This window comes from Salipiger sp. ABN3_019 (assembly GCF_056158605.1).
Window position 1 is genome coordinate 1 of record NZ_JBSWTP010000005.1, and the last position, 57,671, is coordinate 57,671.

Annotated in this window: 39 protein-coding genes and 3 pseudogenes (1 of these 42 running past the window's edge); 26 read left to right on the plus strand and 16 right to left on the minus strand. The window is 65.7% G+C overall.

What is annotated here, in order from left to right:
• Nucleotides 1-606 precede the first annotated feature (606 nt).
• The 3 genes and pseudogenes from ACXAD2_RS06140 to ACXAD2_RS06150 all read left to right on the plus strand — a co-directional run.
• Nucleotides 607-1,143, plus strand: a complete 537-nt coding sequence (locus tag ACXAD2_RS06140) for a hypothetical protein (RefSeq protein ID WP_475168211.1) — start codon at nt 607-609, stop codon at nt 1,141-1,143.
• The gene (locus ACXAD2_RS06145; protein ID WP_475168213.1) at nt 1,140-3,047 is read left to right on the plus strand and encodes a relaxase/mobilization nuclease domain-containing protein; all 1,908 of its coding nucleotides are present in this window, start codon (nt 1,140-1,142) and stop codon (nt 3,045-3,047) included. The genes ACXAD2_RS06140 and ACXAD2_RS06145 overlap by 4 nt, the downstream gene beginning before the upstream one ends.
• Nucleotides 3,048-3,489: 442 nt before the next feature.
• Nucleotides 3,490-4,281 (plus strand): annotated as a pseudogene (locus ACXAD2_RS06150) (IS30 family transposase); the annotation flags it as partial.
• 63 nt (nt 4,282-4,344) lie between these two features.
• Here the strand turns inward: ACXAD2_RS06150 and ACXAD2_RS06155 are convergent.
• The gene (locus ACXAD2_RS06155; RefSeq protein WP_475168216.1) at nt 4,345-5,040 is read right to left on the minus strand and encodes a Crp/Fnr family transcriptional regulator; all 696 of its coding nucleotides are present in this window, start codon (nt 5,038-5,040) and stop codon (nt 4,345-4,347) included.
• Between the two features lie 238 nt (nt 5,041-5,278).
• Between ACXAD2_RS06155 and ACXAD2_RS06160 the strand changes: the two genes are divergently transcribed.
• The 3 genes and pseudogenes from ACXAD2_RS06160 to ACXAD2_RS06170 form a co-directional block, all read left to right on the plus strand.
• Entirely contained in the window at nt 5,279-5,455 is a 177-nt protein-coding gene (locus tag ACXAD2_RS06160) for a hypothetical protein (RefSeq protein ID WP_475168219.1), read from the plus strand.
• 92 nt (nt 5,456-5,547) lie between these two features.
• Nucleotides 5,548-5,685: pseudogene (locus tag ACXAD2_RS06165) on the plus strand (transposase); the annotation flags it as partial.
• 67 nt (nt 5,686-5,752) lie between these two features.
• Nucleotides 5,753-5,863, plus strand: a pseudogene (locus ACXAD2_RS06170) (IS30 family transposase); the annotation flags it as partial.
• Between the two features lie 603 nt (nt 5,864-6,466).
• Here the strand turns inward: ACXAD2_RS06170 and ACXAD2_RS06175 are convergent.
• A complete protein-coding gene (locus tag ACXAD2_RS06175) occupies nt 6,467-7,786 on the minus strand; it encodes a UDP-glucose dehydrogenase family protein (RefSeq protein ID WP_475168221.1) in 1,320 nt (439 codons plus the stop codon).
• A gap of 213 nt (nt 7,787-7,999) precedes the next feature.
• Here ACXAD2_RS06175 and rfbC point away from each other — a divergent pair, with 213 nt between their 5' ends.
• The 7 genes from rfbC (at nt 8,000) to ACXAD2_RS06210 (ending at nt 16,292) form a co-directional block, all read left to right on the plus strand.
• On the plus strand, nt 8,000-8,566 hold the full coding sequence (rfbC, locus tag ACXAD2_RS06180; RefSeq protein WP_475168224.1) for a dTDP-4-dehydrorhamnose 3,5-epimerase: 567 nt from the start codon (nt 8,000-8,002) through the stop codon (nt 8,564-8,566).
• Between the two features lie 7 nt (nt 8,567-8,573).
• Nucleotides 8,574-9,623: a dTDP-glucose 4,6-dehydratase gene (gene rfbB / locus ACXAD2_RS06185; protein WP_475168227.1), complete on the plus strand. Its 1,050-nt coding sequence runs from the start codon at nt 8,574-8,576 to the stop codon at nt 9,621-9,623.
• A gap of 1 nt (nt 9,624) precedes the next feature.
• The gene (locus ACXAD2_RS06190) at nt 9,625-10,293 is read left to right on the plus strand and encodes a sulfotransferase family 2 domain-containing protein (RefSeq protein WP_475168229.1); all 669 of its coding nucleotides are present in this window, start codon (nt 9,625-9,627) and stop codon (nt 10,291-10,293) included.
• A gap of 185 nt (nt 10,294-10,478) precedes the next feature.
• Nucleotides 10,479-11,318, plus strand: a complete 840-nt coding sequence (locus ACXAD2_RS06195; RefSeq protein WP_475168232.1) for a sulfotransferase family 2 domain-containing protein — start codon at nt 10,479-10,481, stop codon at nt 11,316-11,318.
• Nucleotides 11,305-12,180 carry a glucose-1-phosphate thymidylyltransferase RfbA gene (gene rfbA / locus ACXAD2_RS06200; protein ID WP_475168237.1) on the plus strand — a complete coding sequence of 292 codons (876 nt, stop codon included), beginning with the start codon at nt 11,305-11,307 and terminating at the stop codon, nt 12,178-12,180. The genes ACXAD2_RS06195 and rfbA overlap by 14 nt, the downstream gene beginning before the upstream one ends.
• A gap of 73 nt (nt 12,181-12,253) precedes the next feature.
• A complete protein-coding gene (locus tag ACXAD2_RS06205; protein WP_475168240.1) occupies nt 12,254-14,830 on the plus strand; it encodes a glycosyltransferase in 2,577 nt (858 codons plus the stop codon).
• 175 nt (nt 14,831-15,005) lie between these two features.
• Nucleotides 15,006-16,292, plus strand: a complete 1,287-nt coding sequence (locus ACXAD2_RS06210) for a glycosyltransferase family protein (protein ID WP_475168244.1) — start codon at nt 15,006-15,008, stop codon at nt 16,290-16,292.
• Here the strand turns inward: ACXAD2_RS06210 and ACXAD2_RS06215 are convergent.
• Nucleotides 16,262-18,355 carry a hypothetical protein gene (locus ACXAD2_RS06215; protein ID WP_475168246.1) on the minus strand — a complete coding sequence of 698 codons (2,094 nt, stop codon included), beginning with the start codon at nt 18,353-18,355 and terminating at the stop codon, nt 16,262-16,264. The genes ACXAD2_RS06210 and ACXAD2_RS06215 overlap by 31 nt on opposite strands.
• 383 nt (nt 18,356-18,738) lie before the next feature.
• Between ACXAD2_RS06215 and ACXAD2_RS06220 the strand changes: the two genes are divergently transcribed.
• Nucleotides 18,739-20,418: a sulfotransferase gene (locus ACXAD2_RS06220; protein WP_475168248.1), complete on the plus strand. Its 1,680-nt coding sequence runs from the start codon at nt 18,739-18,741 to the stop codon at nt 20,416-20,418.
• A 214-nt stretch (nt 20,419-20,632) separates the two neighbouring features.
• The gene (locus ACXAD2_RS06225) at nt 20,633-21,247 is read left to right on the plus strand and encodes a hypothetical protein (RefSeq protein ID WP_475168250.1); all 615 of its coding nucleotides are present in this window, start codon (nt 20,633-20,635) and stop codon (nt 21,245-21,247) included.
• 256 nt (nt 21,248-21,503) lie between these two features.
• Here ACXAD2_RS06225 and ACXAD2_RS06230 read toward each other — a convergent pair whose 3' ends face one another.
• Nucleotides 21,504-22,376 (minus strand): sulfotransferase domain-containing protein, encoded by an 873-nt coding sequence (locus ACXAD2_RS06230; protein ID WP_475168254.1) that lies wholly within the window; start codon nt 22,374-22,376, stop codon nt 21,504-21,506.
• 151 nt (nt 22,377-22,527) lie between these two features.
• Nucleotides 22,528-24,429: a hypothetical protein gene (locus ACXAD2_RS06235; protein ID WP_475168258.1), complete on the minus strand. Its 1,902-nt coding sequence runs from the start codon at nt 24,427-24,429 to the stop codon at nt 22,528-22,530.
• A 218-nt stretch (nt 24,430-24,647) separates the two neighbouring features.
• Here ACXAD2_RS06235 and ACXAD2_RS06240 point away from each other — a divergent pair, with 218 nt between their 5' ends.
• From ACXAD2_RS06240 to ACXAD2_RS06255, 4 genes are all read left to right on the plus strand, one after another.
• Entirely contained in the window at nt 24,648-26,819 is a 2,172-nt protein-coding gene (locus ACXAD2_RS06240) for a glycosyltransferase (protein ID WP_475168260.1), read from the plus strand.
• 5 nt (nt 26,820-26,824) lie between these two features.
• Entirely contained in the window at nt 26,825-27,388 is a 564-nt protein-coding gene (locus ACXAD2_RS06245; protein WP_475168262.1) for a hypothetical protein, read from the plus strand.
• 249 nt (nt 27,389-27,637) lie between these two features.
• Complete coding sequence (gene gmd, locus ACXAD2_RS06250) at nt 27,638-28,651, plus strand: GDP-mannose 4,6-dehydratase (RefSeq protein WP_475168266.1); 1,014 nt, start codon at nt 27,638-27,640, stop codon at nt 28,649-28,651.
• A gap of 27 nt (nt 28,652-28,678) precedes the next feature.
• Entirely contained in the window at nt 28,679-31,318 is a 2,640-nt protein-coding gene (locus ACXAD2_RS06255) for a glycosyltransferase family 4 protein (RefSeq protein WP_475168268.1), read from the plus strand.
• Here ACXAD2_RS06255 and ACXAD2_RS06260 read toward each other — a convergent pair.
• From ACXAD2_RS06260 to ACXAD2_RS06270, 3 genes are all read right to left on the minus strand, one after another.
• The gene (locus ACXAD2_RS06260; protein WP_475168269.1) at nt 31,315-32,328 is read right to left on the minus strand and encodes a DUF2793 domain-containing protein; all 1,014 of its coding nucleotides are present in this window, start codon (nt 32,326-32,328) and stop codon (nt 31,315-31,317) included. The genes ACXAD2_RS06255 and ACXAD2_RS06260 overlap by 4 nt on opposite strands.
• 176 nt (nt 32,329-32,504) lie before the next feature.
• Nucleotides 32,505-34,547, minus strand: a complete 2,043-nt coding sequence (locus ACXAD2_RS06265; protein ID WP_475168272.1) for a DUF4214 domain-containing protein — start codon at nt 34,545-34,547, stop codon at nt 32,505-32,507.
• A 174-nt stretch (nt 34,548-34,721) separates the two neighbouring features.
• On the minus strand, nt 34,722-37,628 hold the full coding sequence (locus ACXAD2_RS06270; protein WP_475168274.1) for a DUF4214 domain-containing protein: 2,907 nt from the start codon (nt 37,626-37,628) through the stop codon (nt 34,722-34,724).
• Nucleotides 37,629-37,873: 245 nt separating this feature from the next.
• On the opposite strand from ACXAD2_RS06270, the gene ACXAD2_RS06275 reads away from it, so the two are divergent.
• Nucleotides 37,874-38,818, plus strand: a complete 945-nt coding sequence (locus ACXAD2_RS06275; RefSeq protein ID WP_475168276.1) for a glycosyltransferase — start codon at nt 37,874-37,876, stop codon at nt 38,816-38,818.
• An 88-nt stretch (nt 38,819-38,906) separates the two neighbouring features.
• Here ACXAD2_RS06275 and ACXAD2_RS06280 read toward each other — a convergent pair whose 3' ends face one another.
• Both ACXAD2_RS06280 and ACXAD2_RS06285 read right to left on the minus strand, forming a co-directional pair.
• Nucleotides 38,907-39,569, minus strand: a complete 663-nt coding sequence (locus ACXAD2_RS06280; protein ID WP_224907246.1) for an ABC transporter ATP-binding protein — start codon at nt 39,567-39,569, stop codon at nt 38,907-38,909.
• A gap of 11 nt (nt 39,570-39,580) precedes the next feature.
• Entirely contained in the window at nt 39,581-40,657 is a 1,077-nt protein-coding gene (locus ACXAD2_RS06285) for a KpsE/RkpR family capsule polysaccharide export protein (protein ID WP_475168279.1), read from the minus strand.
• A gap of 430 nt (nt 40,658-41,087) precedes the next feature.
• Between ACXAD2_RS06285 and ACXAD2_RS06290 the strand changes: the two genes are divergently transcribed.
• Nucleotides 41,088-41,903 (plus strand): ABC transporter permease, encoded by an 816-nt coding sequence (locus ACXAD2_RS06290; protein WP_475168283.1) that lies wholly within the window; start codon nt 41,088-41,090, stop codon nt 41,901-41,903.
• On the opposite strand, the gene ACXAD2_RS06295 is transcribed toward ACXAD2_RS06290, so the two are convergent.
• The 4 genes from ACXAD2_RS06295 to ACXAD2_RS06310 all read right to left on the minus strand — a co-directional run bounded on the left by ACXAD2_RS06295 (nt 41,900) and on the right by ACXAD2_RS06310 (nt 47,987).
• Nucleotides 41,900-42,724: a Stf0 family sulfotransferase gene (locus ACXAD2_RS06295; protein ID WP_475168286.1), complete on the minus strand. Its 825-nt coding sequence runs from the start codon at nt 42,722-42,724 to the stop codon at nt 41,900-41,902. The two genes, ACXAD2_RS06290 and ACXAD2_RS06295, sit on opposite strands and share 4 nt — an antisense overlap.
• Complete coding sequence (locus ACXAD2_RS06300; protein ID WP_475168288.1) at nt 42,721-45,270, minus strand: glycosyltransferase family 2 protein; 2,550 nt, start codon at nt 45,268-45,270, stop codon at nt 42,721-42,723. Before ACXAD2_RS06300 ends, ACXAD2_RS06295 begins: the two co-directional genes overlap by 4 nt.
• Nucleotides 45,271-45,434: 164 nt before the next feature.
• A complete protein-coding gene (locus ACXAD2_RS06305) occupies nt 45,435-46,493 on the minus strand; it encodes a ParB/RepB/Spo0J family partition protein (RefSeq protein ID WP_475168290.1) in 1,059 nt (352 codons plus the stop codon).
• A gap of 105 nt (nt 46,494-46,598) precedes the next feature.
• Nucleotides 46,599-47,987, minus strand: a complete 1,389-nt coding sequence (locus ACXAD2_RS06310; protein ID WP_475168292.1) for an AAA family ATPase — start codon at nt 47,985-47,987, stop codon at nt 46,599-46,601.
• Nucleotides 47,988-48,428: 441 nt separating this feature from the next.
• Here ACXAD2_RS06310 and ACXAD2_RS06315 point away from each other — a divergent pair, with 441 nt between their 5' ends.
• From ACXAD2_RS06315 to ACXAD2_RS06335, 5 genes are all read left to right on the plus strand, one after another.
• Entirely contained in the window at nt 48,429-49,439 is a 1,011-nt protein-coding gene (locus ACXAD2_RS06315; protein ID WP_475168294.1) for a replication initiator protein A, read from the plus strand.
• A gap of 119 nt (nt 49,440-49,558) precedes the next feature.
• The gene (locus ACXAD2_RS06320; RefSeq protein WP_224907238.1) at nt 49,559-50,290 is read left to right on the plus strand and encodes a hypothetical protein; all 732 of its coding nucleotides are present in this window, start codon (nt 49,559-49,561) and stop codon (nt 50,288-50,290) included.
• Nucleotides 50,291-50,310: 20 nt separating this feature from the next.
• On the plus strand, nt 50,311-51,177 hold the full coding sequence (locus ACXAD2_RS06325) for a WcbI family polysaccharide biosynthesis putative acetyltransferase (protein ID WP_475168298.1): 867 nt from the start codon (nt 50,311-50,313) through the stop codon (nt 51,175-51,177).
• An 11-nt stretch (nt 51,178-51,188) separates the two neighbouring features.
• Complete coding sequence (locus ACXAD2_RS06330) at nt 51,189-52,397, plus strand: GSCFA domain-containing protein (RefSeq protein WP_475168300.1); 1,209 nt, start codon at nt 51,189-51,191, stop codon at nt 52,395-52,397.
• A 115-nt stretch (nt 52,398-52,512) separates the two neighbouring features.
• Nucleotides 52,513-54,132 carry an alginate O-acetyltransferase AlgX-related protein gene (locus tag ACXAD2_RS06335; protein ID WP_475168302.1) on the plus strand — a complete coding sequence of 540 codons (1,620 nt, stop codon included), beginning with the start codon at nt 52,513-52,515 and terminating at the stop codon, nt 54,130-54,132.
• 165 nt (nt 54,133-54,297) lie between these two features.
• On the opposite strand, the gene ACXAD2_RS06340 is transcribed toward ACXAD2_RS06335, so the two are convergent.
• Both ACXAD2_RS06340 and ACXAD2_RS06345 read right to left on the minus strand, forming a co-directional pair.
• Nucleotides 54,298-56,253, minus strand: a complete 1,956-nt coding sequence (locus ACXAD2_RS06340; protein WP_475168303.1) for a DUF4214 domain-containing protein — start codon at nt 56,251-56,253, stop codon at nt 54,298-54,300.
• Between the two features lie 195 nt (nt 56,254-56,448).
• On the minus strand, nt 56,449-57,671 hold the 3' portion of the coding sequence (locus tag ACXAD2_RS06345) for a phosphomannomutase (protein ID WP_475168308.1). 151 nt of this gene lie beyond the right edge of the window; only the last 1,223 of its 1,374 coding nucleotides appear in the window; its start codon lies off the right edge, out of view — the gene reads right to left on this strand; its stop codon occupies nt 56,449-56,451.

The window sequence follows — 57,671 nt, forward strand, 5'->3', positions numbered from 1 at the left end:
ATCCTGCGGTCCACACATTCAGCACGCCAGAACTCCGGCAGCCCAAGCCTCCAGCGATCAACATCCCCACGGCTCCGGCACTCAAGCTCTCATCATCTCAATGAGTTAAAAACTCAATATTTCAATATCTGCAGCATTCCGCCGATCCAGCAGTCCAGAAATCGTGCAGTCATTCATTCCTGCTCTCCTGCTCTCCTGCGTTCCAGCGACCCAGCACCCGCCGAGATTTTTTGGCCTGGTCATTGAGCGCGGAGCGCACATGGGGCTGGGGGCCAAAAATCGCACATTGGCCCTCTCCGTCTGGCGTGGGGCGCAGGCGCCCCACGCCAGACACATCGGGACGGGTGTGATCCGCGGACGGCCCCGGCGGCAGCTCTCGCAGGAGCGAGATTGCCTCCTCCTGGCCTGCGGATCACCGCGCCCTGCCTGAGTAACCACGAGGGGTCACCGGGCGCGATACGGAGACCATGAAGGCTGACCGGTTTCCGCAAGCGGAAATCCCCCGAAGGGGCGAAAACCGGCCTTCATGGTCGGTTGGCTGGAACGGTATTGTGTTGTACACCTATAGAGCGTGTTTGAATTTTGATTGCTGCTTGAGGTTGCGATATGCCCCGCGGGCCCCGTCTCACCCACAAGGATATTGCCGAGATCAATCGCCTCCTGGGCGAGGGACTGCCTGATGCCGAGATCGCCCGGCGCAGCGGACGGTCGCGGCAGACGGTGGCGCGGGTCCGAAACCAGGCGGTTTCCTCGCACACGACGACCGAAGGCGCGGTGATCGGCACCCGGGTCAGTGTCGAGGAATACGCGGCCTTCAAGGCGCTGATGGAGGCCGAGGGGCTGACGCCGTCGGACGGCATTCGGCGCCTCATGCGGCTGGCCGTCGGGGCACTTGATTTGCGGGTCGAGGAGATCGAGGCGCTGGCGCAGAGCCGGCGCGAGCTCGTGGCGGTGGGGCGCAATCTCAACCAGATGACCCAGCTTGCGAACTCCGGGCGGCTCAAGTGGAACGTCCGGGACGGCAAGACTGTGGCGCAGCTTGACGCGCGGGTGGGGGAGCTCACCGAGGCGCTGACCAATTTCATCAACGTCGCGCGCCGCCGGACCCTGGCGGATGTGGCCTTCCCGGAGGTGGATCAATGAGGGCGGGGTCGCTGTCGCTCGAGGAGGCGGTTCTTGGCTATCCGCTCGAGGACCTTGCGCGCCGCAGCCGGAGCGGGGGAAGCGGGACGCGCGTTCCGGGCGCGGGGCATGGCAGCGTGCAGGCCCGGTCCTTCCGCGCCTTTGCCGGCAATGCGCAGCGCTCGCCGCAATCGGTGGTGAAGCGGATCCGGGCTGGGGGGTGTCATTCCAAGGAAGAGCTGACCCGCCAGCTCAACTACATCACCCGGGAGGACGCGGCACATGCCACCTGGACGAACTTCGCCGGAGTGGACCGCGACCTGCGACCCAACACGCTGACGCGGGCGGTCGAGGACTGGTCTTCGTCCTGGCGCGGCGCGCCCCGGCGCGGGCACACCGACCACATCATCCTGAGCTTTCCCAAGGGGACGGGCATCGAGGCGGCCGAGGCGGTGGCGCGGGAGTGGGGTCAGGCGATCTTTGCCAGCGGTGACTACGGCGATCAGTGGCGCTACGTCGCCGCGGTGCACCGCGACCCAGATCACATCCATGCGCATTTTGTCGTCGACAAGGTCGGCTGCGACTGGGGCAACTTCCTGTCGATCAGCATGAAGTCGGAGCTGAACTACGACGTGATGCGCGAGTGCCATGCCGAGCTCTCGCGGGCGCATGGCATCGACATGGTGGCCTCCAATCGCCTGTCGCGCGGGATCATCGAGAACCCGCCGCGCGAGACCGAGTATCGCGCGGCGCATGACAAGACCGGCCGGGGGGACCTGGTTCCGCCGCCGCCGATGTCGGACGCGGAGAGGGCGCACCGCCGTGCGGTGGTGCAGGACTTTGCGCGGCAATATTCCAGTCTTGGTTTGCTCGCCTCGCTGTCCGGTCCCGGAAACGCGTTCATGGAAAAGCTGTCGCAGGCGTTCTTCACGTCAGCGCAAACCCTAGACGAAGGAGGCTCTCTCATGCCCGAGGCAGACACCCTGATGCCACCGCAAACCCACGCCGCCACGCAGGACCAGGGCTTTGATCCCGTCGCAACCATGACGCAGGCCCGCGAGCAGTTGCTGGCCGAGGCGCGGGAGACCTGGGAGAGCATTCAGGCCATGGAGGCCGGGCCAGAGCGGGTGCGGATGGAGGCGGAGTTCTCCCGCACCAGCACCGAACTTATGGCAGCGACCCAGGCCGATCCCTTCTTCAAGGGCCATGCGATGGTGGCTGAGGCGCGCGACGATGTCTTTGCGCATCTGACGCCTGCGTCGCTGCAGCACGTACGGGACGGGCTCGCGGCGGAGGATCCCCGCGTTGCGCAGATCGACAGCACGCTGGATGACATGCGCGATGCGCTGGTCGCCGCGTTTGCGCAGGATGCGGATCTTATGGCGCAGCTTGGCACGACGCCGGAGGAGTTGGCGGAATACGCGGCGCAGGGGGACCACTCTTTGGCGCAGGCAGCGCTGTGGCGCGGCCGGGCGAAAAGCTTGGGCGAGGAGGCCTCCGCGCGGCTGGCCGCGGTCTTGGAAGAGGGGCATCGGATCATCGACGGCGTAGCGGTGCCGCGGGACCTTGTCGAGCAGTTGGCGCTCGACCAGTTGCTGACTGTGGACAAGCACCACCAGCTTGCCGACGTGCCGGCCATCGAGAGCCTCGTTGATCGGATGGCGGATACGCTCTCAGACGCGGAGCTCGCACAGATCCTCGAGGGCGACAGCACCCCGCTGCAGGACGAGATCCGCGATCCCGCGGTTCGGGCGGCGGTCGCGGCCGAGCTGAAGAACGAAGCCGACCTCGTGGTGGGGCAGGGGGCCCGCGAGCGAGAGACCGTGGAGGCTTACCAGGCCATGGCGGGAGAGCGGCAGGCCGAGCTCGCGGCTGAGCATGCCGCTGAGCGTGGCCTGGATATTGAGGACGGGCACGAACTCTAAGCAGACGGGAGGATCCCTGACGATGATTCAGAACCTCGACACGGCCTTACCGCGCTTATGAAGAAGCGCGGAGAGCCTCCGAGAACCCGCTAGTGATCGCCCAGAATAGCTCTCGCTGCCGCATGTGCGAAGTCGATGGAATGACCAAGGTTTTCGAGCTCCAGTGCGCTCAGTCTGAGGACTTCTAGATCTTCAGCACGCAATGTGTAGCCCGCACCGGCACTCGCCAGCTCGCGTAAAGCAGCCATCAGTTCCACACGTGGCCTGCTTTTACGCCGCCCCGTGGCTGGTTTTTGCTCCGCCATTGACAGGGTAACGCGCACCACCATGGACAGTAATAAATCATAATATTGATTATCGGATTATTGATTGTAAGCGCGGTGGATTCACAAACGAAGTGCAAATTCTGTATCAAAACAGAAGTTTGCATGGAGGATGTGGAATGGGTCGTTGTTACCTTCAGCTGAGTTTCGAGGAGCGGATCAAGATTGCCAAGTGGCGTGAGGCCAAGATGTCGATCCCCGAGATCGCGGATCGCCTGAGCCGCGCCCCCTCGACCATCTACCGCGATCTGAAGCGCAATCACTTCGACGGCGGCGACCTGCCCGAGCTCGCGGGATACTACGCGCTGAATGCCCAGACCATGAGCGAGAAGCGCCGCGCCCTTCACCGCAAGATGATTCAGCACCCGCAGCTCAAAGCTGCCATCGAGCATGGGCTCAAGGCTGGCTGGTCGCCGGAGCAGATCGCCGGCCGGATGCGTCTCGAGCAGCATGGTGTCCGTGTGAGCCACGAGACGATCTATCGCTACGCCTATTCGAAGGAAGGTCGCGCCGAGCAGTTCTACCGGCACCTACCCGAGCATCGCCGACGCCGCAGACCTCGTGGATACCGCCGGTACCAGCGCAGCCACATCTCGGACGCGCAAAGCCTTTCAAACAGGCGGGATTGCGTCGCCGAGCGCGTTGAGTTTGGGCACTGGGGGTGCGACTTGGTGATGTTCCGCAAGGAGCACGGCAAGATCAACGTGACCTCCCTGGTGGAGCGTGTCAGCCGCTACACCGTCGTGCTGCGCAACGAGGACCGACGATCGAAGCCGATCATGGAATCCCTCATCCAGGGGCTCTCCGCCCTGCCCGCCGAAGCGCACGTCCCCGACCTCCAGAACCTCGATCTCTTTTGCCATGGCGCCTTCCTGTCCGCCCTGCAGGGCATGGCGCGCGGGACAAGCGTGCTCGGGCCTGGAGCGCCACGGCGGCCTCCTTCCCGTCGTCCCGGAGCCTAGACCTATGGGACGTCAGGCATAGGCGTACCGGCGCAACTCTTCCGGCCTTATCAAGGTGATGCTGCCGTAGCTCACCTCGATCCAGCCCTTCTGCTCTAAAGATTTCAGCACCGTGTTCGCCGTGTGCCTCGAGGTGTTCGCCATTTCGCTGAGTTCGGCCTGTGTCAGGCGGCATCTATCCCCTCCCCTGAGGCCGCCGGGCTTGATCTCGAACAACCTCAGCAGGACGGCCGCGATCCGGCACTCCGTCTTCCGGATCAGCAAGTCCGAGACGACACGAGTCATGATCAACTGGTTGTACTCGGAGAGGGACATCAGCTCCCGCTCGGCACCCGGAAAGCTGTGGGCTATCTGGTTGAGCGCGGCGGGCGGCAGGTAGAGGATGACCGACGGCTCCATTGCCTTGAAGCTGAGGTATCTTGGCTTTCCGGATGTGATGGGGCCCTGTCCGAACCACGCGCCTTCCCGGAAGATATGCCCCAACACGATGCCTGCAGCGTCACTGGCCGCATAGGTGCCAAAGCTCCCTTCAATGACCCCGTAAATCCCCCCGGCTTCATCGCCGACGTGATGCGGATAGTCGCCAGAAGAATAGCGCCTCAGGACAACATGGCTGCTCACCTCCCGCCGGAACGTTGCGCTTCGTTCTCCGAGCCATCCGAGATTGGCCACCTCCCAATGCCACTCGGTCACCGAGTTCTGACCCATCAAAAGCTCCAACTTTTTACTCAGGATTGTCAGCTTTTGAACTTTTCCCTTCAAGGAAGGCAATATGAGACGGGCCGGGACGCGATCATTTATCGCCGGTATGAGTTGAGATTTTGTGTTCCCCACAGGGGGCCAGGAGCGTAGCTAGCCTGGTCCCATTTCACTCACCCTCAGCGCGTCCACGTCAGCGGCGGTAGGAGGGACGACCGGCGGTTGGCCAAATGGAGACCTTAAGATCATGCCACGTGTGGAACTGATGGCGGCTTTACGCGAGCTGGCGAATGCCGATGCGGGCTACACATTGCGGGCTGAAGATCTAGAAGTCCTCAGACTGAGCGCAATGGAGATCGAAAACCTCGGTCATTCCATCGACTTCGCACATGCGGCAGCGAGAGCTATTCTGGGCGATCACTAGCGGGTTTTCGGAGGCTCGCCGCGCTTTCTGATGAGCGCGGTAAGGGCGGAGGCCGGTGAAGGTGCTCTCCTCCAGCCGGTGTATCGTAGGGTGATCCGCTGCTGATCGCCAAGTATCAGCGCCGCTTCCCGAAGTTCGATACTAAGATCATCTCCATGTATGCGCGCGGAATGACGACCCGAGAAATCCAAGGACACATCGAGGAAATCTACGGTATCGAAGCCTCGCCGAGATCTTCGATGCCAAGTGCTTGGATATCCGACATAGAATAGGAAATCAGAATTTGCGCTTCGGCGTGAGTTCACAGCCGCACCTCAGGCCCAGCTCGGAACCCAAACTTGGTTTTGCGACCCCTCCTCGCCCTGGCAGAAAGGCACAGTCAAAGCTGCCAGGGTGAGCACGCGGCGAAGAAGTTGAGACGCTCCCTGCAGAAGAGAAGCCGCACCAGAGTAACGAGGCAGTCCTGGCGACTTCCACTCTCAGCCGCGCGCTCGCGGCAGCGTACCCACGAAATTCGGCAACAAACAACCTCCGTTCCCGGGTCTTTCGCATGGGAAATCGACATGTAGTCGACCTTCGACACCTGTCACACGTGGATACTGATCCACGAGGGCGGCTTCGTGAACCTCCCCGACGAGCCGGCGGCGCGACCAGGCGGCGCGCAAGTTGATCAGACGAGCCTCCAGATCGCCAAGCGCTACGAGGTGCATGCGAACCGGCACAGAGCCCAGAAGGCGCAAGATCTCATTGACGACATGCAGACCAGGTTCAGGCGCTTCTGATATCTACGCGGCGTCGTTTCCGGCAGCGACGCGAGTTTCGAGGATCAGGGTGTGAGCACCACCTTCGGCCAGCCCCTTCAGGCCGGGATCATTGACGACATGATCCTGGCCTAAGGCGCCGTGCGGTCATCTGAAACAGAGGCCGAAATCACAAAGGCCCCAGGTCATCCCGGGGCCTTCCTGTCTTGCCTATTGTCCGAAGCGCTATTTCGCCTGAGGCGCGGCCTCCTCAGCCCTGGAAACCGGCCCGGCCGATGGCCTCATAGGCGACAAACCCCGCCGCCTTCGCGTCCTCGGGGGCGTAGATGTTGCGCAGGTCGGCGAGCCGTGCGGTAGTCATGCCCCCGGCCAGGCGCTTCAGATCCAGCGCACGGAACTCGTTCCACTCGGTCAAGATGACCAGAAGATCGGCGCCCGATACTGCTGCGTAGGGGTCTTCTTCCCAGGTCACACCCGGCAGCAGCGCCTCGCCCTCGCGCTTGCCCTGCGGGTCGACCACCGAGACCGAGGCCCCGCCGCCGACCAGAGACGGCACGATGGTCAGCGCCGGCGCGTCGCGCATGTCGTCGGTGTTGGGCTTGAAGGTGACGCCCAGCACCGCGACCTTCTTGCCGTTGAACGAGCCGTCGCAGAGGTCGAGCAGCTTGTCGGTCATCCGCCGCTTGGTGTCCTCGTTGACCTTGATCACCGTCTCGACGATGGAGATCGGCGAGGCATGCTCCTGCCCGATGCGGGCCAGCGCCTTGGTGTCTTTCGGGAAGCACGAGCCACCGTAGCCCGGCCCGGCGTGCAGGAACTTGTTGCCGATGCGCCCATCGAGCCCCATGCCCTTGGACACGCTTTTCACGTCCGCGCCGACCTTCTCGCAGAGCGCGGCGATCTCGTTGATGAAGGTGATCTTCGTCGCGAGGAAGGCGTTGGCGGCGTATTTGATCATCTCGGCGGACTCCAGATCGGTGGTGACGATCGGGAAGTCGCGCAGATAGAGCGGGCGGTAGATGTCTTCCATGACCTTCGCCGCGCGGTCGGTCTCGACGCCGACGACCACCCGGTCGGGCTTCATGAAATCGTCGATCGCCGCGCCTTCACGCAGGAACTCGGGGTTGGAGGCGACGTCGAACTCGAGGTCCGGATTCGCGGCGGCGACCACCTCCTGCACCTTGCGGTTTGTCCCCACGGGGACGGTCGATTTGGTGACCACGACGATGTAATGATCGGCGGTCTTGGCGATCTCTTCGGCGGCGGCCATGACGTAGCTGAGGTCGGCGTGACCATCGCCGCGACGGGTCGGCGTGCCGACGGCGATGAACACCGCCTCGGCACCGTCGATGGCCGATTTGAGGTCGAGGGTGAACGACAGCCGCCCCGCCTCGACGTTCTTGGCCATCAGCGTGTCGAGCCCCGGCTCGTAGATCGGCACCTCACCGCGCTCCAGCATCTCGATCTTGCGCGGGTCCTTGTCCACACAAACCACCTCGTGGCCGAAGTCGGAAAAACAGACGCCAGACACAAGCCCCACGTAGCCGGTGCCGATAATCGCAATTTTCATAAGGGTCGTCCCCACAAGTTCTTTCCCGCAGGTTATGGGTCGTGAGACCCTCTATTTGCAAGGGGAACTCAGGCGCTTTCTAGGAGGAGTTCTGCTCACGGAAGCGGCGCTTTGCCCACGGAATGGGTGGCCCAAAGGGTTCTTCTCTTTTTCCTGTCACCTTTCCTCTGTAGACAGTCTGCGAGAACGCGAAAAAACAAAAAGTTAATAGAAATGCTGGAAATTGAAGAAACCGCCCTGCCCGGTGTTCTGGTCCTGAGCCCGCGGCGCTTCGGTGACAACCGCGGGTTCTTTTCCGAAAGCTGGAACAAGGAGCGGATGGCGCAGCACGGGCTCGACTATGATTTCGTTCAGGACAACCATTCGCTGTCGGCCAAAGTGGGCACCGTGCGCGGGCTGCACTTTCAGGCGCCGCCGCATGCGCAGGCCAAGCTGGTGCGCTGCGGCAAGGGGCGGCTCTTCGATGTGGCCGTCGACATCCGCAAAGGCTCGCCCACCTACGGGCAGTGGGTCGGCGAGGAGCTGAGCTTCGAGAACGGCCGTCAGCTGATGATCCCGACCGGCTTTCTGCACGGCTTTGCCACGCTCGAGCCGGACACCGAGATCATTTACAAATGCACCGATTACTACGCGCCCGAGTGCGACGGTGCGGTGCGCTTCGACGATCCCGAGATCGGCATTGATTGGGGCGTGGACCTTTCGGACGCTGTGCTGTCGGAGAAGGACGCCGCCGCGCCCTTCCTGAAGGATTTCGACAGCCCGTTCACCTTTGAAGGATAAGACCCAGATGAAACTCCTGATCACCGGCGGCGCCGGCTTCATCGGATCGGCCGTGGTGCGGCTGGCGGTGGCGCGCGGCCATGAGGTGGTGAACCTCGACGCGCTGACCTATGCCGCCTGTCTCGACAATGTCGCCGAAGCCGCAGACAGCCCAGCTTACACCTTCGAGCAGGCCGACATCCGCGACCGCGCGGCGCTCGACCGGGTGTTTGCGGCGCATAAGCCCGACGCGGTGATGCATCTCGCCGCCGAAAGCCATGTGGACCGCTCGATCGACGGGCCGGGCGATTTCATCGAGACCAATATCACCGGCACCTACAATATGCTCGAAGCCGCGCGGGCCTATTGGACCCAGCAGGGCAAGCCCGAGAGCTTTCGCTTCCACCATATCTCCACCGATGAGGTCTTCGGCTCGCTGCCCGCCGATCCGGAGGTCCAGTTCACCGAAGACACGCCCTATGATCCGCGCTCGCCCTATTCGGCCTCCAAGGCCAGCTCGGACCATCTGGTGCGCGCCTGGCACGAGACCTACGGGCTGCCTGTCGTTCTGACCAACTGCAGCAACAACTACGGGCCCTATCACTTCCCCGAAAAGCTGATCCCGGTGGTGATCCTCAACGCGCTCGCGGGCAAGCCGCTGCCGATCTACGGCACGGGCGAGAACATCCGCGACTGGCTCTACGTCGAGGACCACGCCGACGCGCTTTTGCTGGTGGTGGAGAAGGGCGAACTCGGGCGCAGCTACAACATCGGCGGCGAGAACGAGCGCAGCAACCTCGATCTGGTGAAGACGCTCTGCGCCATCCTCGATAGCAAACGCCCGAAGGACAGCGGCTCCTACGCCGATCAGATCACCTTCGTCACCGACCGTCCGGGCCATGATGCACGCTACGCGATCGACCCGAGCCGCATCCGGGACGAGCTCGGCTGGCGCCCCTCGGTGACCGTCGAGGAAGGGCTTGAGAAGACCGTGGAGTGGTATCTGAACAACGAGGCCTGGTGGCGCCCGCTGCAGGCGCGCAAGGGCGTCGGGCAGCGGCTGGGGAAAGGACACTGACGTGCCGATCATCCGCATCGGATCAAAATTGTGCTTTTTTGCCCATGTGCCGAAGTGCGCCGGCTCCTCGATCGAAGACTATCTAGAGGAACGGTTTGGACCATTAGCTTTTCTGGACCGGAAATACCGGCAGATCCCCAAGCGCTTCCGCTGGATCAACAGTTCCCCTCAGCACATCCCGGCTGACGCTCAGGCCAGGCTGTTCCCGGAGGATTTCTTCGACGCCAGCTTTGCCGTTGTAAGACATCCGTATGACCGCCTGATGAGCGCCTTTCGCGTTCAGCGCGACGGATTAGGACGCATCCCCCCCGAGACCAGTCTGACGAGCTGGATTATGGGCCTGCCGAAGCTCCTGCGAACAGAGCCCTTCGCCTTTGATGGCCATTTCCGCCCGATGCATGATATTGTTCCCACCAACTGTCGAGTCTTCCGCCTCGAAGACGGACTGAATCATCTGGTCGACTGGCTGGACAGTCTTTCCGGCGACACGCGGGGGCCGCGTGATATCGGGCAAAGCAACAGCGGCACTGAGATCCTCACCGAGCGAAACAGCGCAGCTGAGCCTTTGAAAATGACCCGCCCGGATCGAGTCCGCATAGCCCGCATCTACAGTGCAGATTTTGATCGGTTCCGGTACGAACCTTACGGGATCGCCCCGAGAACGGAGTAGGACGTGACGCTGCAAACTCTCGGAAAGACCGGCCCGGGCGCAACGAAAGCTCGGCGGCGTGTTCGCAAACCGTCTCTGTCATGCGGCTCCGGGGCAGACCTTTCGGGAGCCACGCCCCAGGCGAGGCTTGTGGTCCGCCCGCCTGATGTTACGGAGCCCTGCACCGATGCGGGAAGAACCGGACAATGACCGGCCTGCTGCGCTACGCCCGCTCCGAGGATGTGACCTTGTCGCAGAACAAAGCGCATGGCTTCGCAGCCCATTACGCATTGGTGCATTACCGCTCCGGCGCGGTCTACAGCTTCATCCCGAAGAACGCCTGCTCGACGCTGCGCTATTCGATGGCGCTGGCCAACAACTGTATCGCAAGCCCCGGGGACTGGACCTGGATCCACCTCAACAACGGCACTTTCGCCGCCAGCCTGCCCGAGCTGGTGCGCGCGCCGTTCAGCTTTACCGTGCTGCGCTGCCCGCATGCCCGTCTGGCCAGCGTGTTTCTCGACAAGATCGTCGACAAGACCCCCGAGCTTTGGCAGCTCTACCGGCTGACCCGCGACGGGTTCGACCCTGACGCGCTGACCTTCCGCGATTTCGTCACCCTGCTCGGCGAAGAGGATCTGCTAAAGGCCAACATCCACTGGCGCCCGCAGCAAGACTTTCTGGTCTACGAACACTACAGCCATGTCTTCGCGCTAGAGCGGTTCCACGAGGCTGCCCCGATCCTGCGACAGGCGATCGGCTTTACCGTGCAAGACGCCCGCAGCCTCACCGGCCATGGCACCGACCGGGTCGAGATGATCCCCGAGGGCGCTTTTTCCGACACCCCTATCGCCGAGCTGGCCCAAATGAAACGCGGCGGCAAGCTGCCGGCGCATGGCCAGCTCTACGACCCGGTGCTGGCGCGCCGGGTGGCAGACCTCTACACCCGCGATATGACCCTCTATGCCGCGCATCTCGATGCGCGGCTGCTTTCCTTCCCAGACTTTCTCCCGACTGAGGTACATTTTAACGATGACCAAGCGTAAAGGCATCATCCTCGCCGGCGGCTCCGGCACGCGGCTCTATCCGATCACCATCGGCGTTTCGAAACAGCTGCTGCCGGTCTACGACAAGCCGATGATCTATTATCCGCTCTCGGCGCTGATGCTGGCCGGGATCCGCGAGATCTGCCTGATCACCACGCCGCAGGACCAAGAGCAGTTCAAGCGCACGCTGGGCGATGGCAGCCAATGGGGCATCTCGCTCACCTATGTGGTGCAACCGAGCCCCGACGGGCTGGCGCAGGCCTTCATCCTCGCCGAAGACTTCCTTGATGGCGCGCCCTCGGCGCTGGTGCTGGGCGACAACATCTTCTACGGCCACGGGCTGCCCGAGATGATGGCCGAGGCCGATGCGCGTGAGACCGGCGGCACGGTCTTTGGCTACCGGGTCGCCGACCCCGAACGCTACGGCGTGGTGGATTTCGACGACGACGGCCGCGCCACCTCGATCATCGAGAAACCCGAGGTGCCACCCTCGAACTATGCGGTCACCGGGCTCTACTTCCTCGACGGCACCGCGCCCGAGCGCGCCAAGCAGGTGCAGCCCTCTCCGCGCGGCGAACTGGAAATCACAACGCTGCTGGAGATGTATCTGCACGAGGGCGCGCTCGACGTGAAGCGTATGGGCCGCGGCTATGCTTGGCTCGACACCGGCACGCATGGCTCGCTGCTGGACGCCGGAAACTTCGTGCGCACGCTGGAGAAGCGCCAAGGCCAGCAGGCGGGCTGCCCCGAGGAGATCGCCTTCGACCAAGGCTGGATCGACCGCGAGCAACTGGCGGCGCGCGCTGAGAAATTCCGCAAGAACGACTACGGGCGCTACCTGATGGGGCTGCTGCGGAGTTAACCCTGCCCCCCGGATCACCCGATATACTATCAAGGTCACATCGCAAGTGCTCTATGCTTCAAAGGTTTCAACAATGAAAATCGGGACGGCCGTCGGCCGACTACAAGAAAAACTCGTTCGTCGAAAGGCTGGCAGTTTTTACGGCAACATTGATCTCTTCAATGAGACCGTTCTGGCGGGATGGCTCAAGCGCAGAACCGACGATAGCCCCCAGTCCATTGATATCTACCTGAACGGCACCCTCATCGCGTCAGGCCTTCCCGCCGACCTCGAGCGCCCCGACGTCCGCGAGGCCGGGTTCGGTAACGGTTTCTATGGGTTCCATATTGCCCTGAACGATCTGACTGGCCCCCTGCACGGGAGCATCGAGATCTCTGTCCATCCGGCGGGCGGCGACACCCCGCTGTTCAGCCAGATCCAGACCTTTGCCTCCGCGCCGGAGCAGCCAGCCGCCGTCCCCGCCGCGCAGCAGGAGAAGCCCGCTCCGGCGCATACCTCTGCACCAAAGCCTGCTTACAAGCTCGCGTTCGAGAAGCTCTCGCAGCGCCACCTCCAGGGCTGGGCGGTCGATCACGGCAAGACCGATCGTATCTTTGACGTACAGGTTCTGATCGACGGCGTGCCCTATTGCACCCTGCGCAACAACATTCACCGGAACGACCTTCTGCGCGCCGGTGTCTCCAAGGGGACAGGCGGCTTCGGAACCTCCTTCAACCTCGAACAGCTCGAGCCCGGCGAACACACCGTCACCGTCCAACTTCCGGACGGCACCTCAATGACCGAAACCGTTCAATGCGGCCGCCCGCAAAAGAACAGCAAAGAGATCATCACCGTCACCGGCAAGGACTGCCCGCAGACAGTGAATGCGTGGCTGTCGAGCGCGCCCTTCCCGCTCGCAGTGGTTATTCCCGTCTACAATGCCGCGGAGGATCTCGAGATCTGCATCGAGCGCCTGGCCGCTTACACGCCGGAATGGGTCGACATCCTGTTCGTGAACGACGCCTCTCCGGATCCTGCGATTGCGGAAATCTTGTCGCGGACCGCCGCCCATGCGAACATGCGCGTCCTGCATAACGACGAGAACATGGGCTTCACTCGGACGGTCAACCGGGGCCTGAGCGAAACTGGGCGCGCCGATGTCATCATCCTCAATTCGGATGCACGGGTGACGCCGCGCTGGGTCGCGGGCCTGCGCGCAGCCGTCGTTTCGCGACCCCGGGTCGCCACTGTCACTGCAATGTCGGATCGTGCCGGAGCCTTTTCGGCACCGACGATCGGCAACGACAACGAGTTGCCCGTCGGCGTCGATGAGATCACCTATGCCCGCGCTTTCCGCCGGCGCAGCCTGGGGTTGTATCCCTCGGTTCCGACCGGGAACGGCTTTTGCATGTATATCACCCGCGCCTGCATGGACGACCTCGGCCTGCTCGATGCCGAGGCATTCCCGCGCGGCTACGGCGAGGAAAACGATTTCTGCATGCGCGCGGGACGTGCCGGCTGGCACAACCTGATCGACGACCGCACCTATGTGTTCCACGACCGGTCCAAGAGCTTCGGCGACACCAAGACCGACCTGATGCGGCAGGGACGCGAAGTCGTCGATGCGCGCTATCCTGAATACAAAAAACTGACTGCCGTCTACAAGGAAGACCCGGATATCCTGATGGCACGCAATCGCGCCACATTGGCGCTGCGCGATTGTACCATGCCGGAAATGAGTCAAACGCGGGTGCTCTTTGTAGTTTCCACCAAGACCGGCGGCACGCCTCAGACTAACCGCGATCTGATGAACGCCTTGGACGATGCGGTCGATGGCTGGCTGCTACGCTGCAACTCGCATATCTTAGAACTCAGTCGACTGGTCGAGGGCAGGATGGTCACGCTACGGCAGCACAGGCTGACGGAGCCGGTCGATCCAATCTCGCACGGGTCCACAGAGTATGATGCCGTCGTGACGAACTGGCTGATCGCGCTCGATCCGGACATTCTCCACATGCGTCACCTAGGTTGGCATGGGCTGTCGTTGCCACAGATCGCGCGCGAACTCGATATCCGGACAATATTCTCCTTCCATGATTTCTATGCTCTCTGCCCAACCGTCAAACTGATCGACGCCGAGCAGAAATTTTGCGGCGGCACCTGCACCGCCGGCGAAGGCGACTGCAAGGCGGAACTCTGGCCAACAAACAGCCTGCCGCGGCTGCGGGACGGGTGGGTCCATACATGGCGACAACGTTTTTCTGAGGCGCTGAGCCAGTGCGATGGCTTCATTACCACCTCCGAAAGTGCCCGGACGCGGATCTTGTCGCATCTTCCCGGAGTATCCGCAGAGCGGTTTTCGGTCATTCCGCACGGCCGTGACTTCCCGGATTTCGGCACGGTCCGTAGCACCCCTGAGGGTGATCAGAAGATCCGCATCCTGATGCCCGGCAACATCGACGAAGCCAAGGGGCTGCGGGTTATCCAGGACCTAGTCCAGCAAGACAGAATCCAAGCGCCTAGAATTCCACATTCTCGGCAAAATATACGCCCAGAATTACGAACCCCATCCGCAGATCATCCTGCATGGCTCCTACACGCGGGAAGAGTTCAAAGAAAAAGCCGCACAGATCAAACCTCACCTGGGGGGCATCTTTTCGATCTGGGATGAAACCTACTGTCACACACTGACAGAACTTTGGTCGATCGGACTGCCCGCCCTGGTCTTCGATTATCCCACCGTCGCCACGCGAGTCCGTAAAAGCGGTGCCGGCTGGGTTCTAGATCACTCCGATATCCCGGTACTTTACGAGCGTATCCTGGAGCTTGCACTCGACGACGAGGAAATGCAGGAGCGAGTTGCCGCCGTTAACGCGTGGCAGCGCGGCTATGGACGGGGTAACACCACGCGCCTGATGGGCGCCAAATACCTGAATGTCTATCGCAAGATCATGACGCCCCGGACCCGCGACATGGCCAGGATTGGTGTTGTATGCCCGCAGAACGCGGACCTACGCGACGCCAACGCTTCGACACAGATCCGTATTTGGGCCCGGACGCATAATTCCGTGGACCGCGACGTCTGCTATATCCGCCTGAGCCCCGCATCGCTTCTCGCGCTTGTCCGACGTGGAGATCTTGACGGCGCCATCCTGCAACGGACCGCCATTCCCCGTCCGATGATCGATCCGCTTCGCGCGGCCTTCGCAGAGAGCAACATCCCTTTCGCGCTGGATCTGGACGACGACCTGCTAGATGTCCCCCAGGACAAGGACCCAGAGCAAACCTATGCCGACTATGCGCCGTTCCTGCATCGCTTAATTAGAGATGCTGCTATGATCACCGTCTCGACGCAGCCGTTGCTCGAAAAGATGCGCGACATCAACCACAACGTCGCGCTGCTTCCCAATCTCCTGAGCGACCGGCTCTGGGGATCAACACCCCCGCCCCCGTCTCTCGGCGACACCGTGCGTGCGCTCTACATGGGCAGCCCCACCCATGGCGACGACCTCAAGCTCCTGATGCCCGCCCTTGAGGAGATCCACGCTAGGCATCCCGAGTTCCGTCTGACGCTGATCGGGATTTCAAATAGCTTCGACACGCCCCTTCCCAGCTATGTGGAGACCCTCGAAATTCCGAACGGCATGAAGAGCTACCGCAACTTCGTGCCATGGCTGCGCGAACAGTCCGCCCGGTTCCATTTCGCCGTCGCGCCGCTGCGAGACACGTCGTTCAACGCGAGTAAATCCTCCCTGAAGGGTCTTGAATACGCGGGGCTCGGGCTGCCGACTCTGGCCTCCGAAACAGATGTCTACCGGCCTCTCGCGCAAAATGCGCCGCATATTGAGACGGTGGCGAACGAGACCGGGGCATGGGTGGAAGCGCTGAGTGCGCGCATAACCGCCGGGGCCGCGAACCGGGCGGATGGTGCCGAACTGCGGGCGTGGGTGGAGAAGCACGGGCTCATGGGCGATAGCCTGCACGCCTATGACGAACTCATCCGCCGCATGACCGCATCGTCAGACAATCGCAAGGAGCGCCGGACACCTACAGAGCCAACAGAAGGCCATCCGCGACACTCTGGCAGCAGTTACGTCGGCAATCATCTCCGTACAGCCCCCCGGATGGGATAGACAAGATCAACCGACAGCAAGACATCCCCGTCCCGGCCCCCCAAGATATCCGGGGGCCGGGACGGGGATGTCGTCTCCGGGGCGAAGGAAACGCGATCTTCCCCCGGGGCCAGAGTAGCTGAAAGCGGGATGAACCCACCGGGCCAGACGATCTGCGCCCCTCCCAGAGTGCGGATAGCTGTCATGTCAGACACCCTGTCGGACATGCCTGGATAGGGCAGGCCATGAAGGTACAATCCAGCCATATCCGCTCTGGGAGGAAGCGGGATGTCGCACACCACCCTGACATGAGAGCCCTCTAAGAAGAACAGGCCCCGTGAGGCTATATCCCGATCTTCTGCCTCCTTTTCGGCAAAGGACAGGACGGCCCTCCAAGGCATCGGCCCCGATAAGCTACCGCCGGAGACAAGCGGAGGGGCGCTTCCCGAGATCGGCTTGCGGGCATCATAGGCGTTGCACCCGCTCAGATGGCACTCCTCTCCGAGGACATGGTACGCACCGAGTGTCTCGGTGACGACCTCGACCCGGTCGTCCTGTGTCAGCGGCTCATGAAACGTCACGCTTTTTACCGCTTCCGCATCGCCCTCACCCTCCGCAAGGTAATGCTCCGGACTGCGCAGAATAGACCCATTGCGGTAGACCTTCAGCCCATCGGCCCTGTGAGGCCGCTGCAGCTCGAGACGTCCGTTCGCAGCGGCAAGGTTCTCACGTTTCGCTGAGAAGGAATCCTTGGCCCCCAAAATGGTGCCGTTCGTCAGCGTGACCCTGGAGCTTTTCAGGAAGACGCCTTCGTCCCAGCACCCTTCGGCGGAAAACCCGGTCAGGGACGCCCCTTCGGACGTGTCGCCGGCCCCGCTCGCGGCGTCCCCAAAAGAAAAGGCGCGCCGACAGTTCCTGACCGAAACATTGCTGGCGTTTGTCCCCCGGCTCGACAGAAGGACCAGTCCCATGCTGCCTTCTATCGAGGGATCTCCGGAATCGATAGTGATGTTGGAGATGTTCGAAAAACTGGAGGGGGGCCGATATTCATCGTCCTCTTCGGACACCACCGAAGATGAGATCCTGATGCCGACATTACCCTGTCCGGGCTTGGCGAAATCCCTGACGACGACATTCGTCATGACCACACCGCCGCGACAATCCACCCCGGCGCTCCCGGTTATTCCGCTTCTCTGCCCATGCCGTTCAACGAGGAAGTTGGATATGAACGCCTGAGGCTGCCGGCTTCCGACAAGGCCGCGGTTCTTGTTATCCAAACCATCCGCGCCGCAATCGTGGAGATAGAGGTCGTGTAAACGCAGATTTTCGACCAGTCCGAATTGCGTGGCAATGCAATAGGACCCCACATGGGAGACCTCGAGCCAGCCGAATTCGACAGTCCCAAGGCGCTTGTCAGGGCTCGATATCGCCAGGGCAATCCCATGCCCGGTACCTTTCTCCTTCCAGCCACCGGAGACCTTACCCCACTGCGCCGGCTGACCGGTAACGCCCGAGCCCGTTTCTGCGTCGAGCACCAGGATAACCGTCAGGCCAGGATCGTCGGACAGAAGTCCGCCGCCATTGCGGAACGAGATGCTGACCCTGTCACGCAACACCAAGCACACGCGGCCTTTAGTCCGGTGCGTGCTGCGCATGTCCCCGGTCAGATATGCCTCGTCGGTGCGGGTCCCTGAGACTCGGGCGATACCGCTATCTAATGTTATCACGCCCCCGCCCGCTTCATGTGCCGCATCGATTGCAGCCTGTATCGCGACCGTATCGTCGTCGACCCCGTTGACCCGCGCACCGAAATGCCGCGCGGACCAGTCACCGGACGGCAGGAAGCCCGGCATATCCGGAATCGGCGACGCGTCATGCAGAGCGTGGGTTTGGGGAATCTTGAACCAGGACAGGCCGGGAACCCCAACTTCCGCGCCATCGGCAAGCTGGTCCCGCAGCTGTGAAATGTTCGCCAGCAGCTCCGTCCGGCTGGCATATCGGACCGGCAGAAGTTTTTGCGGATCACCCAAGCCGCTGGTAGGAGAGAGCGTGGAGCAGGCCGCAAGAACTCCGATATTTCGCACGACATCTCTTCGGTGCATGGCATTTCCTCTAGGCTTGGCATCGGGCCGTTTAGCACGGCAGGCGCGCGCCTCGGGCACGCCATACAGTTGTGCGCACCCGAGGCGCGCGCCGCAAGCTTCTGAATGCCGGCATTCCTTTTCTGGCCGAGCGCTGCTCAGATGCACGATTTAGGGCAATTTGCCACCGTCCTAAGCCCACCTGATATCGGCCCAGTTTGGTTGACAACTCCTGTGCGTCGTGGGAGACCGGATAAGTTAACAGACTGCACGACCGCGTAGGTCTACACATCCGGGACAGGGCCATACGCGCTCGGACCTTCGCGAGACATCCGAGGGAACTGCGTCCGAAGCTTTCGCTCTCGATGCGTAAGAAGGAAAGAAACGTGCCCGGACGAAAGCCGAACTTTCTCATCATCGGAGCGCAGAAAGCGGGATCAACTTGGATTTACGATGTGCTGCGCAAACACCGTAAGGTCTTTCTTCCGAAGCGCGTTGAACTTCTGTTCTTCAATCGACTGGACTGCGAAACTCCCGAGAACGTCGCGGAATACCTGAGGCGTTTTGAGAAGGCGGGTCCGCAACACAAGTGGATCGGCGAAAAGACCCCCGGCTATTTCTGGTCTTCCGAAGCCCATGCCCTGCCGCGGCAGCCCCCACCCATGCACAATCCTCATATTCCCGAAAGCGTCCAGCGCGTTCTCGGGCCGGATGTGTCGATCATCCTGTCGCTGCGCCACCCGGTCCGCCGCGCGATCTCTGCCTATGGGCACCATGGCAGCCGGAATCGCATCCGACCCGATGTCCACCTCGACGAGGTAGCAAAGCAACTCGGGATTCTCGATATCGGTTTTTACGATCGCCATCTCGATGCGTGGGAGCAGGTCTTCGGGATGGATCAGATAGAGACCCTGATTTTCGAAAGCGACATCGCACGGAGCCCGGACACGGGCATCCAGAGGCTGTGCAGCTTCCTCGATATCGAAACCGAGGGCTTCACCGATGTGTCCTTCGAGCCTTCGAACAAGGGGCGTCCGACAACCATCGCCGAGGACGTCATCGAAACCGGCATTTCCGGCCTTCAGCCGATCCGACCGGAAGACGTGGACTTCCTCCTCCAAGCCTACGAACCGACAATCAAGAATCTGCAGGCACGTTTCGGCGGCCGGCTCGACATCTGGCAAGAGGAAACCGAGCGGCTGCGCGAGTTTGCGGCACGCAGGCCAGCCGTGCGCCACCGGAACATTCCCCGTCCGCTGCCGAAACGCAGGGACATCTCGATAAAGGTTTCCGAACTGGACCATGCAAAGGCCGTCAGCCACGGCTGGGATTGCAACCCGCAGACTCTCCAGTCTTTCGGCGCAGCCATGACCGTCGAGCCCCCGGCTCGGACATCCCGCACGACCTTCCGCGGAAAATGCTCTATTGGCGCTTTCTCCTACACGACGGATGGCGCGATCTACGTCACCGAGATCGGTCGTTATTGCTCTTTCGCCCGCAGCCTGAACATCGGCCAGACCGATCACCCGTTCAGCTTCCTCTCCACCAGCCCGGCGCATTTCCAGGGAAACTTCAAGATCTCGACGGGTGCCGACTACCCTTACAAAGACCTCTACGATGCGGATGCTCCATCTCCCGCCATCGCGAAGGCAGCAACGGATGCCACCCGCCGGAGCACCAAGATCGGAAATGACGTGTGGATCGGCCATGGCGCCATCGTGATTGCTGGCGTGACGATCGGCGACGGCGCTGTCGTCGGTGCCGGCGCCGTGGTGACCAAGGATGTCGCGCCCTATGCCATCGTCGCCGGTGTTCCCGCCCGCGAGATCCGCAAGCGGTTTCCCAATGCGATCATCCAGCGTCTGCTGAATTGCGCCTGGTGGGATTATGCGCCATGGCAGATGCGCCATATCGATTTTTCGGACATCGAGTCCGCGGTCACCGAGGTTGAGAAGATGCGTGCAGAGGGAATCCAGCCCTACCGTCCGGATGTGATCGTAACGGCCCCGGCAGTCCCTGCACCGGCGCAACGGGCCGAAGCGGTCCCCCTTGCCGGAGCGAAATAACACAGAAAGTACCGCAACACGGCACACGCGACAGGCATGCAGCGTCTTATCGCAGCCCGTGTCCGAAAGCGCCCAAATGATCGGAACTTGGGATCAAGAGAAGTGACAACACCCCCCAAGGCAGACAAAGTCTGCTACGACTACTGCCGCATGACACAAGACTTGGGACATATTCGTTGATGTGGCTCACCAACTTCCGACAGAGGCTTTCTTCATGACCACCTTCCTCGAGACGACCGTCTCTTCCTTCAATTCCGCGCAGCCGCCCACCGTCATCGTCCTCGGCCCGCCTCGCTCGGGAACCTCCATGATCTCCGGCATCCTGCGCCTGCTTGGAATTTATATGGGGGAGTGCAATCCCAAGAACAACGAGGACCAGCGGTTCAACAAGACCAACGACCCCGCAGACATCGAAGCGTTGATTTCCCAGAACAATGCTTCCCACGCGATCTGGGGCTGGAAGCATCCCTCCACGCACATCTACTACGACTCCATCGCAGGCAGCGTGCGGAATCCCTTCTTCATCGCGAGTTTCCGCAATGTTCTGGATGCCGCGGCAAGCAAGCTGAAGCACACCGGAAGCGGCGATCCGCTTGATCTGATCCGGCCCTACGCCTCGCATTACGTGAAGATTTCCAGCCTGATCGCCCAAAGCGGGCGCCCCTGCATCTATGTGAACTACGACAAGGCGGCCGCCGATCCGGTTCCCTTGGCGGAACATCTGGCGCAGCGACTGCTCGGACGCAGCCTCGAGGACAGCGAACGTGAAAAGATCACCGAGTACTGTACGCCGGGTTCCTACAAGTCGATCGACAAGCTGCTCGGCTGAGCCCCAGCCCGCCGCTGGCCGGCAGGCCTGTCGCGTCCCGATCAGCGTATATTCAGGGCCCCGCCTTTGGGGCCCTTTTCCTGCCTTCGGGCCCGGCCAGGCCCGATACCCCTGCGATGCTCCCGCGCCGCCCCCGCCGCAAGCGGGGTAAAGCAGGACGATGCGGCCCGATCCCGCCTGAGAGCCACACGCTTTGCAGCAGCGGGTACTTCAGCGGACCTGGCAGCGCTTCCCGTATTGCCTGCCCACCCCGGCGTTACGCCTCGAGCACGAAGCGCGCGCTCCACCAGAGGTCCAGGATCCGCGCGATCCCGTAACGATCAGCGAGCGCATGGTATACGTCGCGATAATACAGCGCGATCTCGCCTGCGATATCGTCAGGGATATGCGACGTCTTAGGCGAGACATTGACCTGCTTTTCGAGATCGGCATCGATCCGGGGAATGCCCGCGAAATCGCACAGCCTGTCGATCACATCCTGCCGGAACAAGGTCTCGTAGAATTCCAAGAAAATGTCCTCGGCCTCGAAAACCTCGTACAGCCGGTCCAAGGTCTGACCATAGTCGCCCCGTATCACGTAATTGGCTTGGTCATACGTTTGCCGCAGCTGCTCGAATTCATCCGTCTCAAAGACATGGTCGGGGTTTTTCAAAGCCGTCTGCCGGCGGCTCATGCGCAAGGCGCTCCAGGAGCGCTCGACCGGATCGCGCATCAGGAAAACCACCTTCGGATGCAAACCCTGCGCCGTGATCCCATCGCGCATGCGAGCCAGGGTCTCGACGCTCAGGCCGCTGTAGGAGGGGGTGAAATCCCCAGTCAGGGCGATCCCGTCTCGCCGCACGAGGCTTGCGAAATAAGGGTAATAGGTCTCGGGACGGGTCAGGAAATCGAAGCGATGAGCCAGCTTACTGCCTGGAACCGGCGTCTCGCCCTTCCGCTTGAGCGCACGCACCTGGCGCAACGTGCGGTCCCTGAAGCGGCTGCATTCCGGCAGGGTGAGCGCATCATGGATATGGTATTCCTTGGCAAATCCCATATCCGCATACGGTGAGCCCGAAATCACGTCGTGCAGCCAGCTGGTGCCGCATTTCTGCCCGCCTACCCCGAGCAGGAATATCTTCTTCTGCATGCGCCCTTACTCTTACTCTGCTGCCTTCGAAATCTGCCGCCGTGCCCGGCACCAATAGCTCCGTTACCGTTTACCGCCTCCCAAAACGGAGTCAATCAAACTGCCCCGGTCGGGTGGCTTACCGTTGCGCGGCGACCAGCCCGGCGTGCAGTCAGAGGTCATAATACATCCGGTCCGGACCCAGCACCTGCGCCAGATAGGCGCCCTCGGGGTCGGGGATGTAGTCTACCTCGGCGCGGTCGTGTCCCGGCGCCAGACCGGGACGGCCAGCGCCGCCCTTCAGCCCCAGATGCAGCGCCGGGTGGGTCTGGATCAGATATTTCCGCCCCTCGAACCCATGCCACCAATGGCGGTCGATGAGGCCGTGGTCGCGGATCTCGGCGGTCTGCGAGCGGCAGACCTGTGCCAGCCCATCCCAGGCCGGGCCGCGGCGAAAGGCACTCTGGGCAAAGGCGGTATGCCCCGGCGGGTGGCCGTGTTTCCACGCCCGCCCCTGCAGGTGGTAATAGCGGATCAGGTTGAGCCCCACGAGATCGAAACTGTCCAGCCACGGCAGCAGGAACTCGGCATAGAGCGGCGAATACCAATCGTCATCCTCAAAGATCAGCGCCTTGTCGGCGCTGATCTGCCCGAGCCCGGCCAGCACGTTGCACGACAGCGTGTGGCGCGGGTCGTCCGCGCTGCGCGGGCGGTGCAGGTAGCGCGCCCAGTCCGGCAGATCGAGCTGCGCGGTCAGCGGCACATGGCCGTCGTCCACCACGATCCACTCCCGCGGCAGAAGGCTCTGCGTGGCGACCATCCGCAGGCATTGCGCAAAGGCTTCGGGGCGGTCGCCGGTCGGGGTGAGGATGGCATAATCGCCGCGCGGCGCGGCTGCCAGCGCCGCGGCACTGACGCGGCGGCTCTCACCCAGTCCCGGCGCCTCGCCGGCGGCCATCGCCGCCACCGCCGGGCCGATCCACTGCGTGCCCATACCGCCCAGCATCTCGGTCATCGGCACATTGTGGCGCGGCGCCTCGGGCGGCAGCCCGGCCAGTACCTCGACCGGCGCGCCCGGATCGATGCAGGAGGCCAGCGCCACCTGACCGCCCATCGCATGCGCCAAGATCCCCGGCAGCCGCTCGCCCGCATGCGCCAGCTGGCCATCGCGGCGCACCGCCATGCCCGGCGCGAAATCACCGGCGCGCAGGCAGCCCAGCAGCCGCTCGACCAGCTCGGCGCGCAGCCAGCAAAAAGTGCCGCCGAAAAACCCCCAATCGGCCTGCAGCACCTCGGCGGGCACATCGGCCTTGTCCAGCAGCGGCGCCAGCTGCGGCGCATTGTCCAGCAGGTAGCTCGGCCCGTGCAGGAACAGCTCACGCGCGCCGCCGAGCAGCACCTCGGGCCGGTTGCGGAACGCCGCCTCGAATTGCGCCACCCGCGCCGCGGTGCCCACCGTGCCCTGCAGCAGCGCGCCGCGCCACAGCCCCGGTAGCTTGTCGCCCATCTTCGTATGCAGCTTGCAGTAAAACCGGTAACGGCCCCGCTCGATGCGCTCCAGCACCTGCAGGAACGCCCCCACGTCCTGCCCGAGGTTGTCCACCGCCACCGCCACCGCGCCCGGAAAGGCTTCGGCGATCCGCGCCGCATCGTGCAGATCCGAGCCGCGCGGGTAGCTGACGTAGCGATCGACGCTGCCCGGGAAAGCCGCCAGCGCCCGGCGCAGCTCGTCGAAGGCCTCGGGGTGATAGGCATGGACGATCACCGCGTAATCGCCGGTGCCCCCCGGAGCCGCGATCTTGCCCAGCGGCGGCTGCACCGCGCGCCCCTCGGCGCGGCCATAATCCTCATAGTGCAGCAGCGGGTTGACCGCCGCCGCCGCGACATCGGGGTTGGCCGCCAGATAGCCGCGGGTGCTGAACTCGGGCCCCGGATCCGCGCCCGCCGCCGCACCCTGCGCCAGATAGTGCCGGGCCGCGCCGCGCGCCGAGACGCCGGGGGTGTGGGCGCAATACCACGCGGGGTCGAAATACCGGCTCTTGCTCAGGCGCCGCGCTGCCAGCAGTCTCTTCAACGATCGTTCCGCCTATCTGTCACTTTGTCTTGCTCTCTGCCCGCCGCCCGTTCTGCCGGCCCGAGCCGCTCCGCGCCAGTTCACGCCTGCCTCGGCTAGGTAGCGGCTTTCCCGCCTCCGGCGCAAACGCTTTGCCGCCAAAGCCCCAGCCGCCCGCCAGCTTGCCGCGCGCCGCGCAGTCTGCAAGAACTGTCAAAGCTTTCCAAGACGCAGGCACCATGCCCGACACGACGTTCCCGCCCGCCCCCGCCGTCCGCCTGCTGCTGCACGGCAGCGAGGACACCACCCTCGGCGGGCCCAGCGTGCGGGTGCCGCGCAGCGCCGAGGCCCTGCGCCAGATCGGCCAGCCCGCGCAGGCCAGCAGCTTTCGCGGCGCGGCAGAGATCGCCGAGGACATGGTGCATCTGTTCAACGTCTGGCCGCCCGAAAGCGCACTTGAGGCGCTGCGCGCGCTCAAGGCAGCGGGCAAGCGGGTGGTGTTCTCGCCGATCTACCTCGATTTTTCCCAGATGCCGCTGTGGGAGCCGCTGCAACAGCCCGGCCTTGCCGCGTCCGACCGCGCGGCGCTGCGCCGCCAGCTGCGCCAACGCGGCGCCCACCACGAGATCCTGCCCGGCTTTCACGCGATGATCCGCGAGATGCTGGCACTGGCCGACCATGTGATCCTGCTCAGCGAGACCGAGCGCAGCGCTCTGGCGCAGATCGGCGCGGCGCCGCCGCCGGAGCGCACCAGCCTGGTGCATAACCCGGTCGATGCCGCGCTCTGGCAGGAGGCCGACCCGGCGCTGTTCCGCGCTGCGCATCTGCCCGCCGGGGCGGGCGATTATCTGGCCTGCATCGGGCGGGTCGAGCCGCGCAAGAACCAGCTGACCCTGGCGCGGGCGCTGCACGGGCTGCCGCTGCATCTGGCGCTGATCGGCCATGCCGCCGATGCCTCCTATGCCGAGCGCATCCGCGCCGAGCTCGGGCCGCGGCTGATCCGCCCGGGACGGCTGGAGCCGGGCGGCGAGATGCTGCGCTCGGCGCTGGCCGGGGCGCGCGCCTTCGTGCTGCCAAGCTGGGCCGAGGGTGCCTCGCTCGCGGCGCTCGAGGCGGCGGCTGCCGGGGTGCCGCTGGTGCTTTCCGACAGCTCGTCCGAGCGTGAGTATTTCGGCGATCTCGCGCGCTATTGCGATCCCGGCGATCCCGCCAGCCTGCGCGCGGCAATCACCGCGACTTTGGCCGACCGCGACGCCGCCGCGCGGGCTGCAGAATTGCGCGCCCATGTCGCCCGCAGGCTCGACTGGCACAGCTATGCCGCCGCCACCGCCAAAGCCTACCGACAGGCAGCCAGTCAGGCCTCCCTTCAGGCCGCCAGCCCCACCGAACCGGGCCAAAATCCCGAGGCCCCGCTGGCCGGCGAGATCCTCCCGGCGGGGCAGGCAGGCGCCCGCCCCGAGCCCGCACACACTCCCGCGCTGCGCTTCGGCACCGGCTGGCTGCCACCGGAAGAAGACCACCGCCGCATCGCCGGCGGCGGGCCCGCCGAGATCCGCCTGCGCGCCAACCGCGCGCTGCGCCCCGGTCAGGCGCAGCTGCTGCTGCACCTGCGCCTGCGCGCCATTGCGCCTGCGCAAGAGCCCGAACATCCGGCCAAAGATCCGGCCACAGAGCCGGCCGAAGCGCAGGTGGCGAACCTGCGCGTCAGCTGCGCAGGGGCAACGCTCTATGACGCGCCGGTCAGTGCGGCCAGCCTTGGGAGCAGCCTGCCGCGCGATCTGCTGCTGCGGGTGCCCGCCAGCGCCCTCGACGCGGCGGGCGATCTGCCGCTGGTGATCGCGCTGAACGGCAGCCCCGGCTTCGGGCTCGGGCTCGATTTCGCGCGGCTGCTCGACACCGAGCTTGGCAACCCGCTCTACGGGCTGCACGCGCCGCAGCACTGGGGCGACGGGCAGCAGCCGCAGGAGGTGGATTTCGCCCGCCCCGCGCATCGCGCCGCCCTCGCGCCGGACCTGCGGGCGTTTCCGGCCTGGGGCCTCGGCAGCCGCGCCGAGCGGCTGGTGCTGTTCCTGCCGCTGCTGCCCGGTGCCCCGGCGCAGAGCCTGCAGCTGAGCCTGCGCCCGGTGGCCCGCGACGGCGCCCCCAGCGGCGCTCGCATCTTCTGCAACGCCCGGCTGCTGGCCACGCTGCAATGGCACGACAGCACCCCGGTCGAGATCACCCTGCCGCTGCGCGCCAGCGATCTTCAGGCCGGACCGGCGGCACTGATCCTCGAGCCGCTGTCGCAGGCCAGCCCGGCGGATCTGGGGCTTGGGCCAGAGCGCGGTCTGGCTGGGCTCGGCCTGCTCGACCTCAGCCTCACCCCCGACCTGACCTCCCGCCAGCCCCCCAGCCAGACCCCCAGCCGGTAAGCCCCATGCATCTGCCCCCCGACAGCCTCTTCGAACAGCCACAGGACGGTGCCGAGATCCACACCGGCATCCGGCTTGGCCGCGGCTGGCATCTCGAAAGCCTCCCCGATGACACGGGCGATGACCCACGCGCCGACACAGACGATGACACGGGCGCTGCGGCAGCTGCCCCGGCATGGCCGCTGTGGAGCCGCAGCCCGCGCGCCACGCTGCATGTCTCGGCGGTGCATTTCCCCGAGCCGGTGCCGCTGCGGCTGAGCCTGCAGGCCTGCGCCGCAAGCCCCGGCCACCCGGTGACGCTGTCGATCTCCAGCCCCGGCCACCCGCCGCTGACCCGGCAGATCACCGGCCCCACCGTGCTGCGCATCGCCACGCCGCAGCACCCCGCCGGGGCGGCCAGCAGCAGCATCACCTTCGAGCTGGGCGATTTTGCCAGCCCGCTGCTGCTTGGGCGCGGAACAGACCCGCGGCAGCTGGGGCTGGGGCTGACCGGGCTGGTGCCGCGCTGGCCGCTGCGTGCCCGGCTGCGGGCCCGTCTGCACGCGCTGCGCGCCGCACGCCGCGGCTGATCCTCCCAGGCTGATCCCGCTTCCGCGCGCGCGGCACCGCGCGGGGACCGTAGCAGGGGCCGTAAGCGTGTCTTGCATGTAGCACCCGGCGCCCGCCGCTGCGCGTTTGGCCTGTGTTTGCCCTGTGTTCGGCCTGTACGCTTGATCCCCCTCGGGCAGGCCTCTATCAAATCGCAGGCCCGGCTCGGCACCGGGGAGAGAAGGCGGCGTACCCCGCCCGGACCACGGCATTTCCAGAGGCAGGACCTTATGACCACAGCATTCATCACCGGCATCACCGGCCAGGACGGCGCCTATCTTGCCAAGCTGCTGCTCGAGAAGGGCTATGAGGTGCATGGCGGCGTGCGGCGCATCTCGCATTCCGAGACGGTGCGGCTGCAGACGCTGGGCATCGCCGATCAGGTCACCCTGCATGAGTTCGACCTGACCGAGCAGAACAACATCTTCCGCACCATCCGCGCCGTGGCGATGGATGAGTTCTACAATCTCGCGGCGCAGAGCTTCGTCGGCGCCTCTTGGGATCTGCCGATCTACACCTCCGACGCCGACGCCATGGGCGTGGTGCGCATCCTCGACACGCTGCGCAGCCTGCGCCCCGAGACGCGCTTCTATCAGGCCTCGACCTCCGAGATGTTCGGTCTGGTGCAGGAGGTGCCGCAGCGCGAGACCACGCCGCTCTATCCGCGCTCGCCCTATGGGGTGGCCAAGGTCTACGGCCATTTCATCACCAAGAACTACCGCGAGAGCTTTGGCCTGCACGCCAGTTCGGGGATCCTGTTCAACCATGAAAGCCCGCTGCGCGGGAAGGAATTCGTCACCCGCAAGATCACCCTTGGCCTCGCGGCGCTGGCGCGCGGCGGCGCGGCACCGGTGGAGCTGGGCAATATGGACGCCCGGCGCGACTGGGGCTTTGCCGGCGATTACGTCGAGGGCATGTGGCGCATGCTGCAGCAGGACGTGGCCGATGACTACGTTCTGGCCACCGGGGTGACCACCACCATCCGCGACTTCTTCACCTATGCCGCCGAAGAGCTGGGCATGGATCTGGCCTGGGAGGGCACGGGCGAGGATGAGACCGCCACCGACCGCAAGAGCGGCAAGCTGGTGATGAAGGTGAACCCCAAATTCTACCGCCCGGCCGAGGTCGATCTGCTGATCGGCGATGCCTCCAAGGCGCGCGAGACGCTGGGCTGGGAGGCCAAGACCGACGTGCGCGCGCTTGCCGCGATGATGGCGAAATCCGACTACGACGCGCTCGCCTGAGCCGCGCCGGAAAGCAGACGCCAGACCATGCGCCCCCGAGACCTCCCGCTGATCGCCAAGCTGCGCGCCACCGCCCGCCGGATGCTGAAAGGCCCGCCGCCGCCGCCCGATGCCCATCAGTATCACGGTGCCTTCCGCGGCAGCGTCGATCCGCTGTCAGAGACCGGCGTGGTGCGCGGCTGGGTGATCCGCCGCGACAGCCAGAAGGGCCGGGTGCCGGTGGCGATCTATGCCGGTGCGCGGCTGCTTGATGCGCGCATCGCCGACGAGATCCGCGAGGATGTGCGCATCGCCACCGGCGGCACCGCCACCTGCGGCTTCCAGTTCGGCCTGTCGGACAGCCAGCGCCAGCAGATCGCCGCCGCTGGCGGTGATTTACGGGTGCGCACCGAGGGGCCGGACGGGGTCGAACTGGCGCGGCTGCATCTGCCGAGCGCCGAGGTCGATCCCGGCCCCGGTGCCGATATGATGACGCGCTGCCGCGCGGCGCTGCAGCACGAGATCGCGGCGCTGCAGGCGCTGCTCGACGACACGCCGCTGCCCGCCGCCAGCGGTGCCGAGCCCCAGCCCGAGCCCCTGCCCAAGCCCGAACCCGAACTGCGCCGCCACGCCCTGCTGTTCGACACCGCGCCGCTGATCCCCGAGGTCCCGGCGAGCGGCCAGCCGGCCTATCTCGACTACATGCGCTTTCGCTACCGGCTCGACGGCGCCTATCCGATGCAGCCCGGCGACGACAGCCAAGAGCAGTTTCTCTACTGGTATCTCACCGCCTACCGCAGCCAAGAGCACCGCCGCACCCCACTCGCCGCGGCGCAGATCGCCCATCTCAACGCGCCGATCACCATGGGCGGGCAGAGCCACAGCCTGAGCCGTGCCATGTGGTGGCGGCTGATGGGCCGCCCCGACCTGCTGGGGCGGCTCGATCTCAACGACCGCGACGCCTATCTCGACCTGCTGTTCTGGTGGGCGCATCAGGATGTGGCGGCGCTCTATTTCGAGGACTGCCTGGTCCCCGAGCACATGGCGCAGGCGCTGCGCGACCTGCCCGGGCAGGCGGCCAAAGAAAACGCCGAAGAAGACACCGGACAAAACTCGGGACAAAACACGGGGGCCTTCCCCGCCAGCCAGTTCGTCCGCCGCTTCCATGCCGAGAACCCGAAGCTGCATTTCCTCGATCTCGCCCGCGCCGAGCACCGCCGGACGCTGGCGTTGGTGCTGCTGCTGCAGGCGGCGCAGCGCCCCGACCTCTTGCGCTACATGCCGCAGGCGCAGATCGACGCGCTGCTTGCCCCGGACCCCGCCACGACCACCGGCGCTTCGGCTTTTGAGACCTTCGTCGCCGCGCTGACCGGCGCGGGCACCTCTGCCGCCCAAGTCCCGGCCCTGCCCCGCGCGCGCTATGCCGCGGCGCTGCGCCAGCGCTATTTCGATCTCGACAGCCGCAGCTTTCGCAACTTCGACCGCGCCGGCAACCGGCTCGAGGCCGCCGCCATGGCGCTGCCCGCCCCCGACCGCGAGGAGGTGGACGTGCAGCTCATCGGCCCGCTGGCCAAGACCTCCGGCCTCGGTCAGGCGACCCGGCTCTCGGCCAGCATCCTGCGCCAGACCGGGCTCAGGGTGCGCGGCGTCGATTTCGACCTCGACAACCCGGCCCCCGAGGGGTTCTCGTCAGAGACGCTGATCGAGGACTACGGCCCGGCAAAGATCAACCTCATCCACCTCAACGCGGAATCCACGCCGCTGGCCTTCGCCTATCAGCCCGACGTGTTCTCCAACGCCTATAACATCGGCTATTTCTATTGGGAGCTCGACCGCCCGGCCTATTGCCATTACCTCGGCATGGAGCTGCTCGACGAGATCTGGGTGTCCAGCGCCTATGGGCTGCACGCCTATAAGCCCGACGCCAAGGGCACCCCGGTGGTCAATGTCGGTATGTGCTACGAGGAACACCCCGACATCACCCGCGCCGCGGCGCGCGACTTCGTCAACGCGCGCTTTGGCTTCGATGACAGCCATTACGTCTGCCTGTTCGTCTTCGACAGCTATTCCTTCGTGCAGCGCAAGAACCCGGTGGCGGTGCTCGAGGCCTTCCAGCAGGCCTTTGAGGGGATGCCCGACGCGCGGCTGGTGGTGAAGACGCAGAACCGCGAGGATGTGTTCGACCCGATGCAGGCCGGGCTCTGGGCGCGGGTCGACGAGCTGATGCAGAACGATCCGCGCATCGTGGTGCTGAACGAGACGCTGAGCTATCGCGACCTGCTGCAACTCAAGGCCGGCGCGGATTGCTATATCTCGCTGCATAAGTCCGAGGGCTGGGGCTTTGGCATGATCGAGGCGATGGCGCTGAAGGTGCCGGTGGTCTGCACCGCCTATTCCGGCAATATGGAGTTCTGCTCGGAGGCCACCGCCTGGCTGGTGGACTATGAGGAGACCGAGCTGCGCCAGGGCGATTACATCTTCGTGCGCCCCGGCTCGCTCTGGGCCGAGCCCTCGGTTTCCGATGCCGCGCGCCAGCTGCGCGCCGCCTATGACGACCCGGAGGCGCGCGCCGCCAAGGTCGAAGCGGCCTACTCCCATATCCGGGAAAATTTCTCGACCGCGCCGATCGCCCGCCGCTACGGCGAACGGCTGCGGCAGATCCTCGCCGATCTGCCCGAGCGCCGCTAGACCCAGCGCCCGACCGCCAGCACCGCGCAGCCGACGGCGGCGCGGGTGCCGCCCAGATCCCAGGCTGAGATCTCGGCGCTGCCCGCCGCCACCGCACCGACCGACAGCAGCTGCGCCCCGCCCGAGGTGCAACTGCCGGTCACCACCGGGGCGGCGGCGAAATCCGCCGGGTAGCTCCAGCTCACCGCCGCGGCGGCGCTGCTGGTCAGCGCGTGCCAGCAGATCTGCGTGCCACCCGCCAGCCGCAGGTAGCCCCCCTGCGCCCCCAGCCCCTGTTCGAGCAGCGCGCCGGTGCTCTCTCCCGCCACTTGCGCCACCGTGCCGAGCACGCCCGCGCCGCCAAGCGCGCCGTCGATCCGCGCGCCCTGCGGCAGATGCGCCGCGCCGCTGGCGCCCTCGACGCGCAACGCGGTCAGCCAGTCCGCGCCATCCGCCGAGACCTTCAGCGAAAATGCATCCTCGCCAGCGCAGCCCATCTCGGCCCTCCCCGACCAGCCGGTCTGGAACAGCAGGCTGCCGGTGTCGCCCGCCGCCGCCTTGTTGATCTTCAGCTGATGTCCGGCACCTTCGTGGCTGAGCAGGCTGGCTGGCGAAGCCACCGCCAGCCGGTTGGTCGCATCGGGCGCGGCATTGATCCCCAGCATCCCGGTCTGGCCCTGCGCCGGCAGCGGCATGTCCTGCCATCCGCCGCCCTGCCAGACCAGTTCGGCACCCTCGTCGCGCACGAAGGCGCGCCAGCCGGCCCCCGGCGCAAACACCCGCCATGACGCCCCCTCCCAGAGCGCCAGCGCCCCGGCCTCTTGCCCCGCCCATGCGCCGCTGGCGCCTGCGGGCAGGATATAGCGCGCGCCGGGGACAGGATCGGCGGGCGGCGCGGTCAGCGCGCGGCTCTGCACCACCAGTTGCACCAGCGCGTCGAGCAGGCTCAGCGCCTCATTGTGGGTGACATGTTTCTGCGCCTGCGCCGGTGCCAGATAGGGCAGCGACAAATTGGCCGATAGCTCGGACATGAACGGGTTCTCCCTGCGCCGTGGTGCATCGCGGATGCATGGCGCAGAGACTGGCGCGCCCGGGTTAACCGAACGCCCCGGGACCGCGCGCCCGGATCTCTCCGGGCGCAACGGCGGCGGTCCGCCGCGGGAGTCCCCGCCACAGACCCTGTTTCAGGCTCTGTGGACGCCCCGCCTCAGGCCAGTTCCAGCCGCGCCCCGGTCAGCAGGTCGAGATCGGTATCGATCAGCGTCAGCGCGGCATCGCCCCGCGCCAGCACCAGATCCTCGCCCACCCGCTCGAAGGCGGCGCGCGCCTCGGCGGCGCTGGCAAAGCCGAACCCCTCGAGCCGCAGCGTGTCCCAGGGTTCGAAATCGGCCACCGTGGCGCTGCCCCCGGCGGCGGCGTCGAACACGAAGACATCCGCATGCAGCCCACCGACCAGCAGGTTGTCGCCCGCGCCGCCATCGAGCACATCGTCGGGACCCTGCGCCCGCATCCACGCCTCGAAATCGGCGGCGGTGGCGGCGATGAACTCGGCGCTCTGGGCAAAGCCGGTGACCACCTCGGCGCGGCTCATGCCGCCCTCGAGACGGGCGCTCCAATTCTCCAGCCCGCGCGCGTCGGGGGCGCGATCCAGCACGTTGTTATAGAGCAGCGTGACAAAGCCCTCGCTGTCCAGCGCGCCATAGGTGCGCTCGAACTCGGCGCTCTGCACAAAGCCGCGCACCACCTCGACATAGTCGGTGCCCCCGGCCAGCCGCGCACTCCAGTTTTCGAAACCACCGGCATCGGGCGCGCGGTCCAGCGTCGCCTGATAGAGCCGGAACACATTGTCGCCCCAGCCCGGCGCCGTCTCTTCGGACATGCGGGCCGCGCCATAGGCCTCGGCGCCGATCGCCGTCTTGGCGACAAACTCGGCGCTCTGCGAGAAGCCGGTGACCACCTCGGCGCGGCTCATACCGCCCTCGAGCCGGGCACTCCAATTCGCCAGCCCCTGCGCGTCGGGCGCACGCTCCAGCACGTTGTTGTAGAGCAGCGTGACGAAAGCGGCGGTGTCGAGCGCGCCATAGGTGGCCTGAAACTCCTGCGAGCCGGTGAAGCCATCGGCCACCTGCGTCAGCGTCCAAGTGCCGCTGTCGAGCCGGTCGGCCCAGTTGCCATACCCCTCCATGTTGGGCTTGCGGTCCAGCGTCGCCTGATAGAGCCGGTACACCGCGCCGCCCGCCGCCGGAGCGTCGATGCGCTGCTCGCCATAAATCCGGTCATTGCCATCCGCGCCATAAAGCGTGTCGGACCCGCCGCCGCCGATCAGCACCTGATCGAGCCCATCGCTGCCGACCAGCATCTCATCCTCGGCGGTGCCGCGCAGCACCGTGCCCGGCAGATCCTCGGTCACCGCATCTTCGGCCAGCGCGTCGAGCTTGAGGTTGGCGCTGCCCATGCGCACCGTGTGGCGCACCACACCGTCGATGCCGGTGCCGCTGAAGCTGACCTCATAGACCCCCTCGGGCAGCGCCAACTGATAGCCGCCCGTCCCCCAGCTGGTGGTGGTGTAGCGCCCGGCGCTGCCAACGGCGGTGACGGTGATGCCGCCCAGCCCCTCGCCGATGTCATAGAAATCATCGCCATCGGAATCGTCGATCACCACGCCCAGCAGCTGCGCCTGATAGGTCGAGCGGGTGCCGAAATCCTGCGTCACCAGAAACGGCCCGACGCTCTTGCCCGCTGGCGCGGCCAGCACGCCGATGCCGATCTCGGTGACCGTGGACGACAGGATGGCGTTCCGGTGGCCCGCCGGGTCCTGAATGCCGCCGGGAGCGTCGCCCCAATCGATATAAAAGGCGGCATGGCCGTGCAGCGCGTCCTCGGCATAGGCAAAGACGTTCTCGTTCAGCCGCGACCATTGCTCATAGCCGGCATCCACCGTGCGGTCGCTGAGCTTGTCCTCGCCGGGCATCTGGTGGCCCTGCGCATCGGCATCGATCATCGCCTGCGTGTGGGTCTCGGCGGCGGCGGCCAGCGCGCTGTTCCACGCCAGCGGCGCCACCGGGTCATAGCTGGCCAGCTGCTGGCGGAACAGCGTCACATCGACGTCGAAATAGCGCAGCGCGGTGGCGATATCGTCCTGTATCGCACCACCGATCAGCGCGTCGGCTTCGGCCTGCGGATCGAGCCGGGCGCGGTTGATATATTCCAGCATCTGCTGTTCGAAGGCGGTCGGGGTCTGGCTTGTCATGTCGTCCTGTCGTCGTCTTCGGGGTCAGTAATGTCGTCTGGTCTTCTGAGAGGTCTTTCCGGTCTTCGGTCTTCAGGTCTTCGGGTCTGGGCTCGTTCGTTCTGGGCCGAGCCACTCTGCGGCAGCGAGGCGGAAAAATTCGTCGCAAGCATGGCAAAAGCCTGCCGCCGCGGCTCAGAACACGAACATGTCATCATGAATATCCAATGGCCCCGCGCCATGCAGAACAACGCGGCTGCCCTGATCGGAAAACACCATGGCGTTGCCCTGCTGCACCAGATGCGCGCGCAGATCCGCCGCCGTCTCATAGCCAAAACCCTCGAAGGCCAGCACGTCCCAGCGTTCGAGATCCGCCACCTCGTGCCAGCCGCGATCGCTGGCGCGGAACACGAAACGGTCGGCGTACATCCCGCCGACCAGCGCATTGCGCCCGCCGCCGCCGTCCAGCACATCCTCGATGCCGCGCCCGCGCATAAAGGCCAGCAGATCCGGCGCGCTGGCGGCGATGAACTCGGCGCTCTGGGCAAAGCCCTGCACCACCTGCACGCGGCTCATGCCGCCTTCGAGACGGGCGGTCCAATTCGCCAGCCCCGCCGCCTCGCCCTCGCGCCCCAGCACATTGCGATAGAGCTGCGCCACAAATCCCGCGTCGTCGAGCGCGCCATAGGTCTGGCGGAACTCGGCGCTGGCGGTGAAGCCGCGCGTCACCTCAAGGTAGGGCAGCCTAGCGGCAAGCCTTGCGCTCCAGTTCTCCAGCCCCGGCGCATCGGGGGCGCGGTCCAGCACCGCGCGGTAGAGCCGGAACACATCGTCCAGTTTGTCCTGCTGCTGCGCGCCTTGGGCAAAGCCCGCCGCCCCGGCGGCGCTGGCGGCGGTGAACTCGGCGCTGTCGGAAAACCCCAGCACCACGCGCTCGCGGCTCATGCCCCCCTCGAGCCGTGCGGTCCAGTTTGCCAGCCCCGGCGCATCCGGCGCCCGATCCAGCACATTGTGATAGAGCTGCGTGACGAACTCCGCGTCGCTGAGCGCGCCATAGCGCTCGCGAAACTCCTGCGAGCGGGTGAACCCGGCAACCACCGAGAGCAGATCCTGCGCCCCCGACAGCAGCCGCCCGCTCCAGTTCAGCAGGCCCGGCATGTCCGGCGCACGGTCGAGCGTGGCGCGATAGAGCCGGTAGACCTGCGCCGCCACCGGATCGAACCCCGGATCGAAGCTTGGATCGGGCGCAACGGCGGTCAGCAGATCATCCCCCGCCCCGCCCTGCCACAGCGCGCCGAAGGGCGCGGCGCGGCGCGGGTCTGGAGGATCTGGCGGTGCCGGTTCAGGGTCTTCGGCGGGCGTCTGCGGCTCGCCCTCGGAGCCGTCCGTCGGTGACGGGTCAGGCGTTGGATCTGGCGTTGGCTCCGGTGACGGCTCTGCTGGTGGATCCGGGGGTGGATCGGGCAGCGGGCTGCTGTCGATATGCCATAGGTCGCGCAGCCCCGAGAGGCTGAAATCCTCCGGCCCCAGCGGCGTTCCATCGGCACTGTCGATGCGCGTCGACTCGCCCAGCAGGTCGATCCGCACCCCCTGCGCGCTGGCATGGAACTGCAGCGCCGCCAGCGTGTAGACCCGGCCCAGATCCGACAGATCGATGCGGTCCACCCCCGGCTCGAAATCGGTGATCCGGTCGCTCTGCCCGTCGGCGGTCAGCACAAAGACATCCGCCCCCGGCCCGCCGCTCAGCCGGTCCTGCCCCGGCCCGTCGATCAGCACATCGTCGCCAGCGCCGCCCGACAGGCTGTCGTCGCCCGCCCCGCCGTGGATCTGATCGTCCGCCGCGCCACCAGCAAAGCGGTCGGCCCCGGCACTCAGCTGCCGCGTGACACCGACCGCGCCAAGGTCACTGCGCAGATGCGACAGCCCGTCGCCCAGCGGGTCCTCGGGCACGCCGCCCGCGACATAGATGTCGAGCCCCGTGGCATCCGCCGCCAGCGCCAGCGCCGCGGGGTTGCTCAGCGCCATCCCGGTGTCAGTCCCCAGCGTCGCCAGATGCAGCAGCCGCCCGCCGGGCAGCAGGGTCATCAGGCTCAGCCCGTCATCGCTGCCCGCCGCCGCCACATAGCTGCGGCCCTGCCAGGCCAGCACCGAAAGCGCGGTGACCCCGGCAAAGCGGGTCTGCAGATCGTCGCCCACCAGATCGACCACGCGCATCGCGCCCCCCGGTGCCAGCGCCACCACCGCGATCATCCCCGAGCCAGCCCCAAGCAGCGCGTAGTGCCGCCCGGCGACCTCGGCCAGCGCCAGATGCATCGGCGCATCGAGATAGAGCCCGTCGGCGACACCGATCTGGCGTAGGTCCGACAGCTGGCCCTCCTCCGAGATTGCCCAGGAATAGACACTGTTTTGCGCAGGCGACAGCGCCAGAACGCGGCGCATAGCGGGCAGGTCCACCACCGCTAGATCCGACAGATCGAGCGCCGCAAGATCGCCGGTCTCCGCCGCGCCGCCCAGCTGCGCCACCGCCCCCAGCTGCAGCTGCCCCGTCCCGTTCTGACCAGTCCCGTTCTGCCCCGTCCCGTTCTGACCAGTTGGCGCGCTGCGCCAGACCTCAAGGCCGCCCCCTGCCCCACCGCTCCTGCGCGCGGCGGTGAGCAGCAGATCGTCCACCGGCTGCGCCGCGGTCAGCGCCCGCGCCAGACCGTCGTCATAGCGCAGCAGCCGCCGCGCATCAGGAGCACCGCCGGAGCTGGGCAGCCAGGCCTCGATCACCGCCCCCAACCGGCCCGGGGCCAGCAACAGGCTCTCGCCGCCGATCTCGGCGCGCAGCAGGCTACGTGGCGCGTCATGGCCGGTGCCGCCATAGGACGCGGCGCCGAGCGGCGTCAGCCCGGCGGCCCAGCCCAGCACACCGCCCCCGGCGCCGCTGGCACTGTAGAGCCGCAGCGCGCCGCTTCCGCCGTCGCCGCTAGCTTCAGCGCCCTCATTTTCAGCGCTGTCATCAGACCAGAGCAGCAGCGCGCTCAGCGCCACCATATGCGCAGCCCGATCCGGCGCCATCTGCGCCGCCTGTACCGTGCTAAGGTGGCGCAGCTGCACCATGCCGCCCTCCTGTGCCGCTCAGAGACCTCCCGCACCTCCGCACCCATCCCACCCCAGCTGTGGCAGAGAGGGTCTCGCGCTCCGGTAAACCGCAGGCCGCAGTCTGCGGGGAAAACGCTGCTGCTTTGTCACGTATTCGTCTCGAACTGCCCTCGCAGGCCCGGCAGCGGCACCCCGGCTGTTGCGCTGCCCGCGCCGCTCCGGCATGGCTAGGGCAGTTCCGCAGGCCCGCAGAGAGACCCTATATGAGCGCCGAGCCGTCCCTGTCGCAGCCCACACGGGTCACCATTGCGCTGGCCACCTGCAACGGCGCGGCCCATCTGCAGGAGCAACTCAACAGCTATCTCGCGCAGAACCACGAGGCCTGGGATCTCTGGGTCAGCGACGATGGCTCCAGCGATGGCACGCTGGAGATCCTGCGCGCCTTTCAGATCGCCGAAAGTCCCCGCCGCGAGGTGCGCATCGTGCAGGGCCCGCAGCGCGGCCATGCCGCCAATTTCCTGTCGCTGCTGTGCCACCCCGAGCTGCCCGCCGGACCGGTGGCGCTGTCGGATCAGGACGACGTCTGGCTGCCCGGAAAGCTGCGGCTGGCGCTCTCAGCGCTGAAAGACGCCGGACCGGTGGCGCTCTGGGGCGCGCAAAGCTACCACACCGATGTGGCGCTGCGGGTCATCGGCCGCTCGCGTCAGCCGCGCCGCGCGCCGTGTTTCCGCAACGCACTGACCCAGAATGTGATCAGCGGCCACAGCGCCACGCTCAGCGCCGGAGCGCTGGATCTGGTGCGCCGCGCCGGGGTGCCGAGCGGCATCCCGCATCACGACTGGTGGCTCTATCAGCTGGTCAGCGGCGCGGGCGGCGCGGTGGTGGTCGATCCGGCGCTGCTGATCTACTACCGCCAGCACCACGCCAATGCGGTCGGCGCGCATCAGGGGCTGGCCCCCAAGCTGCGCCGCGCCCGCATGGTGCTGGGCCGCACCTATGCGCGCTGGCTGGGAGGCAATCTTGCGGCGCTGGACAGGGTGTCAGAGTTGCTGACGCCGGAGAACCGCGCGCTGGTCGCCGAACTGCGCGCCGCCGGGCCGCACCCCGGACCGGCTCGGCTGCTGACCTTCCGGCGACTGGGCCTACACCGGCAGACCCGGCTGACCACCGCCAGCCTCTATCTCGCCGCGGCGCTGGGGCGGGTCTGACCCGGGCTTTCAGTGTTCCTAGAATACGCTCGCCGAAAGCACGTGGCCTCGGCGAAACAAACTCTACATAAGGGTTTTTTGATCCCACTCAGCCCATGCGCTTCATGTTCTGCTCGTGCTCGCGGATGCCGCGGTCAACGTCGTCATGGAAGGTCAGGTGGCCGTCCTCGAGGATCACCACCGCATCGCAGAGCTGGCGGATCTGCCCCATCGAGTGGCTGACCACCACCGAGCCCGCATCGCGCATGCGCTGCTTGAACAGCGCGTCGCTGCGCGACCGGAACGAGGCGTCGCCGACCGCGGTGATCTCATCGACCAGATAGGTGTCGAAGGCGATGCCCATGGAAGTGCCGAAGGCCAGCCGCGAGCGCATGCCCGAGGAATAGGTCTTCAGCGGCAGGTGGAAATGCACCCCAAGCCCGGCGAAATCCTCGACGAAGGCAATGAGCTCATCGGTATCCACCCCATAGATGCGGCCAATGAAGCGGCAGTTCTGCGCGCCGCTGAGTTCGGCATGGAACGAGCCGGCAAAGCCCACTGGCCAGGAGATCGAGCCGGTTGAGGTGATCTTGCCCGAGGTCACCGGCTCGGTGCCGGCGATCATTTTCAGCAGCGTCGACTTGCCAGCGCCATTGCGCCCCAAGAGCCCCACCGAGCAGCCGGAGGGGAAGGTCATCGACACGTCCTGCATGACGGTCTTGCGCTTGCCGTCCATCACGAAGGTCTTGGTGACATTCTCGAAACGGATCATCCCACCGCCCCTTACCGGCGGTCCTTGACCGAATAGAGCACCAGCACCACGGTCGCCCAGAGCAGGAAGAGGAACAGCGCGGTCATCAGCAGCAGGATGCCGCGCTTGGGATATTCCGCGGTCTCCGCCGCGGTCGGCTGCATATAGGCGGCAAGATAGCGGCTCTTGCGCTTGGCGTCGGCACGGGCTGCATCATAGGCGGCCAGCGCCGAGACATAGGATTGCTCGGCGAACTCACGGTCCACCGCCAGCCGCTCATAATCGCCGACCAGATCGGCAAAGGCCTGCCCACCCGGCCCGGTGCCGCCGTCGAACCCAAGCTTCTGGCGTTCGGCGGCGATGCGGGCGCGGATCACCTCAAGCCGGCGCTCGCCCTGCGCGACGCGCGGGTCATTGGCCTGCGAGGTCTCGCGCAGCAGGTCAAGCTCGATGATTTGCTCGGCCTCCTGACCCTGCAACGTGCTGAGCAGCCCGGCCTGGCTCTGCAGATCGAGCTGCGGGTCAACCAGCTGGTTCTCGTTGCGGAATTGGGTGATCGTCTCGCGCGCCTCTTTGAGCCGCTCCACTGCCTCGTCAAGCTCGTCACGGGCATAGCTGATGGCATCCTCGCGGGCCACGGCGCTCAACTCGTTGATCACATCCGCGCTTTCGGCAAGCAGCGCCTGCGCCACCTGCGTCGCATCCTCGGGCCGAAAGGCGCGTACTTCGATCTCGATCAGCCCCGAGCTGTAGGAAATACGAACCATATTTTCCCAGTAGCCCAGCAACTCCTCGATCGAGGCGTCCTCTTCGAGCGCGAACACCGGATCCCAGTCGGGCCGAGTCCAGATTGTGTGCAGGTCAAGCTGATCGTCGATATCCGAGACCAGCTTCTGGCTCTGAATGAACTCATAGAGGATGTCGGTGTCCGACGAGCTTGAGCTCGACAGGTTGGTAAGCCCGCCCAGCAGATCTACCGCCGAAGCGGAATCCTCTTGCCGCACGGTGAACCCCACCCGCGAGACATATTGATCCTCAGCCACCAGCCACAGGTAGAGCGCGGCGACGATGCTCGGCAGGATCACGCAGCCAATGAAGCTCAGCAGCATCAGCCGGTGCCGCGGGCGTGTCTTGGCCGCACCCGCTGGCGGGCGCGATGTGTCGGGTCGTGCGCCGCCTGCTGGCGGCAGACCAGGCTGGCCAGCACTGGGCTTTGGCGGCGCCGGTTTCTGTTCTGCCGCTTTTTTCCGCCCTGGCTTCTGAACCGCCGTTTTTTCTCTCGCGGCTGGCTTTGCGGCAGGTTTCCGCTTTGCGGCGGCTGGATGGGGCGCTGCCTGTAGGGAGGTCTTCTGGGTGGGGCCGGACGCGACGGCGGGAGTTTCGGGGGCGTTCGTGCCCGGCTGCGGCTGGCCGTGTTCGGTGCCGGCGGGCGTGTCCTTGGCGGGTTGTGTCAAACGGTCCCCATTGGAATGTCAATTGCCAGAGTACGATGCTAATACACCGGGCAAGAACAAGATACCAGATTCCAGAGGCCCCGGCATGAGCTCGTCCCATTTTGCCCCGCCCGCCCAACCGACTGCCTCGAGCAAGCGCTCCTTCCCTGGCGCCCGCGCCATCGCGGCGCTAATCCTCCGCGAGATGGCCACCAGCTACGGTCGCTCTCCGGGGGGCTACGTCTGGGCCATTCTAGAGCCAGTGGGCGGCATCGTCATGCTGTCGCTGGCCTTCTCCGCAGTGATGCGGACCCCTGCGCTCGGCATCAGCTTCCCGATGTTCTACGCCACCGGCATGCTGCCGTTTCTGCTCTACGTCAACCTGCAGGGCAAAATCTCCAGCGCACTGAACTTCTCCAAGGCACTGCTGGCCTATCCCACGGTGACCTTCGTCGACGCCATCCTCGCGCGCTTCATCCTCGAGGTGATGACCAAGCTGCTGGTCAGTTACATCATCTTCGGGGGCGTCATGCTGCTCTACGAAACGCGGGTCACGCTGGATTTCCCGAAGATCCTCGAAAGCTTCGCGCTGGCGGCCTTCCTAGGCCTCGGCCTCGGCACGCTGATGTGCTATGTCTTCACCCGCTTCCCGCTGTTTCAGAAGGCCTGGGGCATCGTGACAAAACCGCTGTTCCTTATCTCCTGCATCTTCTTTCTGTACCAGAACATGCCCGAACCCTATCAGAGTTATCTTTGGTACAATCCGCTGGTGCATATCGTCGGGCTGATGCGGGCTGGGTTTTACCCGAGCTATGACGCTTCCTATGTATCGCAGGTCTATGTGCTCAGCATCAGCGGCATTTCCTTCGTCCTCGGCCTGCTACTGCTCAAGCGCTATCATGCAGAGATCCTGAACCGTTAAGCCCCACCCAAAACCTTCCGCACCTCTTCGAGAAAGCGCGCCTCAAACGCGGCATTGCGTGCATCACGCTGCTGCGCCAGGCGTGGCGGGCCGGGCTGCCACCCTGACGCCGCCAGACCGGCCCGATGCAAAATCTGACCGACAGCCTCGGGCTTCCGCGTATCCTGTTCGTAGGTGACTGCAAAACGCGGGAAACCATGCGTCCGGCATATGAGGTCGATCAGCAGGTTCGCCTTCTGGAAACTCTCAATCGAACGCAGAATCTCGTCCGGATCGAAGACGGGCTCCACCTCGGATTCGTCCTGCCGACTGGACCACTGCCCGGTCTGCAATGCGATGGAATAGGACACCGCCTGCGCCAGAAGATCGTCGCGCTGGACGTGCAAAACAGTCACCGAGGGAAACATCGCCGGTATGTTAAGGCGCACCAACATCGCCAGTTGATCCCAGGACGCTTTGAGCATCAGGCTTTGCTCGGGCCCGCAGTGGGACGTGTGAAGATGTCGCAGATAGTCGGGAAAACGCTTGAACCCGTGCTGCGCCTGCATGGTCTCAAGAACGCCGCCGTTGAGATATTCCCCGCCGCCATTCGCCTTGCCCGCCTGACGGATATAATCCACCAGAAGGTTCGAGCCAGAGCGGTTGGTGAAGCCGACGATCACCAGAGGCGTGTCGAACGCCGGGCCGCTGGCGCGGTAGCTCGCCTCTGTTCCATAGAGGTCACGCAACCGGCGCTCGTGCCCGCCCGGACGAGACAGGATCTGCAAAGTCGTCGGCGCGACATTGCCCCTATTGAGCCGTCTTTTCAGGAAATTCTTCACCCCGTCTTTCCCTGTATCTTTCCCTGTATGCTGTGTTCCGTCTCACGCAGGTCTCCCGCCGCTTGCAGCGCCGCCAGCAGCGGTGCCGTCAGGCCCGCCCCGCTCTCCGGCAGGGGCAGCACCGCCCCCGGCGCGCCCTGCGCCACGGCGCGGGCCACCGCCTCGCCCTGCGCGCCAATGTCAAAGCTCACCACCGGCAGACCCGTCGCCAGCATCTCATGGGTGGTGAAGGAGAAGGTCTCGGGCCAGATCGAGGGCATGAACCAGCTCGATATGCCGTAGCGCGCCACCAGCCCCGGCAAGTCGCGCAACTCGTAGCTGCCATGCACCAGGCTCGGCGGGGCGAGCTTGTAGCTCGGGTCGATGTGGCCCAGCACCACCAGCCGGGCGGCGCCCGAGCGGGCCAGATCGCGGCTCAGGTCCTGCAGCAGCGCCGCGCCCTTCTGCACCCCGATATTGCCCAGCACCCCGATCACCGGCACGCCGCCCTCACCCTTGCCCGGCGCGATGCGCGGCGGTGTGGCAGGCAGCTGGTGTGGGCGCACCTCGATGCGGGGGGCGGCCTGCGGGTAGGCCTGCGCCACGATATCACGGCTGGAGCCGGAGAAGACCACCACACGCTCGGCGACCGCCATCAGTCGGCCCCAAGCCGCCTGCCAGTCGCGCAGCGAGGCCATGACGCCGCCCGGGCGCTCGTAGACATGCGCCGGGTCGTCCTCCAGCGGCCCGCCCGCCAGTGGCACGCCGCGGTAGACGCCATCGGCGCCGAGCAGCGTATAAGAGGGGCTGATGGGGAAGAAATCATGCATGAGGATCTCGACCGGATGCGCGCCCTGCCCGTCTGGCTTTGCCGCCAGCGCAAGCAGCCGGTCCGGCAGTTCCGAGGCATCACGCTCATGCACGCCGCAGGAATAGACGACGCGCCGCTCGGGCAGCAGTGCCACCAGCCGCGCGACCAGATCCCAATCGTTGGTGAGTCCTTGGGTCATGCCGGTGGGGCCGTAAAGCTCGAGCTTCCAGCGGTGCCCCTGCCCGACCCGCAGCACCAGCGCCGACTGGCCCGCCTTGGTCTCGGCGGCGATACGGTCCTGCAGGTAGTTCTCCGCGCCGCCCCCCAGCGCATGCGCAAGGTAGACCGGCACCGCGCCGGTCTGCCGCCGCGCCGCCAGCACCAGCCCCAGTGCCAGCCGCGGTGTGTTGAGCGGATCACGGCGGATGAACTCCTGCACCTCGGCGTCATAGCCCGGGTAGCGCCCCGAGAGCACCCGCAGATTGCGCTCGAGCAGGCGCTGCTTGTCGGCGCTGCCGAAGGACTGGCCGCCGCGGTGCTCGACAAAAAGATTGGGCGCGCAGACATGCCGTCCGCCCATGGCCACCGCCTTGCGGCACCAGTCGTTCTCTTCGCCATAGCCGCGGCCAAAGATCGGGTCGAACTGTGGGATACGGGTAAGGAACTCCGGCGCCAGCGCCATGCAGAAGCCGACGCCGGTGGGCGCCTCGGCCAGCCCCGCCACAGGATCGAACCCCGCCGCCGCCTCGTCGAGCGCGTCGACATCGCCGGGCGCCAGATCGTTGCGCTGGCAGATCACCGGCACGGTGAAGATCTCGGCGTCATTGGACATCGGCGTGACCGAGGCCACATCGGGCTCGGTCAGCGGCGCCAGCAGCCGCGGCAGCCAGCCCGCGGGCACCATCGCGTCGGAATTGACCAGCACCACCGGGTCTTGGGGCCAGTGCTGTAGCGCCTCGGCAAAGCCGCGATTGACCGTGCCGATGAAGCCGAGGTTTTCGTCGTTCTCCAGCAGGGTGACCTGCGGATGCGCCGCGGCCCAATCGCGCAGGAAGGGGCGGACCTGCGGATCGGGTGAGGCATCGTCGATCAGCAGCAGCCGCCAACCGCCGCCGGAATGCCGGGCGATGCGGTCCAGCGCCTCGGGCAGCAGATGGAAGGCATTGTAGACCGGCAGGATCAGCGTCGCGGCACGTTCCGGCGCGGCGGCGGGCGGCCCCTCGGGCAGCAGCGCAGGCAGCATCTCGGCGGCATCCGAGCGCGGCACCAGCCCCAGCCGTTCCTTCACCACCTCGCGCGCCCCCAGATCGCCCTGACGCTTCCAGCGGTGGATCACCGGGGCCAGCTGCGCCAGCGTGGTGACGAAACGCAGCGCCATCGGCGCCCGCGCCCGCAGCAGTGCCTCATGCGAGAAGCCGGGCAGGGTCTGACGCAGCGGCTCCTGCCCCTCGCCGCGTTCGGCAACCAGGGTGATCGGACCGGTCTCGCAGGGGATATCCAGCGCAAAGCCGCGCCGCGCGCTGCCTGCCTGCACTAGATCGGGCACCACCCAGGCGCGGGTGCTGTTGACCGCCAGCCCGATGCGCGCCGCCTCGGCCCAGCCTTCCACATGGATGCGGTGGCGGCGCAGGGCGATGCGGGTGATCTCGCCATAGGACGCGCCGGTCTCGTCGCGCAAAACTGCGCCGGGACGATCCAGCTCGATGTTCATCTCCGCGTAGCGCAGGAAGATGCGATAAACCCGGGCGAGCAGCAAAAATCGTCTCCTTGAAACCGTTGCTACGGCTTAGGCGGCAGGGCAGGGCAGCGCAAGCATGCAGGACCGCACCCCGCGCGCCCGGTGTTCACAGGCCACAGCGCCGCCGCCTGCGAAATTGTTTCGCAGCGAAACATTTCCTGCCCCAGAGCCAAACACAGGCCTTATCCCTCCATCCGCGCCGAAAGCCAGGCAGCGAGATCGGCGCCCAGCTCGGCATCCGCCGCAGGCCCCGAGATCTCGAGCCGCGCGCCACGACGGCGCAGGGTGAGCCCGGGCCATTGCGCGAGGGTCTCGGGCGGTTCTTTCGGCTCTACAGCCGGGGTTTGGCTCTCGATCTGCGGCGCGGAAGCGGGGACCTCCTCCGCGCGGCCCGCCGCCATACAGCGGGTGATGATCTCGCGCTCGGCCCCGGCATCGGCGGGGGCTTCGACCTTCAGCGCGGCAGAGATCTCCTGCGCCAGCCGCGGGCGGTCGCGCAGCTGCTGCGCCAGATCGAGCCCGGCGCGTTCGCTCAGCGCCTCGGGGAAGCGCAGCGCGCTGTCGAGCACCCTGACGATGCCAATGAAGGAATTGATCTTCGAGCGCCGCGCCCGCGGCACCGAGGCAAAGAGCGTCGCCAGCGCATCCTTCTCGCTGTTGAAGATGCCGCGCTCGGCGGCCTTCACCACGATGCGGGCGCGTTCGTAATGGCTGAGGTTGGCGCGGATCTCATTCTCTTCGATCATCGCGAGGTAGGCCGCATGGCCATCCTCGGGCCGGCGCAGCAGCGCCAGCACCGTGCCAAAACGCGCATCTCCGGTCTCCTGGCGGAGGGCCGCCAAAGCGCGGCAGCGGCGCCAACCCGACAGCAGCCCATAGCCAGCGCGGCCGGGCAGGGCGACCACCTCGATCGGGGTCTGCTGTCCGCGCGCGCGCAGGCTGTCGCGCAGCGCCTGCGCCTCCTCCGGATCCTCGGCCATGCGGTCGCGCACCAGATGGTTCAGCTCGACCTGCTCCAGCGGCAGCTCCAGCACCAGCTTGCCGTCGCGCCGCGCCGCCGCCCAGCGGTCTGACAACTCCTCGAGCGCGGCGCTGGCCGCTGCACCCGCCGCCACATCGGAGATCGGCGCGGCCCGCCGCGAGGGGGCGGTGAACATGGATTTCGTTTCCAATCCCGCCGGGCCGGTCTCGGCTCCGAGCGGGGTGGGCTCGACCGGGGTCAGTCTCTTGCGCTTGGCCATCCGTCTGCTCCTGTCAGGAAAAGGTCCGGCCCAGAGCCGACCCGAACATGGTTAAGACGGGGTGACCCCGCCGCCCAAAAAATTGTTTCGCAGCGAAACAGAGTCTCATTCGGCGGCCCGCAGAGCCTGTTCGTCGCGCCGCCAGCTGCCCAGAAGCAGCTGCTTCAGAGCCGCATAGGTGGCGTCGAAAGTCTCGCGGCCACGGGCGTAGGTCTCGCGGTTGAAGTCGCGGTAATCGGCCTCGTAGATGCCGCGCACCTGCTCGCCGGCCTGGCCGATGAGCGCGGTGTAATCCTGCCGGTGCGGCGAGAGCACCGGCCCGAGATAGGCCTGCATCAGCGCCGCCAGTTCCGCCTGCTGGGTGCCGTCGTAGCGGGTGATCACCGCGCGCACCGCGTCCCATTGGAAGTTCAGCCCCTCACGCCCCAGCGCCCGGGCGGCCATGTTCTCGGCCTCCTCGATCGACGAGAAGGTCGAATGCAGCATGTCAAAGAACCGGCCGGTGGAGTCGAACTCGAGGAAGGAGGCACCGAGCGGCACCAGCAGGATGTCGGCGGCGGCCAGCCCGTTGATCGTCAGGTAGCCGAGGGCAGGGGGGGTATCGAGGAAGATCACGTCATATTCGTCGAGCAGCCCGTCGGCCTCGAGGCTCTCGGTGAGCGCGTCCCAGAGCTTCCAGCCGCGCGCCTGCATGCGCCAGACGGGGATCTGGAACTCGGCCCAATAGAGGTTGAGCTGCGCGCCGATGAGATCGATGTTCGGCCAATGGGTGGTCTGCACCAGATCCTGCGCCTTCGCCTCCAGCGCGCCCGAGAGCGTTTCGTCGAGCGGCACCGGCGGGTCGCCCCGGTCCATCCGACGCTGGTTCTCCGATTGCAGGTGACGACCGTAGTGACGCGCCAGCAGCGGGAAGACCGTCTGCCATTCATCCTCGACCTTGCCGCCAAAGATCGAGGTCATCGAGCCCTGGCTGTCGAGGTCGATCACCAGCACCTTGTAGCCGTCGAGCGCGGCGCTCATCGCCAGATGCGCGCAGGTCGAGGTCTTGCCGACGCCGCCCTTGAAGTTCGCCACGGCGACCATCTTGGCGGGCAGCCCCTCGGGGCGCCACGGCAGATAGTTCTTGGTCTTCGAGCCACCGGCGGCGAAATGCGCGCGCAGCCGCAGCACCTCCTCGAAGGTGAACCACTTGGCGCCGCCCTCGGTCTCGGACCGGCCCTGCGGCAGCTCGGGGTTCTGCTTCAGCACCCGCCGGAAATGGCCGACCGCGACGGGGATCAGGTAACGGGTGATCTCCCATGTGGAGAACAGCCGCAGGCTGCGCCCGCCGTTCTCTTCGAGGCCGCGCCCGGCGAGATCGCTGCGCCCGGCCTCGCAGGCCTGCGCGATGGCCGCGAACTCCGCGGTCTCGAAGGGCCCGCCAAGCGCGCTCAGCGCGGCGTCGGGATCGATGTTGAAATAGGGGGGCAGCTCGGTTTTCGTCTCCGCCTTCATGTCCCTGCGCGACCTTCCATGTTCGTCGTTTTCATCAGGATACTCAAAAACGACGAACATGGAAGCAAAAGCTGCACGCGTGCGATATTTCTAAGCAGATTCGGGAGGTTGCCTATTGGTCAGAGAGGCTGAAATCGGCGCAGCTCTGCCAATGGTTCTGTTATTTTTTGTTAGTTTATTCGTTACGGTCTGGGAAGGCTTACCGCAAATATCTGATTATCATGTGGAATTTGCCACAGCATCTGGGCTTGGCGACTCTGATCCCACGTTTAGGCGACTCTGATCCCACGCCAAAGCAACTCCGATCCCCCGATCTTGGGCTGGACGGGGAGGGCGGAGAAACCTAGGCTGGGCGTCACTGAAACCCCGATAACCAGCGGGCGCAGATCCGCAGTATTTTCCCGGTGCTGGGGGCCGGGGCAGGGCAGGTGCGACACGACGATGGCTTCAGCGAAACAGACCTCCGGCGTGCCGGCGACCGACGGGCCGGGCGGGGCCGATTTCTTCGTGTGCGATCTCTTCGACGCCGCGCCGAAGGATGATCTGGGCACCATGGAGCATCCGATTTTTTCGCTCTCCACCCGGCCTGACCGGCGGGTGCTGAGCTACGCGCATAATGGCATCACGCTCGAGGTCACGCCCTCGGTCAAGGGCCGGGCGACGATCCACGACAAGGACATCTTGATCTATTGCGTCAGCCAGCTGATGGCGGCGCTGAACGCCGGGCGCGAGGTGTCGCGCACGCTGCAGCTCAAGGCGCATGATCTGATGGTGGCCACCAACCGCGACACCTCGGGCGATGGCTACGCCCGGCTCAAGGAGGCCTTCGAGCGGCTCGCTGGCACCCGCATCACCACCAATATGGAGACCGGGGGCATCGAGACCACCCGCGGCTTCGGGCTGATCGACAGCTGGGAGATCCTGCGCCGCTCGCGCGGAGGGCGGATGATCTCGGTGACGGTGACGCTCTCGGAATGGCTGTTCCGCGCGGTGCTGGCGAAATCGGTGCTGACCCTCAGCCGCGACTACTTCCGCCTGCGCAAGCCGCTCGAGCGTCGCCTCTACGAGCTGGCGCGCAAACATTGCGGGCGGCAGCGCAGCTGGCAGGTCTCGGTGGGCACGCTGCACAAAAAGGCCGGCTCCACCGCGCCGCTGCGGGTGTTCCGCGCCGCGCTGCGCAAGATCATCGCCGAGGGCAATCTGCCCGACTACCTGCTGCGCGAGGCTCCGGGCGATATGATCGTGGTCGAGCGTCAGCGCGCGCCGCGCAGCGCCGTCGGTCCGCATCTGTCGGACGAGGCGCTCGACGCCGCCCGCGCCCTGCGACCGGGCGCTGACGTCCACGCGCTCGCGGCGCGCTGGCGCAGCTGGTGGGACGAGACCGGCCGTCCGCGCCTCGGCAATGCCGACGCCGCCTTCCTCGGCTGGGTCAAGGCGCAGGAGCGCGGCTGATGCGGCGCGCGCTTGTTTCGCTGCGAAACAAATGGCACGGCAGAAGCTCGCCGCAGCCGGTTTCGCAGGCCCACCCCCAGTCCGCCGCAGTTTCCGCCGCAGTTCCGGAGAGATCGCCCGTGCGCGTTGCCCTGTTTCATTTCCCCAAGACCGGCGGCACCTCGCTGCACCGGTTCCTGGCGCCGCTGTTTGACGCCGCAGAGATCTGCCCCGAGCGCATCCGCAATTTTGATCGCTTCACGCCAGAGCAGCTGGCGGGCTATTCCTATTTCTCGGCGCATATGGATTTCGCCCGGCTGCAGCTGATCCCCGGCCCGCTTTATACCATCACCGTGCTGCGCGAGCCCAAGGCGCGGGTGCTGTCGCTGTATCATTTCTGGCGCGCGCATTCGTGGCAGATCATCGAGGCGCGCAATCTGAAAGGACCGCGGCTGGCCAAGGAGAAGGGGCTGCTGGCGTTCCTGCGCCACCGCGCCGACGGGCTGCCGCTCGACACTGATAATTTCTATGCCCGCAGCCTGCTCGGGCGGCACTGGAGCGGCCCGCGCGGCGAGCTGGTGCTGAGCGACGAAGAGGCGCTGCGGGTGTCGATGCGCAACCTGCTGACCATCGACACCATCGGCTTTACCGAGGATATGCCGGGGCTGTTCGCTCAGGTGACCCGCAGGCTTGGCGTGGCGATGCCCGAGCAGATGCCCTGGGCGCTGTCGTCGCAGGGCTGGTCCGACAACCCCGATCTCGAGCCGGTGGAGCGCGAAGAGATCACCCCGGAGATCGATGCTGAGCTGGATCGGCTCACCCGGCTCGACCGGGTGATCTACGAGAACGCCCGGCGCATGTTCCCCGGCTGACCGGCAGAGAGGCGCAGGGCATGAGCAAAGTGCTGGTGGTCTCCAATTGTGCCACGCCGGGTCTGGTGGTCGGGCTGCGGCTGCTTTGTCCGGAGCTGGAGGTCGAGGGCTATGAGATCGCCGAGGCCCGCGCCGACCCTGCCCGGCTGCGGCAGGACGCGGCACGCAGCGACCAGCTGGTGCTGCTGCCGGGGGTGGCCGAGCTGCTCGGGCCGCGGCTCGCGGCGCGCAAGCCCATCGTCACCGTGCCGACCTTCTTCTTCTCGGGCTACCATCCCGACACGGTCTATCTCGAAGATGCCGCCGGGCAGCAGATCCGGAGCGGCTATGGGGCCTATCACTCGCTGATCGGCTTTGCCGCCTGGCAGGCCGGCCTGTCCGAGGCGGAGACGCTGCGGCTCTACCGCGGCCCAGTCTATCAGGAACTGGGCTATTTCGACGAATGGGACCGGCAGAAGGCGCTGCTGCTGTCGCGCTTCGCCGAGCAGGGGATCGATCTGGCCGGGCCGTTTCTCGGCTGGCTGCGCGGCGGCTGCTTTATGTATACGATCAACCACCCGCAGGCGCGCTGCCTGCTCGATCTGGCGCGGCTGGTGGCGCGGCAGTTGGGGGCCGAGCCGCTGGCCTATGACATCGTGCCGCGCGATATGCTGGCGCAAGGCGCGGTGTTTCCCTGCTACCCGGAGATCGCCGAAGCCTGCGGCACCCGCGGCAGCCTGCTGTTCAAGATGAGCGGCAAGGACCGGCTGCTGGACCTGCCGCAGTTCCTCCGCCAGAGTTTCGAGGTCTATGCGGCGCATGAGGCAGCGGGGCTGCGCCCGGCCGCGGCCTTCAGCGCCAAGCTGACGCGGTTCCAAGAGCGGGCTCTGGGCCGCTTCGGGGCCTGAGGGAGAGACCAATGAGCAACCCCTATCGCGATGTGCCGGATCACCAGCTGTGGCGGCGGGCGGTGTCGCGGGTCGAGCCGCATCGGATCGACCCGGTGGTGGCACCGAGCTTCCGCATCACCCCGCAGATGAAGCTGGCCACCGCTGGCAGCTGTTTCGCCCAGCATATCTCGCGGCGGATCTCCGAGCTTGGGTTTCGGTATTTCGTGCCCGAGGATGGCGCTGACCTGCCGGAGCCAGAGCGGGCGGCGCGGCAGTTTGGGGTGTTCTCGGCGCGCTTCGGCAATCTCTACACGGTGCAGCAGCTTGGCCAGATCTTCGACGAGGCCGTCGAGGGCCGGGCGTTGGCCGAGCCCGCCTGGCAGCGGCCCGACGGGCGCTATGTCGATCCCTACCGGCCGCAGGTCGAGCCTACGGGCTATGACAGCCCCGATGCGGTGGCGGCGGCGCGGCGCGATCATCTGGCGGCGGTGCGCGAGATGTTCCTTGGCGCCGATGTCTTCGTCTTCACCCTCGGGCTGACCGAGGCCTGGCGGGTGCGCGGCGATGGCAGCGTGCTGCCGCTGGCGCCGGGGGTGGTGGCTGGCAGCTTCGATCCGGCGCGGCACGAATTCCACAATTTCAGCGTGGCCGAGACCAGCGCCGCGCTGAGCGACGTGCTGACCCGGCTGCGCGCGGTGAACCCCGGCGTGCGGGTGCTGCTGACCGTCTCGCCGGTGCCGCTCATCGCCACCTATGAGCCGCGCCATGTGCTGACCTCGACCTGCTACAGCAAGGCGGTGCTGCGGGTGGCGGCGCAGGAGGCCTGCGATCGCTTCGAGTTCGTCGATTACTTCCCGTCGTTCGAGATCATCACCGCCAGCGCCACCGGCGGGCTCTATTACGAGGCCGACCAGCGCGAGGTGAACCGGCTGGGGGTCGCACATGCCATGCGTTGCTTTGTGGCGGCCTATACCGAGGGCGGCGCGACAGAGGTGCCCTCGGGGCCGGAAGGACTGCCTACGCTGACCGAGGCCGAGCGCCGCGCCGACGCCAGCGCCGCCGCCATCATCTGCGACGAGGAGGCGATCGCCGAGGGGATCGAGATGGGGATCGGCACGGAGATCGACACGGGGCAGACCCGCGAGCCCCCCGGGTCCCCTGCCGCGCCGCGGCAGAGGGGGGAGGGCAGGTTAGCGGCGCTCCGGGCGCTGTTCGGGCGCGGCGCCTCTCGGCGATGATCGCGCCGCCGCTGCAGGACGGTCGGTCCGGTCAGGGGCGGCGGCTGCCTGCCCAGACTTTCGCAGCGATCTGCGACGGGATACAGAAAGCGAAACATGATCTTGGGCGTTCTCGATGCCGAAACAGGATCCTGACCTATTGGAGACGATCGTGGTGAAGAGTGTAGACGGGTCTCGGATCGAGCGCCTCGAGAAGCTGGCCTCCTCCATTCTCGAAGATCCGGCCGCGATATCCGCAATATCCTTGGGTAAGAAAGACACCCTCGGCCTTGCCAATCTGCTTTGGGAAAACGCGCGCTACAGCGAGGCCGAGCGCCTTCTTGCCGCAGCCTGCGAGACGCACAGGGATTTCGCCGAGGCGCGCAGCCTCTATGACCGTATTCGCGCCGATAGGGCGGCGCTCTTCAAGCTGGACGCCACGCCTTGTTCCACGCGGCGGGTTCATCTCGATACGCCAGACCTTGGGCCGTTTAAAAAGCCGACCCTGGCAAATCTCCGGATCAAAGGTTGGGTGCGCCGCACCGAAGCTGAGGCCTGTCTGGTGATTGAGGAGGCGGGCAAACCAAGTCGGATTATCCCGCTGAATTTGAATCGACCCGATGTTGTTGCGCACTACAAGAAACAAGGGCTCCAAGATCAGCAGACAGCCTGCGGGTTTGTCTTCGAGGCCGATGTTACGCGTGGGCTGACGATCGCACTGCGCGCTGGCGGCCGCGATGAGCCGCTGCTCGAGATCGCACCGGTGCAGCTTCAGCAAGTTCTCGCAGGCAAGGATAACTGGCTGTTTTTGTGCGGGGATTTTAACAAGTCCGAAGATCTGTTCACCGGCCGCAATCCTGTTACAAAGCGCGACGCAGCAGATTGGGCGCGGTTCGCGAAAGAGGCCACCAAGGCCGTTGACAAGGCCGGTGCGAAATTCTGCATGGTGATTGCGCCCTCGAAAGAGGATGTATTTCCCGAGCTTCACCCCTTTGTGCCCGCCTCGGTCTCTCTTCTGGAGACGGTGAAATCTGCCATGATTTTCGCCGGTGAGCAGGCTGGTGAACAACCGGGCGGGGGGGTCGTCTGCCCGATCTCGCGGCTGCGCGAGGCGCGGGCCAACTACATCAAGACCGACACCCACTGGAGCGATCGGGGGGCTTGGGTCTGCGTGCAGGACATTCTCGAGCGGTTCGATCTGGACTTCATGGAAGGGTTTTCGCCGAAATTTCGCAACTTGGAGGTTGTCGGGGATCTGGGATCGAAAATGCATCCCCCGCACAGGAGTGTGAAAAAAGACTGGGTGCGGCAGGGGCAGCACGTCTCGATGGTCTTTGACAATGGGGTCAACGGGTCAGGGCATATCCAGATCTTCGAAAATGGCGCGCCGTTGCGGCCGGAAAAAATCCTGCTGTTTGGCGGCAGTTCCGGCGAGGCTCTGTCCAAGGTGATGTCGGACATTTTCGCGAAGGTCGTGCGGATCAATTCGCCGTCCACGATGCCCATCATGGATGTGGTGCGGGCCGAACGCCCGGACATCGTTATCTGCCAGACCAACGCAAGATTTCTGAAACGGCCCGCGAAAGTTGTCGATAGCACGTTCAATTCCGCGTTGGTGAAGCTCACCGAAGACCAGGTTCCGGACGATTGGGTCATGCCGCTCTACGGCTCGGCAGGGCCGCTGGCCTTGGCGGCGCGGCGGAACTGGGGGCGGCTGAAACTCCTGCTCGCACGGCTCTGGCACTATCGCGGGTAGAGGGGCGCGCGACAGGCTGAACGAAAGCGGCGCGCCCGGTCTGCTTCCCGGCATGGCTGCGGATGACGCCTTCGTGAGACAGGCGAACGTCAATCCCACCTAAGAGACTGCCGGTCATACCCGAAAAGAGCACGGCAGGAGGTCCCGCCGTGCTCGCATTGTCTCTTAGATCAGGATCATCTCGTCGGTGAGATTGTCCAGCGTCTGATCCTGCAGGGTGACCGTCACGTCCTGATCCATGAAGACCAGATCGTCGCCCTCCTGCATCATCTTCGCCATGGCGTCGTCGGCGCTGGCGTAGCCGAAAGCGCTGAAATCGAGCATATCCCAGCTCTCAAGATCAACCACATGGTGACTGCTGCCGGCGTCGGTGGAGAAGACAAAGCGGTCTGACAGCAGGCCGCCCGAAAGCATGTTGTCGCCGCCGTTGCCCATCAGCACATCGTCGGGACCCTGCGCCATGATCCACTCCTCGATGTCATCTGCCATCGAAGCACGGAACTCGGCGCTTTCGGAGAAGCCGATCAACACTTCGGAGCGGCTCATCAGGCCGGTGTCGAGGCGCTCGGTCCAATTCTCCAGCCCTTTCGCGTCGGCGTCACGGCCCAGCACGTTGTTATACAGCGCCTGAACATAGTCGCCGTTGGCGAAATCTCCGTAGTCGGCAGCGAATTCAGCGCTGCCGGTGAAGCCCGCGGCCACTTGCTTCAGCGTGAAACTCTCGGTGACCAGCCGTTCCGTCCAGTTGTAGAAACCGCCCGCGTCGGGCGCGCGGTCAAAGGCGGCCTGGTAGAGGCGGATAACCTGACCGGAGGCCATCTCGGCCGAGCCGGGCGACATGAAGTCGCCGTAGATCATGTCATTGCCGCCGCCGCCGCCGATATTGTCCGCGCCCTCGTTGCCGTAGAGCGTGTCATCGCCGCCAGCACCGCGCAGGATGTCATTGCCCATGCCGCCCGAGGCCCAGTCGGACATCATGCCGGTGGAGGCATTCTCCAGCCCCTGATCGCCATCGGCCCAGCTGCCGGTGTGGATCTCATCATTGCCCGCGCCGCCGTAGATCGTATCGGCGCCATCGGCCTCGGGGTCGAAGGTCAGCCCAAGCGCCTCCGAGACGCGGCTGTCGTCATCGCCGGTGATGATGTCGTCGCCGTCACGGCCATGGATCATATCGTCGCCCGCGCCGCCCGCGAGCCCATTGTCGTAATCGGCAAGGCTCAGGCTGCCCGCAGCGCCATCGTCGGCGGCATCGGCTTGGTTGTCATCATCGATCCCGGCATCGACGAGGTCGTCATCGCCGCCGCCGGAGAGCACATCGCGCCCGGTGCCGCCTATGACCGTGTCATTGTCGGCACCGCCATTGAGGCTGTCATCGCCGCCCTTGCCGTTGATGACATCGTCACCGGCGCCAGCGTCATACATGTCATCGCCATCGGTCAGCGTGGTGCTGGTGGAGGCGGTGGCGCGCTGCTGCGCAAGCAGGGCCAGGGCCTCGTCCAGGCTGGCGCTCTCGATGTCGCCGGCGGCGGCGGGCAGGATGCCGGTATAGCCGTTCGTCCCGCCGTCCACTTCGCCGCCGGTGCCCTCGCCGATGCCGTCAGGCACATCGACGCCATGCAGCACGATCTCGCGCAGGGTCAGCGGCATGATGTCTTCGGCGGTGTAATCGGTCATCGACACCGGGCTGAAGAAATTCTCATCGTCGGTCAGATCGTAGCTCTGCACGAAGGACAGCAGGCCGGTCGCATCGGCCATCGGCATAGCACCGCCCGAGATCAGCGGCAGCAGCACGTCGCCATATTGCCCCAGCCCCTCGAGCACCTCGACCATGCCGTCGCGATCTGCGTCATCGGCCAGCGTCGGGGCGGTGGAGTTGAGCGGGTTGCCGTCCTCGTCGAAGAGGCCGTGTATGTGCTGCGCGTGGGTCTGCGACGGGGTCAGCCCGGTGCCGGTGATCGCCACGTTGAGATAGGACGAGCCGTCCTCCTCGGTTTCCACCGCGAGGATCGCGGTTGCGTTCACGCCAGAGCTGTTCAGCGCATTAAAATCGACGGTCCAATAGGCGTCCGCACGGGACAGAAATGTCTCGAAGGACGTGTAGGACGAAGCCAGATGGGCCATGTGTGATCTCCTCTGTCATCACTGGTCACATGGCGAAGTCACGGCGGCAGAACCGGAGAGTTTCAAACCGACTGGCCCTGATGGGCCAAGCGGGTCTTCACGTTTGCGTGCTTTGGGGTGGGTTTGCCGTTCGGCTGGAAGGCGTTAGCGGCTCCGGAGCGCGGCGCGTGGATGGCGCTGAGGTCTCCGCAGAGGTCAGCCCAGCACCGCGCGGCGCAATGCGTCCAGACCCGTCGCCATCAGCTCTTCGGCCCCGGCGCTGTCCGAGGCTTCGACGTAGAGCCGCAGTTCCGGCGCGTTGCCCGAGGGGCGCACATGGACGATGCGGCCATCGCTGAGCGTCATGCGCACACCGTCGGTGAGATCGCAGGCGGCCTCCTCGGCGCTGAGCTGCGACAGGAACTCCGCCCGCGCGCCCGCGTCCTCGCGCAGCTTCGCCACGAAGGGCTGCGAGGCCTCCTGCGGCACCTCCTGCAGCCGGTCGGCCATGGTGACCACCGGCGGCTCGGCGGCGACGCGGGCCGAGAGCGGGCCCTCCCCGGCGGCGATCAGCACCGTGATCAGCGGCAGCATGCAATCGCGGGTGGGCAGCGGCGCCAATGTGCCGTCGGGGCCGGCGGCTTCGAAGCCCAGCAGAAAGCCGCCGTTCGCCTCATAGCCGACGACCTTGCCGCCGAGCTCTTCCATACCCGCGATGACGAAGGGCGAGCCGATGCGGGTGGTCAGCACCTTGCCAAAGCCCTTGCGGGTGACGCCGGAGTTCGAGGAGATCGGGGTGACCACCGCCTCCGCCCCCAGCGCCTCGGCGGTGATCTGGCCCATGATGTCGCCGGGCACGATTGTGCCGGTCTCATCGGCCAGCAGCGGCCGGTCGCTGTCGCCATCGGTCGACACCAGCGCGTCGAGCCCATGCTCGGCGACCCAGGCCTTGATCTGCGCGCGGGTCTCGAGGGCCACCGCCTCGGTGTCGACCGGGATGAATTGCTCCGACCGGCCCAGTTCCAGCACCTCGGCGCCGAGGCCTTCGAGCATCGCCCGCAGATCGTCGCGGCCGACGGCGGAATGGGCATAAAGGCCGATGCGCTTGCCCGCCAGCGCCGTGCTCCCCAGCGTGCCGGTGTAGCGCGCGACGAAACGGGCGGCGGCCTGCGGGTCCTGCGCCAGCGTGCCTTCCGCGCTGCCCGCCGGGCGCCCGAGCGCCGCCGAGATCGCCGCCTCGTCGGCCTTGGTGATCTCACCCGAGCGGGTGTAGAACTTCAGCCCGTTGCGGTCGGCGGGGATGTGGCTGCCGGTGACCATGATCGCCCCGGCGCCCACTTCCTGCGCGGCCAGTGCCAGCGCCGGGGTTGGCAGCGCGCCGCAATCGATCACCCGCAGCCCTTCGGCGCGGGCGGCAGAGATGATGTCACCGGCGATGC

Excerpts from the sequence above, each read along its gene's own strand:
- ACXAD2_RS06140 (WP_475168211.1), top strand. The coding sequence starts at position 607 with ATGCCCCGCGGGCCCCGTCTCACCCACAAGGATATTGCCGAGATCAAT.
- ACXAD2_RS06145 (WP_475168213.1), top strand. The coding sequence starts at position 1,140 with ATGAGGGCGGGGTCGCTGTCGCTCGAGGAGGCGGTTCTTGGCTATCCG.
- ACXAD2_RS06155 (WP_475168216.1), bottom strand. The coding sequence starts at position 5,040 with ATGGGTCAGAACTCGGTGACCGAGTGGCATTGGGAGGTGGCCAATCTC.
- ACXAD2_RS06160 (WP_475168219.1), top strand. The coding sequence starts at position 5,279 with ATGCCACGTGTGGAACTGATGGCGGCTTTACGCGAGCTGGCGAATGCC.
- ACXAD2_RS06175 (WP_475168221.1), bottom strand. The coding sequence starts at position 7,786 with ATGAAAATTGCGATTATCGGCACCGGCTACGTGGGGCTTGTGTCTGGC.
- rfbC (WP_475168224.1), top strand. The coding sequence starts at position 8,000 with ATGCTGGAAATTGAAGAAACCGCCCTGCCCGGTGTTCTGGTCCTGAGC.
- rfbB (WP_475168227.1), top strand. The coding sequence starts at position 8,574 with ATGAAACTCCTGATCACCGGCGGCGCCGGCTTCATCGGATCGGCCGTG.
- ACXAD2_RS06195 (WP_475168232.1), top strand. The coding sequence starts at position 10,479 with ATGACCGGCCTGCTGCGCTACGCCCGCTCCGAGGATGTGACCTTGTCG.
- rfbA (WP_475168237.1), top strand. The coding sequence starts at position 11,305 with ATGACCAAGCGTAAAGGCATCATCCTCGCCGGCGGCTCCGGCACGCGG.
- ACXAD2_RS06205 (WP_475168240.1), top strand. The coding sequence starts at position 12,254 with ATGAAAATCGGGACGGCCGTCGGCCGACTACAAGAAAAACTCGTTCGT.
- ACXAD2_RS06210 (WP_475168244.1), top strand. The coding sequence starts at position 15,006 with ATGCAGGAGCGAGTTGCCGCCGTTAACGCGTGGCAGCGCGGCTATGGA.
- ACXAD2_RS06225 (WP_475168250.1), top strand. The coding sequence starts at position 20,633 with ATGACCACCTTCCTCGAGACGACCGTCTCTTCCTTCAATTCCGCGCAG.
- ACXAD2_RS06230 (WP_475168254.1), bottom strand. The coding sequence starts at position 22,376 with ATGCAGAAGAAGATATTCCTGCTCGGGGTAGGCGGGCAGAAATGCGGC.
- ACXAD2_RS06240 (WP_475168260.1), top strand. The coding sequence starts at position 24,648 with ATGCCCGACACGACGTTCCCGCCCGCCCCCGCCGTCCGCCTGCTGCTG.
- ACXAD2_RS06245 (WP_475168262.1), top strand. The coding sequence starts at position 26,825 with ATGCATCTGCCCCCCGACAGCCTCTTCGAACAGCCACAGGACGGTGCC.
- gmd (WP_475168266.1), top strand. The coding sequence starts at position 27,638 with ATGACCACAGCATTCATCACCGGCATCACCGGCCAGGACGGCGCCTAT.
- ACXAD2_RS06255 (WP_475168268.1), top strand. The coding sequence starts at position 28,679 with ATGCGCCCCCGAGACCTCCCGCTGATCGCCAAGCTGCGCGCCACCGCC.
- ACXAD2_RS06260 (WP_475168269.1), bottom strand. The coding sequence starts at position 32,328 with ATGTCCGAGCTATCGGCCAATTTGTCGCTGCCCTATCTGGCACCGGCG.
- ACXAD2_RS06265 (WP_475168272.1), bottom strand. The coding sequence starts at position 34,547 with ATGACAAGCCAGACCCCGACCGCCTTCGAACAGCAGATGCTGGAATAT.
- ACXAD2_RS06270 (WP_475168274.1), bottom strand. The coding sequence starts at position 37,628 with ATGGTGCAGCTGCGCCACCTTAGCACGGTACAGGCGGCGCAGATGGCG.
- ACXAD2_RS06275 (WP_475168276.1), top strand. The coding sequence starts at position 37,874 with ATGAGCGCCGAGCCGTCCCTGTCGCAGCCCACACGGGTCACCATTGCG.
- ACXAD2_RS06280 (WP_224907246.1), bottom strand. The coding sequence starts at position 39,569 with ATGATCCGTTTCGAGAATGTCACCAAGACCTTCGTGATGGACGGCAAG.
- ACXAD2_RS06285 (WP_475168279.1), bottom strand. The coding sequence starts at position 40,657 with ATGCTGCTGAGCTTCATTGGCTGCGTGATCCTGCCGAGCATCGTCGCC.
- ACXAD2_RS06290 (WP_475168283.1), top strand. The coding sequence starts at position 41,088 with ATGAGCTCGTCCCATTTTGCCCCGCCCGCCCAACCGACTGCCTCGAGC.
- ACXAD2_RS06305 (WP_475168290.1), bottom strand. The coding sequence starts at position 46,493 with ATGGCCAAGCGCAAGAGACTGACCCCGGTCGAGCCCACCCCGCTCGGA.
- ACXAD2_RS06310 (WP_475168292.1), bottom strand. The coding sequence starts at position 47,987 with ATGAAGGCGGAGACGAAAACCGAGCTGCCCCCCTATTTCAACATCGAT.
- ACXAD2_RS06315 (WP_475168294.1), top strand. The coding sequence starts at position 48,429 with ATGGCTTCAGCGAAACAGACCTCCGGCGTGCCGGCGACCGACGGGCCG.
- ACXAD2_RS06325 (WP_475168298.1), top strand. The coding sequence starts at position 50,311 with ATGAGCAAAGTGCTGGTGGTCTCCAATTGTGCCACGCCGGGTCTGGTG.
- ACXAD2_RS06330 (WP_475168300.1), top strand. The coding sequence starts at position 51,189 with ATGAGCAACCCCTATCGCGATGTGCCGGATCACCAGCTGTGGCGGCGG.
- ACXAD2_RS06335 (WP_475168302.1), top strand. The coding sequence starts at position 52,513 with ATGCCGAAACAGGATCCTGACCTATTGGAGACGATCGTGGTGAAGAGT.
- ACXAD2_RS06340 (WP_475168303.1), bottom strand. The coding sequence starts at position 56,253 with ATGGCCCATCTGGCTTCGTCCTACACGTCCTTCGAGACATTTCTGTCC.